A 57,671-nucleotide genomic window follows, 5' to 3' on the forward strand; every position below is an offset into this window, starting at 1 on the left:
AGATTAATCAACTACTTTTCTGTAGTTAAAAAGATGCCCATGCTGGGCACACACAATGTATATGAAAAATAAGCGTAATAGCAATAAAATCAAGGCTTTAAGCTCGTATCAAACTTTGTGCTTAACCGAAAGTTTAGTGTTTCAAAACCGCCTACTTTTCATATACTAACCGATGGAATTTATTATTGAGAAAACTCTTAGAGCATCAAAAATAGAAACAAATAATAAATGGCAACTAAAGCAAACGAAAAGCAAAGATTGACACTTTTATTTCTTCAAAAAAAGGAGAGAGAAGAAAAGGAGTTTAGCGATTTTCAACTTGCTAAAGCTTCGACATACCCATTAGGCGCTTCCTTACGTGCTAAATTAAGCAGGAATGAATTCGGGGAATTTATTATTAAACAACCGAACGGATTATTCAAAGCTCAACACACTTTAGGGTTAAATCTAAACGAGTATGCTCTTAAAGTTAGCTCAAAATATAGACATGCCAATCCAGTTAAACATTCAACTTCTAATTCGTCTTTAAAGTTGTCGGATACCTTGGTTGACAAAAGTGTTCAAGCAGTATTGGCTGCAATTGAGATTTATAATAAGCCTGATTTCGGATATCGTGAAGAAACCTTTTCAATACTTCTAATTAATGCTTGGGAAATCTTATTAAAAGCAAAAGTGGTAAGAAATGGATTAGAGAACATGGAATCACTTTATATTCCAGATAAGAATACCATCGGAAATTTTGTTAAATCTAGGTCAGGAAATTACCGAACAATAACCATTGGCAAAGCAATAAATTTAGTTGCTCTTGACGAGACATTAAAGGCCAATCTTTTCGTACTTGTTGAACTAAGGGACAATGCTATTCATTTTCGAAATGAAAGCCCCATATTAAATACAAAACTTTTAGAAGTTGGCACAGCTAGTCTTTTAAGTTACTTAGAAATGTGCAAAGAATGGTTCAAGAAAGATTTGAGTAAATATAACTTTTATATTATGCCAATGTCTTTTTTTCATCCTCATGAACTTCAAAGTTACTCAGTGAATAATGATAGTATACAAAATCAAAATTTACTTAGGTATATTGGTAATAAAGAAAAAAAATTCCCACACGACCCATTATCACAACATAGTGTCAGTTTGAGACTGGAAACAAAATTTGTGAAAAGCAAGATGCAAATAGACCCTGATGATCCAGATGCGATATCCGTTATTATCGAGGAGGAAGATATTTTTACAAAAACTTATACTTGGGCATGTAAAGAAAACTTAGTACCTGAGCTCAAAAAAAGATATAACGATTTCAAAGTTAATCCTCATTTCTGGAGCCTTTTGAAAGAATTAAAAGAAAATCCAAAATTTTGTAGAGTCAGATACTTAAATACAAAAACCAAAAAGGGCTCAAAACAAGAATGGTACAATCCCAATATCGTTCACGAAATTGATCGCCACTATACTAAAAAATAAATATGAAATATAAGAGCTTGCTTATGTCTTGAACAACACGCCTTTACTTTCCAGAATTAAAAATAAAATATCAGTATCATGTTTAACTACCTATTAATAGTCTTATTTTTTGTTTGCCCTATAACTTTTGGTCAAGCCAGTCATAATTTTAAGATTGAAAATAGTCAATTTGAGTGGCAAAAAGTATTTCAATCGGAATTGTCAAAAGTTGAGATTGAAAAAATTCTAAAAGAGAAAGGGATATTTAAAAACCTTAATTATGGAAAAACCGAAGTTAGCGGTGAAATTGAAAACATCACCGCCGACTATCAAGGAGCAGGTAAAAACAATTGGAACACATCATTTTATGTCCAAAATTCATCTATTCGTGGTAACTTTCATATAGAACTTAAAGATGGTCGATATAGAGTTACGCTAAATGCAATAAACCTTAAAACTATTAACGAACTTTCTGACGGTGGCATCTCGGTTATGTCTGCAAATTCAGTTCAACCTCTTTCGGACTTTGCTATAAGAAAGGGAGAATTCCGAAAAGGTTTTTTGAAAGCAGACGCCCAAATTTTCGAACATACTTTTAATAATCTATTTGATTTTAATAATCATAATTCAAAATCAGATGAATGGTGAAATAATCACATCTGATAAAGACATTTTTATTTCAATGGGCATATTGTTTTGCTTGAATCCTTTTATTATACAAATAAAAAATCATCATGAAAAAAACAATCACACTCCTTACCCTCCTACTATTAACAGCAGCCCCTCTTTTCGCCCAACAAGACAAATTCATTGAAGACTCTATTGAGCGTTTAGAAAACTCTCGCAAGTACTTGTTACTTGTAGCCGAAATGATGCCAGAAGATAAGTACAGCTATAAAGCAACAGAAGAATCGTTGAGTTTTTCAGAGAATTTAATGCATATTGGTTTTGCGCTAGATTGGCATAGTCAGTCCCTCATAGGCAACAGAGCAGCACGCGTTTACCAAACCGACACCGTTTTTAAACCTGCCCATAAAACAAAAGCAGAAATGATGGCACGTATCAACCAAACATTTACCGAAGCTATTGCACTTTTACAAGATTTCGAACCTGCACAATTAGATGAGGAGCTAGACTATTTTGGGTTAAACAGAAGTAAACGTCAAATCTTTATGCTACTGGCAGACCATATTACCCACCACAGGGCACAAATGTTGGTATCTATGCGGTTAAACGGGTTGGTACCCCCTAGGTATGTGTTGTATCAATAAATACGGTAACAAAATAATCATTTCTTGAAATTGGTTTTATGTTGAGCAATAATCTCATCCTCCTAACTCCGCCATTTTCATCCCTACATGGGTAATGACCTCATCGAACTCTTTCGTTGGGTTAAACTCAATTATTTTGGCATTTTCTTTTACAATAGCGGTATGCCCAGAAGGCATGTAAAAGACATCTCCTTTTTCCAGTACTTCTTCTTTGCCATCATCATAAATGACCAACAGAGCGCCCTCTACCATATAGCCCCAATGTGGGCAATGGCAGCTGTCATTTTTTAATCCGTTTAAAAGTGGTGTAAAATCTGTGCCTTGTGGTAGTTCGTTGAAACAAACCGTCATACCACCAAAATTAGGTTGCGCCCGCATGGTGGTTCCGGGTGCTTGCATCGTCGCCGGAATTTGTTCTTTTTTGATTTTCATAGTTGTATCTATTTAGCAACTAATAAGTTACAAAAATATATAGATACAATCAGCCCCAGAAATAAGGACTCGATAATTTTAACAAAAAACAGCTATAAAATCGTTTTACCTAGCGGCAAATTATAACGAACAAAAGGTTACTCTTGCTTTTTCTTATCGTTCTTCATTAAATTTAGAACTACAAGTACAAGTCCTAAACATACTACTCCAAAACTGGCAATAAGAATAACGCCGTAGCTCCAATTAACAAGTGGTATCATCTGTGAAATCATAGGTCGGTGGTTTATATTCGAACAAATTTATAATTCAATAATAACGCAACATATGACATTTATCAGTATTTCAAAAATATATAGCACCCTGTATTGGGTATAATCTTAGCCAACTGTTGAAAACTATGGCGTTTACTATTGCTTAACCGTGTATAGGTTTATATCTTTATACACTGGTCTTATTTCATTCGCGAACGACTGGTGTACCCTCAACGCAAACGTATTTAAACAAACATGGTAGATAAAATAAAATGTCCGAATTGTGGTCATGAATTTGATGTAGAAGAAGCGCTATCCGGTAAAATGCAGGCGCATTTTAAAGCTGAATACGAACGTAAAGTGGCCGAGCAGGCAGAGATATTCAATAAAGAACGTGGTAAACTTGCCTTAGAACAAGAGGAGTTCGAGAAGAAAAAAGAAAAAGAAAATGAGCTGTTCAAAGAAAAGCTTGAACAACGCCTTGCCAAAGAATCGGAGAAAATACAAAAGCAGACCAACGAAACTTTTGAGCAGCAATTAAAATCGCTTCAGCAAGAGAACGAAAAAAAGAAAGAGGAAAATAGGGCCTTACGTTCGCAAGAAATCGATTTGCTGAAACGTGAGAACGAACTAAAGGAAAAGGCGGAAGACCTTAAAATGAACGTTCAGAAAGAATTGCTCGAGAAGCAGACCGAAATAGAGGAAAAAGCCAAAGCCAAAGAGCGTGAGTCTATGGCGATGAAAGAGAAGGAATATCAAAAGCAATTAGAAGACCAAAAAAAGCTTATTGATGAAATGAAGCGTAAGGCCGAACAAGGTTCTATGCAAATGCAAGGTGAGGTGCAAGAATTGGCTCTTGAAGAGCTGCTACGCAACACCTACCCTTTTGATGATATAGATGAAATCGGTAAAGGAGTTCGTGGCGCAGATTGCGTGCAGACGGTTATAAATTCGTTGCAACAAACCTGTGGTTCTATTGTGTATGAGAGTAAGCGTACCAAGAATTTCAGCAACGATTGGATTAATAAACTAAAGCAAGACCAAATTAACTGCAAGGCAGATATTGCGGTCATCGTTACCGAAACCTTTCCGCCAGATATGGACCGCTTCGGAGAAAAGAACGGCGTGTGGATCTGCGGATTCAATGAGGTAAAAAGTGTATCGCTAGTATTGCGGGAGTTATTATTGAAAACACAATCGATAAAATCATCTGACGAAAACAAAGGAGATAAGATGGAACTGCTCTATTCGTATTTGACCAGTAATGAGTTTGTACAGAACATCAATAGAATTATCGAGAACTACGATTCTATGATCAAGCAATTGAACTACGAGAAAAAAGCAGCGTTCAAGAATTTTGCCGTTCGTGAAAAGCAGATTTGGGGCGTTCAAGAAAATATAAATGTGCTGTTCGGTTCAATTAAAGGTATTGCAGGTAATGCCTTATCGACTTCCACCATTTTAGAATTACCCGATGCTGAGATAGATCAGTAGACCGCTAGGCGCTAGACGTTCTGCGCTTCGCGCTTCGCTCTTATTCTGAGGAAATGATATCGTTTTTTGTTTTTGAATTTAACCAAGTTACCATTTTATTGAACCTGAATGAAATCCATATAAGGTATACGCATCCTGCGGCACTGTAGATATTACTGCTCGAAGTATCTTTAAAATAAAAAACATTTAAAATTGTTGCTACCAAGCCTAAAATGCCAACTGTAAGTAAAAAATATTTTAAAAATTTCATAGATCTTAATTTAATGTGTTTTTGCTAAGGCTTTACCAGATGATTCTCCTAACTCAAAAAAGTACCCGAAGGCTAGCATAGTCATTATTAAGAATAGCGCCATAGACCAATAATAAGATGTCTTCGCTTTTTTCATACTAGTTGCTTACATTAATGGTTGATACTAGTTATTGGTAGTTGTTTTAATACGTTTGTTACAGTTTTAATTGAATATTTTAAAATGAACTACAACCTAACTTAAAATATAGTCTACCCTAAATAAGCTTGCCGTTAAATTGGTAATTCAGTTTACCTGATTTTACTTTTGGCGAATACCTTTAAAAAAATAGCACACCCAAACTAGAGTACTTTAAAATATTAAATACTGATAATCAGCACGATGCTTTATATCTGTTCTTTTGGGGTTCTGAAAGAATTGGATTAAATTGTAGGAAGAAGTCAAATTTCGGTGTTGTATTGATCCGTTATTTGCTACCCTAAAAAACACTTACTATGAAATCACAGCCCCTTAGATTAATAGTGCTCCTCTCTTTTTTAATACTTACAAGCACTAGCCTTTTAGCGCAAGACCAAAAATTAAAAATACATGCCCTAAGCCTTGGTGCAGGTATTGCCACAGCCGATACCGATAATGCAAAAAGCGGTCTAGGCATTAACCTAGATTTTTCTACTCTAGTGAACGATCATATTATTTCATTGTATTTAAACTCCGGACTTAATTTAACCGACAACGGCCCCAATGGGGATTTTTATGAATTTAATCTTACCTACGGTAGAAAATGGTTGCTAGACCCAAAGCTGGTTTTAGAAGGTCATGTAGGTATTGGTCTATTTGTTTATGATGTGGAAACTGGTCCTAATCCGTTTTTTGCCAATATTCCTGACAATACCGTTGGTTTTCCGTTACGGGCAAAACTGCTCTACTACCCTAGCGAGAAATTTGGATTAGGCATAAACCCGAATGCCAACTTTAATTCCATTGCGAATACCTATACCTTTAACGTAGTGCTGCAATATAATTTTAATTAAAGCTATCTTGTTGATAGGAATAAAAAGTACCAGAAAGTAGCATATGAAAGTGTTTCTTCGCCCGGTTTTACCGATGATTTTTATGATACTCCCTATATCTTTAGGTGTGTTCATAATGTATTACAATAATATTCCTTCAAGAATATGGGTGCTAAATATTGCCATATTTCTAATTTCAAGTATGCTCTCATTTATTTTTCTGCAAAGAATAAAAGTGCCAAAACCTAATAGTTATGTAACCATTGCGGTATGCATTATACTCTTACTTTTGACCTTTGCTGATAGCGGTTTAAGTGGTGTACACAGGTGGTTATCGATTGGCCCGATCAATGTGCATATAAGTAGTATGGTACTACCAATCTTACTAATTGAACTAGGGAAAAATCTAAGTTTTCAAAACTGGTGGCCAACGGCACTACTAATATTAGGGGTTACCATAGTACTATCATTTCAACCTGATGCCTCAACTACAATTGCGTTTACATTTGCTTCATTTATTATTCTATTTAAATTCATTACTAAAACCATACAGTATCTTGTATTGTGTATACCTTTAATAATTTCAATTCTGACATGGGTTCATCTTGACAATTTACCACCAGTACCTTATGTTGAAGAAATACTCCAAATGGCTAAGAACATTGGCCAAATTCCCTTCATAGTAGGAGTTCTTTCATTAGTATTAATGCCCCTACCTTTTTTTATATTTACGTCAAAAACATACAAACCAATATTCATAAGTTTAGGTGTTTATTTTTCACTAATTATACTATCGACACTATTCGGAAATTTTCCAGTTCCTCTTTTAGGTTATGGAATCTCCCCTATAATTGGGTATTCAATTGCAATAACTTGGCTAGTTAAAAATTATGACTAAAAGTAATTTCGTTTTTGAATTCAGCCATTCTTGTATTTCAATTTTTGGAGTAATTTTTGAAGCCTAAGTTATCAGGAAGAAGTCCATTATTCTTTTTTTAGTCTTTATTGTTCTTAAAGTATCGGCTAAAAGTCAAAAAACAGACTGAAATTTCTTTAGAACAAACAGTAGTACCAATGAACATCCAAATAGCAATAATACCTATTATAAAAAATAAGTACGCAAAAAGCCTGTAACTAGAACTACATTTACGACTTAGGTTCACAAACGAATAACACATGGAAATTTTAGATTGGATACAAGAGTGGTTTAAGGATAATTGTGACGGCAATTGGGAACATGGTGAAGTCATTCAAATAACAACAATAGATAATCCTGGGTGGGAAGTTGAAATTGATATTTCGAATACTTCGATAGCTACCATGAACCTAGAATGGATCCTTAACGAAAAAAGCAAAGATGATTGGTACGGTGTTAAAATCATGAACCAAAAATTTATTGCTGCAGGTGATGCCGGCAAATTGAAATTTTTATTAGGCCTCTTTAAAGAGATGATAGAGAAAATAGAAGCGTAATACGATTGCCTGTAGTTGATTTGATTAAAGCCTTTCGCTACCTAAATATATTCATCGTCTTACCCTAATTTTACCATCAAATTATCCGTGGGTATTTACTAAGTTTACTCGTTGGTTCTGAAATCTTTATGGACTTCAAAAACGTATATACAACTATCAACTACCTGTAAGAAGCAATCGTAAAGCGTTTTACTTAACCGTTGTAAAATGAGCATTATATGATTTCGTTGAACATCGTTGAAACGACCCTACCCTTTACCAATCCGGTACTGAAATTTCTATTGATACTGGTGATTATTCTCTTTACGCCAATTCTATTAAACAAGATAAAAATACCTGCCCTTTTAGGGCTTATTATAGCTGGTGCCGTAGTTGGCCCGTATGGCTTTAATTTAATGGAACGTGATAGTGGTATTATTCTTTCGGGTACAGCTGGCCTATTATACATTATGTTCCTTGCCGGATTGGAAATCGATTTGGCAGATTTTAAAAAGAACAGTAAAAAAAGCCTTGTTTTCGGACTCTACACCTTTATCATTCCTATGGTATTAGGCATCTTGGTTAGTCTTTATATTTTGGAGTTTTCGATGCCTACTTCGATTCTATTGGCTAGTATGTTCGCATCGCATACCTTGATTGCGTATCCGTTGGTGAGCAAATTGGGTGTAGCGAAGAACAGAGCCGTGAATATTACCGTGGGTGGTACGTTAATCACAGATACCTTAGCACTTTTAGTACTTGCCGTAATTGTGGGTATGAATACGGGTGAGGTGAATACAGTATTCTGGGTGAAGCTATCCGTTTCTATCCTCATATTCGGGGCAACAGTGATGTTGCTTTTTCCCATCATAGGTCGATGGTTTTTTAAACGGTTTCACGATAATATTTCGCATTATATTTTTGTGCTAATGATGGTTTTTCTAGGTGCATTTTTAGCTGAACTTGCCGGTATAGAAGCGATTATTGGCGCGTTTTTAACAGGTTTGGCACTCAATAGGCTTATTCTACACACTTCGCCATTAATGAACAGAATTGAGTTTGTAGGCAACGCTATTTTTATTCCTTTTTTCTTAATAGGGGTTGGTATGCTGGTCGATTACCGCGTATTTTTTAATGATTGGGAAACAATTAAAGTTGCCGCAGTAATGATTATTGTTGCCACATCGGCAAAGTTCATAGCGGCTTGGCTTACCCAAAAAACATTCAATTTTTCAGCAGATGAGCGTCGGTTAATATTCGGATTAAGTAATGCCCAAGCAGCAGCTACCCTTGCTGCCGTATTAATTGGTTATAATTTAATTATTGGTGAAACAGCAACGGGAGAACCAATTCGTTTACTGAATGAAAGCATTCTGAACGGTACCATTCTAATGATTCTGTTTACCTGTACCATTGCCTCATTCGTGGCTCAAAAAGGCGCCAAGAATATTGCCTTTTTAGAAACTTCTGGTGCGTCAGCGTATGATGAAGAATATGTAGAGAACATTCTAATACCTGTAAACAACAGCGACACCACAGACGACCTAATTAATTTGGGCATCATTGCCAAATCTAAAAATAATACGAACGGACTCTATGCCTTAAGTATTGTTGATGATTATGAAATGGGAAGTTCTGCGGATAAGCATGCGCGAAAAATACTGGAACATGCAACGGTTACCGCTTCGGCAACCGATAATACCATACACACCTTATTACGGTACGATATCAATATTGTAAACGGAATTTCAAGTGTGGCTAAAGAGCATAAAATCACAGACCTCATCTTAGGCCTACATATTAAAAAAGGGATTTCAGATTCTTTCTTAGGTAATTTAACCGAAGGTATTTTATCGAAATGCAACCCAACTACCTTAATATACAAACCTTCTCAGCCTTTTGGTACGATAAAAAGACATGTGATTATTGTTTCTGCACATGCCGAGAAAGAAATTGGCTTTCCGTTTTGGTTGGCCAAGGTTTGGAATATTGCCAGAAATTCAAGTGCGAAGCTTATATTCTTTGCCACTAAAGAAACTAAAATAGCTATCGACGCCTTACAAGTAAAAAACCCGATAGCCTATGAATTCAAAGAGTTTAAAGATTGGAATAAATTTGTATCTCTTAAAAGTGAATTTCAGAAAGATGATAATCTTGTTATTATTTTGAGTAGAAAGGACAAGCCCTCTTATGATAGTAATATGAGTAAAATACCATCGTATTTGAACAAGTACTTCAACACGATGAGCTATCTATTGGTGTATCCCATGCAAGTAGGTGAAATTGATAGCTCACAATTAAACCTCAACAACCCAACGCTCACAGAACCTTTTGATAAAATTGATGAATTAGGACAATCCATTGTCAAAATATTTAAAAGAAAATAACCGATTTTTAAGCGTAAGATTTGTCATGTACCCCTGAACAGGCTACCTAAATTAAGGAACAAACAGGCATCGTTAAACCCATAATTTCAACTCATAATTGTTTCAATTCTTCTGTTTTAAATAGTTTAAAACACCCCTGAATATTTAACTATCATTTTTAATTAGCAATTGTTTTATTACCTACATTAGATTGGTTATTAACGATTTATAAAAAATTTATATTCCATGACTTAACACTTTTAATTATGAAAAGGAAAGGATTCTTTGCAGCACTTCTTGCAATTTCCACTGTACCTATGTTGGCATTTTCTTCCTATGAAAATTTGACCAAAAGAGTGGAAAAGGGTTTTAAAATAAAATCTGGTGAAGGTCGTTTTCATGGTCATTTAAAATTGAAAGGTGTTAATGCCAATATTTTGGATGTTAAGGTATCAGGAAAAGACACCAATGGAGACATTGCCATATTTGAGCAAACCTCATTATCGCAAGGAAAAGGAACCCCACTACATGTACACCATTCACAAGACGAGATATTCTACATTTTAGAAGGCGCCTACTATTTTCAAGTAGGTGAGGAAAAATATCATATGGCCGTTGGCGATAGTATATTTTTACCTCGAAAGGTTCCCCACGCCTGGACACAGAAATCGGAAAAAGGAAAAATGGCCGTGATTTTGCAACCTGCAGGTAAACTAGAGGATTTCTTTGTAACCATTGCTGCCTTAGATCATGAGCCCTCAGCAGCGGAAGTCAACCGTATTTTTGAGAAAAACGATATGAAAGTTATAGGTCCTCCACTACAACTAGAATAAGTATACAGACAACTTTAGTTTCCCCAAAAGAATGTAAGAGCCCTGTTTTGGCATAACTATCATGCGCCATTACAAGTGGTTATGTTCCCCACAAATAGCAAACTAGTTCTTTGACTAGGTTTTAAATATATACGTTGAACAATCAAAAAATTAAAATCATGAACAGGAAAAACTTTATTACATCGACCGCTTTGGGAATATCTGTTTTTTCGATTATTCCTTTACTAGGCCATCACAAATTAAAAGGTGGTATTGCTAATGACCCAAAAATAGTTCGGAATAAAGATGGTAGCATCTTGAATGTTATGGGCGACAATCAAAATATTAAATTAACGGGCGAGGATACGAACGGCCAATATACCTTGATCGAACAAAATAACGATCCTGGCGTGGGCATTCCCCCTCATATTCACGAAAACGAAGATGAGGTTTTTCAAGTACTTAGTGGTAACGTTGAAATGACCATTGGCAATGAAAATACAACCCTAAATGCCGGTGACCTCATTTTTTGTCCTAAAGGCGTGCCGCACTCTTGGAAGGTGGTCGGACACCAGAAAGCAAGAGCAATGCTAAGTATTTTTCCCGCTGGTTTAGAACATATGTTCAAGGAGCTTTCACTATTACCACCTGGTCCTCCAGATTTAGAAAAAGTGGGACAAATATGTGGAAAATATAAACTCCGATTTGTATAAATTAGTTGACCAAAAATAAAAATCCCTTAATTGACCTTTACATTGGTTCGGTAAATAATTACGGCATCCCTACTACTAAAAATGAATAGAGGATTCACATGCCGTTTTATTGCAATGCCTATACTAGAGTTCCATTAAATGCGAGCAACTAAAAGAGATGCCTTATATTTATAGTATGAGCTGGCGCACTAATGCTTTTAAATCACTTATTTCACTTCTGGTTATAGTCAACCTATATTCTTTTGACTTTGCCATAGGCCTAGATTTGGTTACTGAGCAGTATACTACCGAACTTGTAACACAAAACCGCTTAAGCCAGAACACCACTCATTACGATGCATTAATCAATGACACCCCCACGAAACAACGTTTCGATTCCCAGAAAAAAACTGGGGGTCTTATACGCAATTAAACGTAGAAAATTCAATAATTCAACTTAAGATCTATACACAGAAAAAAATAGTTCTCAATATTACATCCCTTCTTTTACAAATCGCATATAGCGATATTCAAATTCAAAAATCTCATAGTAGTTACTCTTGCTGATTTAAAATCTACACTAGTAAACCATTCTGTTTCTTTCTTTTCACATAAAGAGAAATAGAAACTAATTAATTCTAAAAAATTAGTCTATCATGAGAATAAAAAAATTCTTGCGTTTTATAACGTTATTAATTTTCATCATAATGGCAGCCATTATTCCTGTTCCTTTTAAATTTTATAAAAAGGATAATTTACCCACTTACGAGATTGAACAGGTAGATAAAAAGAAGGAAGATGAGGATACAGAAATTGACGAAGAAGCATTTTATTAAGACATAATATTACTTATTCCTTGAGAAATAATGAATCACCCCTAAACTAAGAATTCATCCAATCTTTAAAATCAGATGCTTTTGCCTTGCTTACAATAATTCGCTCTTTCGCGACAGGGTTTACGCTTACAATCAACTTCCCATTGAAGTAGTATTTTAGATTTACGATAGCCTCACGATTAACAATACACTGCCTATTGGCTCTATAGAAAATAGTAGGGTCCAGGCTTTCTTCAATATCCTCTAATCGCCCTTCTACACTATAGGTTTGGTTGTCTTTACTCACTGCTTTTACTACCCCAAGGTCTATCAAAAAATAAGCAATATCATTGGTTTTTAAGGGAATCAACTCATCCCTTAGGCTCACCAAAAATGTATTTTTAAAAGCTTTTTTATCAGTACCAACTTTTATTAGACCCAACAGACCTTTTAATTGGTCATCATCCATGCCTTGCTCCTTTTCTTTTACCTGAACGGTAAATTGGGTTAGGGCATCGGTCAATTCTTCTTCGTCGATAGGTTTCAATAAATAATCAATGCTATTCACCTTAAAGGCTTTTAGTGCATATTGGTCATAGGCAGTTGTAAATACCACCGGAATATCAATTTTTACTTGTTCAAAAATCTCAAAAGAGATACCGTCTGCCAGGTGAATATCCATCAAAACCAATTCTGCATCATTTGGTGCCAAAAAATAGTTGACAGCAGCTTTTACGGTATCGAAAATGGCCAATACTTCAATATCAGAGTTTATACGATTCAACAAATAAGCAAGATGATCGCTTGCGGCAAGCTCATCTTCTACAATGACGATTTTCATTCTATTTTTCTTAACGGAAGTTCTACTTGAAAGATACCATTTTCGGTACGTACAAGCACATCTTGTTGCTGCAAGAGTAAGTATCTTTTTCTCAAATTCAATAAGCCGGTACCGGTACCCACGGCCATAGTTGTTCTTGGGCGTAATGGGTTTTCTATGAAAATGGAATTTTCTCGTGAATAGACACGTACCAATAATGGATTCGATTCTGAAATTTCATTATGCTTTACAGCATTTTCTACCAAAAGTTGCAGCGCCAATGGCGGAATCTTTCTTCCTTTTAACCCTTCACTAATATTGACCTCAATCTCAAACCGTTCTCGATACCTGGTTTTCATGAGGTAGGTATAACTTTCTAAAAATTTAAGCTCTTCTCGTATGCTCACCAAATCAGAATCGCCACTCTGTAAAATATAGCGGTACATATACGATAGCTTTTTTACAAATTGTGTTGCAGGTTCATTGTCGCGTATGAGCGATGTTAACGAATTAAGCGAATTGAATAAAAAATGAGGGTCTATTTGGTTTTTAAGCGCCGTAAGTTCTTTTTGTAAATTCTGATGTTTTAAATGCTCATTCTCAATATCGCTTACCCGTTGGTTCACTTGTAACCGTAAAATTCTAGCTATAAAATATAATACGATAAGCAAGGTAACATACCCAAATGTTAAAAAGCCCCTGTCCTCATCAGATAAAGGACTGTCTACAATTATGGGGTGCAATGCTTTCCACAAGTACAAGGTGGCAAAGAGCATTGCTAAATCTAAAAATATAATAACTATGGTCGCGTAGGTACCCCTAAGTTTAGTCCTTAGATACACTACATTGGCATTAATTTCTAAGATTGCCCAAGAGAAAAAAACCATAAATACCAAACGATACAGAAAATCAACCACCCAAACATTCTCGAACTGTTGGTTACCAGAGCTAATCATATTATACACATGAATGTTTCTGGGCAAGGAAACCAAAACAGCCAGCAAAAGGGCAATTTTTATAATCTGTGGTTTTTTAACTATCGGTAACATCATTACATATGCTTTAGACGAGCGTTTTTCAAATTTACATCAATTTACTGCAGATGTTACAGGTGGTTTCTGAAATCAAAAAAGGCCTTCAAATTACATTTGAAGGCCTTGATTAACCAACCTCAATTAACTAAACTAAACTAAATCTATACTTTATAAGGATTGAAACCTGTAGGTAAGTATTCGTTTACATCGAATCCTAATTCTACTTCTTCTTCAATCTCTATAACGTTAATATCTGCAATATCAATTTGAAAACCTCTGTAAGCATTAAAACCATATGGTAAGTATGCAGTTACATCATCACCTAAATCTATTTCTTCTTCGATTTCAATAACATTGATATCAGTTGAAGGATTTAAAATAATAACATTTGTTTGAGCTTGCTCTTTTAAAATCTCTTCAAAAGGCTTGTTTACATCATTGAATAATGAAGAATTTGCAACCTTCATTTCTTTTCTATGTTTTTGTTCGGCCGTAAAGGAAATAAGAATTCCTGCTATTAGTACTAGACCAAAAATTAATGTAATTTTTTTCATGTCTTTATATTTTATGAATTATGTAATTTTTTTATTTGATGATACAAATGTACTGTTCAACAGCACCACAAGCGGTAGCTTTTTAACCGAACCGTCTTTTTTACAAGGTGAAACGTCTTAAATGAAAACTGAACTTTTCGCTAATACAAGAAACTTTGACTATACATTGAAAATCAAGAGCCTGTAAAACCAAAATTGTTTAATTTTAATGGAAGCAAATCGAACCTTTAATCAATAGTACCATGTGGAAAAAAATAGGAATTGCCCTTGCAATTATTCTAATTGTCATTCAATTTATACGGCCAGAAAAGAATATTTCAGGAAATGACACCTTTGCCATACAAACCAAATACAGTATACCAAATGATGTAGATAACATATTGCAGGTATCTTGTTATGACTGCCATAGCAACACTACCGAATATCCGTGGTATTCAAATGTGCAGCCTGTAGCTTGGTTTTTAGCTGATCACGTTACTGATGGTAAAAAACATTTGAATTTTTCTGAATTCACGAAGTTGCCATTATTTGTACAAAATCATAAACTTGAGGAAACCAAAGAAATGATAGAAGAGAAAGAAATGCCGTTACCTTCCTACACCTATTTTGGACTTCACCCAGAAGCTGACCTGACCGATGCACAACGGCAAAAAATCATTGCATGGGCAGATTCACAAATGAGCTACCTAAAACAAACGTACCCAGCAGACAGTTTGGCGTTCCCTAAAAAGAAGTAATTGCTTATTGCTTTCAAGCAGTTGTACATTCGAAATGGTTTTAATTATTTAGTAAACCATTTACGCACTGTTTCTTCTGCTAGTTTGTTATTCGGAGTAAAGGCATTGTTCTCTTGCCCGCGGTATTCTAAATAGCTAGGAAATTTCCACCATAAGATGCCTTGGCACCATGGTTCGTTCTCTATACTCTTAAAGATGATTTCATAACAACGTGCCTGCATTTCTTCATTAATGCTTTCATCGGCCTCTGCATGGGGGTTCTGCCATGGTTTATCAACACTTCTAAATCCGATTTCGGTGAACACAATGGGCTTTTCAAAACGCTTGTATACCTTTTCAATCTTCGTTTTTACCATATTAAATCTTTCGGTCATCTCCTCGTCGGTCGGATTATCATCTTTACTCAAAGGATAATAACAATCTAGTCCGATATAATCCAAGTCATCCCAAAACTCAATATTCTCAAATTCTTCGCCCCAGTTGGCAGCATAGGTCAAGTGACCAGAAAACAACCCTCTGGTTTTCTTAATCATACTTCGCCAAGTATCAGGTTTCGATAAGGTAGCTTTTGTAAACTCAACACCGATACAAAGAGCATCCATACCATGTATTTCCGCTAAGAAGGCATAGTGGCGAATCCAGCGATAATAATGATCATGAAACATATCCCACTGTTCGTCGGTTGGCATCTCAATACCGCCCGGCCAACTGCCACCCACATAAATTTGAGGTTTTAACATAGTATACATTCCAATATCGTGCGCAGTTGATAACGCATGAACCACTGCTTCATCATTTTCACCACCGGCACTATTACTAAAATGAAGAGGCGTCGGTGTATTTATATTACTAATACCAGTATAGGGTACTAATGCCATAGCATTACTGCCCATAGACTTTTGCTTCAACAATGATTCCGTAGCCTTTTTAGAACCATAGCCATTGTAAATACTGTAGCCTTCATGGGCAAAATTGAATCCTTTTAAATAGGGCAGTTCTTTTTTAACAACTTCTTCTTTCGGGTAGGTTTTCGTCAGGCTTTTCAAATAAAGTTGCCAACCCCCTTCTAACTTTTGCATTTCTTGGGTCGTTAGTTCACCATCTTTATAGTGGTACAAAAAGATTTCTTTACCCCAGGTCTGCATTAAAAAATCTACAAAAGCCCCTGCCAAGCAATCTCGTATTAAAGAAGACTCCATCTCTAGAAACGTATTATCGAGCAATTCGGCAACCGATAACGTATTTTCTGATTCCGTTAAACGTGCAGACCAATATTTATAGCCTTTCATTTGCCATTTATCGGTAAAATAAATAGGTAACCCTTGGGTGAGAATATCTTTTTTAGAAACCCCTAGCATATTACGCAGCAGCAGTTCATTGTCTTTACCAATGTTGTTGTTCTTGTATATTTTATTGGCAATGATATGAATGGAATTATTCAATGTATCATAATGTGCTTGATCAGTATTACCGGTCATCAAGCCCTTTTCTTCTGTGTTGCTATAAAAATTATAGGTGATTTTCGGAAAATCATCGTTGTTTAGAAAAGCGAACACTTTTGAGGTGTTTCGCTTTATTTGCTCCTCAAGACTTCTTACTTCGTTCGGTTTTAATGCATTTTTATGATTTACGAACTGATATTTTTCTGCATTTAAAAGCACTTTGCTTCCCGAAGAAAAATCAAAGAAAGTACTCGCATCTGTTTTCCATTGCTCATCAAAATCACCCATGACCACTCGCTCATTATCATTATAGAGTTCATAGTTAAGATTCTGCCAGTAAAATGCTCGCCCGTTTTCCTTAACTTTTTCAGCAAAGAAATTAAATACCTGTTGCGCGTTTGTACCTGTCAGAAAGCTAAAAGGCATTGTTGGCATTAAAGGATTCGGATAAAAACTTACCGATAAAATCGAATTCTTATTATCAATCTTATTCGAACCAATCATTATCTGCCTATCATTTATCTGAAATGGAGTTTTAGCTATAAACTTCTTGAGAATATGATTGTCCTGAATGGCCCCCAAAAGAAAAACAATATGGTTATTTAGATTTTCTTCAGTCACTTCATCTGCACGTTTGTACAGTATTTTGGCGCTTCGCCTAGACCTAGTGGGTTCTTCTGATGAAAGATCGTCGAGTATTTCTTGGTATTTTTTACTTAGCACGCTATCCTTGGCGGCATAAACTACCAATATTTCTCGCTTTTCAAAAAAACTTCGTCGTAGTTCTCGACGGCTAGGAATAGAATCTAGATTCTCAAATACAGATTCATTTTCAGTATATGGAAAATATTCAACACCCGCATAGCCTACGATGCCCAAGGCTACAATAAGGATAAGTAATAGGTATTTCTTTTTCATACACTACAATGAAGGTAATAACTTGTTTAAGGTAGTGAAACTGCAAAATCTAAGCGAACACCTTACAAATATTTAACTTTTACTATATAGTCTGTAATCTATTAAGCAAATTACATGTCAGATTGAGCGCAATAGAAACCAAAACATAAAATGAGAAATTCTCGACTACGCTAAATTGACATTGTATCAAATTTTAAAATATTTTATCATGAAAAACTTTTTCATCCAATAGATAAAAAGTACCGAAAATTGAGGATCATGGTATAACCGTAATTGTGACGTAACTTTGAGGCTCTAATTTCCCAATACCGCATGAGACCAATCATAATTATTACCTTTTTTATCTGTTCAACTCTCTCGTGTTTTGCACAGCATACTTCAACTATTCCTTTGGCAAAGTTTAACGAGGTAAAGGTGTATGATCGTATTACCGTAAATCTTGTTAAAGGCAAAGAAAATAAACTTGTGCTGAGCGGTGACGACAAAGAAGATGTTAGCGTTGTTGAGACCAACGGACTCCTAAAAATTAAAATGGCTATTAACGAGACTTTATCGGGTAACACGGTAAACGCTAAACTATTCTATACAGAAGAACTGAAGGTTATCGATGCCAACGAAAATGCAAGAATTGTTTCTACAGATATGATAAAGAGTTCTACCATAGAAATTAGGTCTCAAGAAGCTGCTGTAATCACCTTAAATATTGATGTCACTACGCTTAAAGCGAAAAGTACTACAGGCAGCGAAATAAAGCTATCTGGAACTACGCATACCCAAGATGCCAACATCAATACTGGCGGAAAATTATATAACAAAGCGCTTAAATCGAAGAGCACTTCGGTTACTGTTTTAGGAGGTGGTAAAGCAGAGGTTTATGCTAGTGAAAAAATCATTGCTAAAGTAAAGGCCGGTGGATCAATTCAGATATATGGTAATCCTAAAACTAGAGATACGGATGATACCTTTGGAGGAAAAATAGAATTTAATAACTAACTACTGCTCTATACTCTGGGCATCGAAAGCTATTAGTTCATTATCTTCAAAACGTGGAGTTACCTCTATTGGGTTGCAACATACTTCGCAATCTTCAACATAGGTCTGTTGAGTAATAGATGGGTCGAGAAGCATTGAAACCTCTTCCCAACAATATGGACATTGAAAAAAATGCTCGTACATATATTCTTTATGCGCCTTTCAATTCTTTAGCCAACTCCTTTAAAGTAAGGGTCTGCACTAAATTTTCAGCATTCGAAGTAAAAATGGTTTGATTACCCAACTTTAAAAATAGTGTTTCATTATCTGTTTCTACAAAAACATCAGCAGCTGTAGCTTTAATCTCCTCAAGTTTTAAATCGAAACGTTTTTTTAAAGTGATTAATCCATTTAAAGTAGAAAGCTCAAAACCCGTATAATCGAATACCCGTTTTAATCCGCTAAAAAAGCTAAACCCTATAAAAACCAATGAGGCTACAGCAAATTTATACGCCAAGGTAAAAACATCAAGCTCATCACCATTAATAAAAGTAAACGCTAGGTTTATACAGCCGTAAATACCTACTAAGAAAACAATTACCCCTAAAATAATAGCTGTAACATCAGTAAATAAAGCCTTATTTGTTCTGACCACCGTAATACCATTAGGATTTTTTTCCGCTTTAAATCCGAAATCCTTCAAATATTCCAGGTTCTTTATTTGAGTCAGCTTATTTGAAATAGAAGTTTCTAACGGGCTAAGATCTACCTGAATATCACGTTTCTGTATTTCCTCTCTTAAACTTAACTGAGATTCAAACGTAAGAAGTGACTGTTGATAGAGAATCTCTATTAGTTCGCTATTTGTTCTTTTGATATACATGTCCATACCTTACTTTATTAAGTAACTGTTACAGTTCAATATTTAATAATTGTCCCGTAAGTTGTAGTAACTGAAGTTCAGCCAACTTAGCATCGTACTTTGCTAAATTTTTGTTCGTCTGCGCATTCAATAAATTTATTTGAGCTTGTCTAAACTCAATAGATGTAATACTTCCCAATTGAAATTGTTCGCGAGAGCGTTCAAAGTTATTCTGGTTGGTAAATACATTCTGTTCTTGAATTTGATAAATTTTTAAGCGATTTTCATAAATGGCCATCGCATTCTGCATATCACGATTTACTTCAAGCTCTACTTGCTTTCTCAATAATTCTTGATTTGCGTACGTAATTTTAGAATTTTTCACACGAACCGTTGTACCACCGCCATCGAATAAATTCCAAGTAAGATTGGCCCCCAAAGACATACTCGAAACATTCGAATTAGTACCCGGAAAAATAGCTCCCGATAAAAATGCCGATGGTGCATTCTGATTTCTATTCCAACCATATGAACCTGTTAAACCAACCGTAGGTAAATAACCCGATTTGTTTACTTTAATATCGTAGGCATTAATACTCAAATTGGATTCTGTTTGCAGAATAGCCACGTTATTGGTAATGGTTTTGTCCATAAACTCAACAAGCTGAAATTTAGGAATAAAGACTACGGTTGTATCTACTTCATATTCTTCGTTCAAGTTTTGATTTAGTACAACATTCAAATCTCTTTTGGCATTTGCCAATTGCTGTTCGGTATTCAACAGATTAATGCTATCATTAGTTACATCTACCTGAGCATTTAAAATATCTAGCTTAGTATTTTGACCATATTCAAAAGAATACTCTGCCCTTTTGATTCTATCATTTGAAATTTCTAAAGCCTGTTTTTGAACATTCTTGTTTTCTGTTAGGCGAGCAATTTCGAAATACACGCTAAACATTTGGATCATCGTATTCTCAATCGTTTCTCTTGCCTGTAGCGTGCTCAGCTGATACTGCTCTTTAAGTCTCTTAAAACTATAGAACCTACCCAAACCATCGAACAGCGTATAATTAAGATTTACAGCAGCGTTGTATCGCTGGCTTTCGGCATCATTAACTTCTATATCTGCTCTAGGATTATTATTCTCATCTAACTGGCCAGGAAACTCGGTAGTCGTATTATTGGTGTTATATGTTGCCCCAGCTGTACCCGTTAATGTTGGCAGGTAGCCCGAATTCAAAATACCTGCATTATTATCTGCAATTTCAACTTCGTTCTTAGCTATCTCGATACCATAATTATTCTCTAAAACTTTGGTAACAGCCTCTTCTTTAGAAAGTGTATTCTCTTGTGCGAAAACACTACAAACTGGAAAAAACAATAATAAATGGATGAATCGTAATCTAATCATTATACTATATTTCTAATTTCTAATGAATATTTGAACCAACTTCTGAGTGATCGTGATGACTCTCATCTTCGATTGAATGATTTCTTTGACCTTCTAGATGTGCAGCTTCTTTACGCTCCGTAATAGCTCTTTCTACTTCTTCTTTTGTAATCTTATGACCCGAAGCCAACATTTTATTACCAGCCTTTAGATTATTACTAAACGATAAAAACAGCGGCAACATCAACAACGTAAGTATGGTGGCAATACCAATACCATAGGCAATAGAAATCGCCATTGGCTTTAAGAATTGCGCCTGTCTACTAGTCTCTAACATTAGTGGCGCCAAACCTGCAATAGTTGTTATCGAGGTAAGGAAAATTGCTCTAAATCTAGATTTACCTGCTTCGAAAATAGCATTGTCAAAGGTCATACCTTCTCGTAAGTTAGAATTGAACTTACCAATAAGCACTAAACCGTCGTTCACCATAATACCAATTAAGGCAATGATTCCTAAAATCGATAGTACGTTAATCGGAAAATCATGAATCCAGTGTCCCCATGCTACGGCAGTAAAGCTGAAAGGCACTAAAAGCAATAACATTAAGGGTTGACTAAAGCTTCTAAACGTAAACGCGATAGTAATATATATTAAAAGTAAAACGGTGAATCCTACCAATTTCAATGACCCTGTTAATTTACCCAACTCTCTATTTTGTCCTTCATAGGAAGCATTAACTGTTGGATATTTTGAGTGTATCTCGGGCATGATAACATTCTGTATTTCTGTCATGATATCCGTAGGGCTATCCTTTACATCTTTCATGTCTGCAGATACCTGAATTTCACGCCTACCTTCTAATCTATTAATTGCTACATCGCCACGCTCAATTGTATACGCTGCTATTTCACTCAACGGAACACGTTCACCTGTAGGAGTGACGATCCGCATATCATCTAAATTTGTAATCGAAGAACGTTCATCTCTTTCATACCGTACCCACACCCTAATTTCATCTTGCGATCGTTGAAAACGCTGTGCCTGTACTCCGAAAAATCCTGACCGCACCTGTGCCATTACCGCACGAAGGTCTAGACCTAATAAATAGGCATTCTCTTTTAAGGTCAATCGAATTTCTTTAATACCCGCTGGGTCATTATCAGCAATATCTTTTAATCTGGAGTTATTCAACAAAATGTTCTTCAATTCAACCTTTGCCGCCTTAAGCTCTTCAATATTGTTACCTAAGAGCGAAACTGATACAGGAGAACCACCAAAGTTACCACCTGAACCATAAATTAAACTCTCTACACCAATAACCGGCCCCACTAGCTCTTCTAGTCTACTGGTTACCATATCTGAAGAAATCACATCAGGTCTTTCCTCACCAGGTAAAAGGTTAATATTTAATTGTGCAGTAGATGAACCCGGACCTAAACGTCTAATAACATTCTCGAAAAGCATCTTACCGGAGCCTTTCATGTATTTTTCAGTAAGTTCTTGATTTACAATTTCTGCTTTTTCCTCAATCATGGAAATAATAGAATCTGTAATTTTCTCATTAGTACCATTAGGCATTTCTAATTCTATACCTACCCTGTCACTCGCTACTCTTGGAAAAAATGCAGTTCTAATAACTCCCCCACCAACGGAACCTAATGTCAATATAAATGCTCCTAAGAAAAGACTAAAAACAAAAATTTTATAGTTCATTGCAAAACGTAATGCGGGCGTGTACAATTTATCACGCATCCACGTCATCATTTTGTCACCAGTCTCATTAATAACACGTAGTTTGGCAAATGCTTTTCCTAATCCGCTTTTTGGTTTATCATCTAACGGCTGTAATGCTTTGGAGTGCGCCAAGTGAGCAGGTAGAATAATTAATGCTTCTACCAATGAAACCACTAATGTCAGAATAACGATAACAGAAACCTCGCCAAAGAACTCCCCTATTCTACTATCTAAAAACAGGAATATAGAGAAGGCTAGTATTGTAGTTATAATCGCAGAAATAATTGGAGGCAATACTTCCATAGTACCATCTACAGCGGCCTGTACAGGCGACTTACCTTTCTCATAATGCTGATAAATATTCTCGGCTATAACAATACCATCATCTACCAGAATACCGATAACGATGATCATACCGAATAAAGACAAAACATTGATGGTTACATCAAAGAAACCAGCAAAAACGAACATTCCTAAGAATGCAACGGGTAGACCAAATGCAACCCAAAATGCTAATCTAGTATTTAAGAATAGGGACAGGAAAATCAAAACCAACAACATACCCATGATAGCATTCTCCGTCAATAATTGGGTACGTTGAACAAGGGTTGTCGACTGATCCGATACAATATCTAACTTAACGTTATTATATTTTTGGTTAAACTCCTCAATATATTCCTTTACTTGTTCGGCAGAGGAAATTAAATCTTCATTATTGGTACTCGTAATAGTGGTACTTACCGATAAATTACCATCAAAATAAGTAGCATTTGGAGATTCAGCAAAACGATCTCTTACAATGGCTACATCTTTTAAACGGATAACAGTACCTGATGCATCTGCCCTTACTACCAAATTGTTCAACTCATCACCATAATACGCACGGTTATTAGCACGTATCAGATACTCCTCAGCATCGGTCTTAATATTACCACCCGTAACAAGAATATTCGCATTACTTACAGCATTCGCAACTTCAGTAAATGAAATGCCATAAGCCAAAAGGTTATTTTCATTAACGGCAATTTCAATTTCCTCTGCTGGAAAACCTGAAATTTCTATTTGAGAGATGCCCTCCATCCCTCTCAGATCGTTCTCAATTTGCCTACCTACACTCTTTAAGGTGGCTAAAGGAATATTCTCCCCGCTAATAGCGAATGAAAGAGTTTGTCGAACAGCCTCTAATTTCGATACAATTAGCGGTTCCATACCCGTTGGAAAAGTGGGCACCCTATCAACCGCATTCTTAACTTCTAATAGCATAAAGTCGATATTCTCTCCCTTTTCTATTTCGACATTAATGGTACCACTATTCTCCCTAGAGGTAGAGGTAACTCGGTCAACACCTTGAAGTCCTTTTAGGTTATCTTCTATCTTTAATACAATACCCTCTTCAACCTCTTGCGGCGAAGCACCTGGGTAGGTAATGGTAATCGCAATATTCTTAGAATCCGTTAAAGGAAAGAAAGAAGATTTTAAAGCCTTTGCACCTACTATACCGAAAAGGGCAAAAGAAATTACTACAACATTAACGGCAACATGATACCGAATAAAGTATTCTATCAGTTTACGCATTATCCTTTTTTATTTTCTGGTTGTTCAGAGTAAATTTTTACTGACATACCTGTATATGCACCACTAAGCGGTTTAGACATAATGGTTACGCCATTTGGCACATCTTTTAGCACTACACGTTTATCAGAAAAATAAACAGGATTTACATTTATGATATCCAATACCGAATCGCGTACTACAAATATTCTGTTTCCCTCTAAAAGTAAACTTCTATCTACCTCGATTGCATTTTCCTCTTTTTTGGCATCTAAATTAGCCTCTAAGTACATGCCTTCGCGTAAGTTTTTATTATCTACCTCTATATATGCCTTAACGGTTTGTGTCGCTTGATCAATACTACCGTTGATTCTAGTGACCTTACCCTTGTACTTGCTATTGTCATCTAAATTGGTCAACGCTACAGATTCTCCTACTTTTAAAAGGTCTGTGTAGCGCTTACTAATAGCTACCTCAAGTTCGTATACCTCAGGATTGATAAATTCACCTAATTTTTGACCTGACCTTACTAAGGTACCTTCTGTAACCAATGCTTCTGTAAGCACCCCGGAAAAAGGAGCAGAAATATGATATTTAGAAAGTCGTTGTTCTAGATTCTTTACATTATAATAACTGGTTATAATACCTCTACCTGAAATAAAGAATTTTTCCTTCTCAGTAGTCATCTCCGGAAGTGCCGGTGTACTCTTAGACATATCAAAGTTGGTCAAGTAACCTTGCCATTTCGCATAGATATCTGGATAATCTAAACGTAAATCTGGCATAACTGCTGTAAGCTGATTGAAAAGATTACTTTTTGCAGATTGAACACTTGCCGCATATTCATCGGCATCAATATTTATTATTGTTTCACCTTGACGAAAAGCTTGACCTTCCTTAAATAATTTACTACCTCTTTTAAAGATCCCTTGAACCTCTGCATATAATTCTACACGTTGCTTCGCCATTAAATTTCCGTTTGCCCGTACAACAATGGGTATCGTACTATTTTCAACAACCTCGGTAAAAACGGTTTTCACCACTTTCTCAGATTTAGGCTTAAACGTTTTTTTACTTTCTATAATAACCTTAGATAAAAAGAAGGATACTACAATAAGTAAAATACCCAGTACGGTAAAAATAATTTTTCGCATTTTATTATAATTTATAAGCGTATTTCAAAACAAAGAATCAAATACTTTTTTAGATCCTTTAAGACTTTAATTAAATGAAGCGACTACCTCACTTTGAGTTGAAATAAAATCACTACCAATCAAAAATTACATTTAAAAAAAATGGTTCTACTTTACCATCAGCTATTTTCGTTCTTATGATTAAGTTAAAATAAATCCGGATGTATATTCGAACAAAATGACATCACTTAATATTGGTAAAAATTAGAAACTTTTGGAAATCAGTTAATAAACCGCGAAACTACAAAAAAACGTATATGGGCTTTAACACTTTAATGGTTAAAGTAATCATAAAATATGCTGTAGTTTACATGGGTTACTTACAAAAAAAAGGATGCTTCCACATCCCTTTTTCAATATTAAAAAAAATTAATTCCGTTTTATATCTTCATACTTTGTCTCTACTAAATGAGTTCTGCTTGCTTCATTATTCCCGAATTTCATATTCAAAAACTCATCATCACTATCGAAAACAGTTAAATTTTTACTTTTCATTCTTAGCAAACAATTCAAAGATCTAAAATTATTACCTTGTAATTGAATAAACTCAAGATTGCTTAAACTAGCCATGCTACTTGGTAAATCTCCTTCGAATTGATTATACGAAAGAATCAGTTCTTTTAAATTTATTAACCTACCTAAATCAATATCTATAGAGCCAGCTAGTTTATTGCCAAATAGTTCTAGTCTTTCTAAGCTTACTAAATTCTCAATAGACTTTGGCAAACTACCTTCTAAATAGTTACTTGAAAGATTCAATGTTTTCAAATTAATTAATTGCCCTATTCCACTAGGTATAGTTCCTTGAAATAAATTATTGAACATCGATAGCTCTTCCAAATTCTTCATTTTAGAATAGTCTTGAGGCAATGTACCTCCCAACTTATTCATTTCAAGACGAAGGGACTGTAATTTTTCTAGCTCAATTAAATCTTTGGGCAAGTTACCTACTAATGAATTAAATGAAAGATTCAATATTTTTAAATTCGTAAGTACTGAAATACCATTTGGAATTTTTCCGTTAAGATTATTTCGGTATAGTTTTAAACTCACAACGTGACCATCACTTATTTCTACGCCATACCACGAGGAAGGGTCCGCTTTCAAATTCCAAGTATTTTGCCACTGTTCTCCGACAGTACTTTTATAAAAGTCTATTAAATATTGTTTTTCACTTTTTGGTATTTGTGCATTCACAATGAATCCACTTGCCAGAAAAAAAATTATGAAGCTGTATTTTAAAATATTTTTCATATTAAAAAAATTAATTAATCAAGGGTGAAATCATAAGTACCAAACAACTATTAACTCTTTGAACAAAAGGGGTTAGACTAAAAAGAAACTACTATAACGTTCATTAAATAAATTGATGATAACCCGATAACGTTAAAGTATTTAACCAAGAAAGAGATGTTGAATAACATCTCTTTCTTTCACCAAACTAACTAAAAGTGTAAACTACTCTTACTCTTCTATATCTTCAAACTTCGTATCGGCCATTCTGGTCTTACTGAAGTTGATATCTTTAAATTCTAATTTTCTATCATCCTTATCATAATCAAAAACTAAGTATTCTTTTGTTTCTAAAAATTCTAAAGCCTTAAAAGAACTGAAATCATTATTTTGAATTTGAAAAACCTCTAAGCTTGCTAATTGTGCAAATTCATTAGGAATGGCACCGTCAAGTCTGTTATTTGCCAAAACCAACTCTTTCAAATTACTAAGCATACCCATATCTTTTGGAATGGCACCTTCTAATTTGTTTTCAAATAAGCCTAATACTTCTAATTGTGATAACTGTCCTAAAGAAGCAGGTATATCACCGTAGAAATCATTACTTGAAAGATTCAAAATCTTTAGACCTTTTAAATCACCTACCGTTGCAGGTATTTTACCCGTTAAAAAGTTATTGAAAGCTGAAAGCTCTACTAGTTGGTTTAAATTTCCTATTTCATTAGGAATCTCACCATTAAGTCTGTTCATCTCTAACTTTAATACTTTTAAATTGGAAAGGTTAACTATTTCTGCCGGAAGGGTACCAGTCAAAGAATTAAATGCAAGATTCAATACTTTTAAATGTTCTAATTTTCCTATCTCAGATGATATTGGCCCCATTAGGTTATTATGGAACAAATTAATTTCAACAACTTTATTGTCTTCAATTGTGACACCATGCCATTGAGATACAGGAGCTTTTAAATCCCATTTCTTTACCCAGTGTTTACCATTCGTGGTTGTATACAGATCCACCAAGGCTTTCTTCTCCTTTTTAGATATTTCTGCAAAACATACTGTTGTCAGAAAAAATAAACTGAAACTTAAATAGTATAGTTTTTTCATATATTGGCGGTTTATAAATTCTTTTAATTAAGAATTCTCCTACAAATTTGAACTAATAACGGTTAAAACTAAAATTTTATCGTTGACTAACCCGTATTTGTTGTGAAAGCGCCAATTTATGTTGTAAAACATACTAAAAGCATGGTGTATAAAATATGACTACACTAAAGATTCTATATCTAATGTAAGAATTTCCCAATCTTCCATTAACTTTTCTAAGTTCTTCTTTTTAGCTTGGTAACCATCAAAGAAATTAGCTTTGGCAATCGTTTTGTCGTAGTCTACCAATAAGTTATGGTCTATTTCCTTTATTTCTTTTTCAAGACTACCAATCTTACTTTCAACTGAACTCAATTGGTTTTTTAAACTCTTTAACTTCTTTTGGTCCTGAAAAGAATTTGTCTCTTTTGGTTTCGCTTTTTCTACCGCTACTGCCTGCTTTTTTTCTATTGCCCTAAAGTTCTCAACTTTACGTTGTTCTAAATAGAAATCTACATCACCAAGATATTCCTTGATTCGTTGGTCTTTAAATTCGTAAACCTTATTTGTTAAGCCCTGCAGAAAATCTCTATCGTGAGAAACCAATATCAGAGTACCTTCAAAATTTAAACACGCCTGTTTTAAAACATTCTTCGATTTAATATCGAGATGGTTTGTAGGCTCATCCATCACCAAAACATTAAATGGCTGTAATAGCATCTTTGCTAAGGCTAGTCGGTTTCTTTCACCACCAGACAACACTTTTACATATTTTTCAACCTCATCTCCCCTAAAAAGAAAAGAACCCAAGATATCTCGCACCTTACTTCTATTCTTTTCATTAGCTGCATCGATCATAGTATCTAAAATGGTTTTATTACCATCTAAATACTCCGCTTGGTTCTGGGCAAAATATCCTATTTGAACATTATGGCCTAGTTTCAAATGCCCTTCATGCTTTAATTCACCCACTATAATTTTCGCCAAAGTAGATTTACCTTGACCATTCTGACCTACAAATGCTGTTTTACTATCACGTTCTATTAAAAGGTTGATATCATCTAAGACTTGATTACTACCATATGCCTTTGAAAGTTCCTCTATTTCAACGACTACCTTACCTGGTATTACAGATATAGGAAAACGTAAACTCATTACACTATTATCATCTTCATCTACTTCAATACGCTCAATCTTATCCAATTTTTTAATTAAGGATTGTGCCATAGAGGCTTTAGTAGATTTAGCCCTGAATTTTTCTATTAGTCTTTCCGCTTGTTGAATTTCTTTTTCTTGGTTCTTTTGAGCGTTGACTTGCTGTTGCTTGATTTCGTTTCTTAAAACCAAATATTCCGTGTACGGCTTATTGTAATCATAGATACGACCCAACGATATTTCAATAGTTCTGTTGGTAACATTATCTAAGAACATTTTATCATGCGAAACAATTACAACGGCACCTGTATAATTATTCAAGAATTGCTCGAACCAAATAATAGATTCTATATCTAAGTGGTTTGTCGGCTCATCTAGTAACAACACATCATTACTCTGCAATAACAGTTTAGCCAGCTCAATACGCATTCGCCACCCACCAGAAAATGTTTCGGTCTTTTTCTCAAAGTCTTCTCTCCTAAAACCTAACCCTAGTAAGATTTTTTCGGTTTCCCCCTGGTAATTATATCCTCCTAATATTTCATAATGATGAGATACATCATTTAAATCTATTATAAGTTGACTATATGAATCTGTTTCATAATCTGTTCGTTCTGCCAATTGATGATTTATTTCATCTAACTTCAGCTCTAAGGACTTTATTTCTTCAAAAGCTTGATATGCTTCATCTAAAACGGTTCTACCCTGTACGAAATCAATATCCTGTCTAAGGAATCCTATTTTAATATCCTTCTCAATGGCAATAACCCCAGTATCTAAAGCCATATCCCTATTAAGCATTTTTAATAAGGTTGATTTTCCAGCACCATTCTTACCTACAAGACCTACTCTATTCCCTCCATTTAATCGAAAAGAGATTTCTTCAAAAAGGTACTCTCCGCCAAAGGATACTGATAGGTTGTGAACGTTTAACATAAATAATAATTCTTCTAGTTTATTCTCAAAAGCATCACATACAAATAGTATTTGCCCTCAAGTAAAATTTATATTTTATGGTTTCTCATTAAGATGAAAAGAGCCTTAAAATCGTACCTTTGTATAAAGTTTTGCAAATGTTAAAAAAAGGAAACAAACTCTACAGTATTTTAACAGGAAGTTGTCCAAGATGTCACCAAGAAAGCATGTATTTGGATAAAAACCCATATCATTTGGGTGAAATCTTCAAAATGCATGAACGATGTGGCCATTGCAACCTTAAATATAAAATAGAACCTTCATTTTTTTATGGTGCAATGTATGTAAGTTACGGGGTAGGAATTGCTTTTGCCGTTGCCGCTTTTGTTATTGCAAAATTATTCATCGGTTCTACCCTAATTCAAGCATTTATAGCGATTGTTATCACCATGATTGCTTTTATGCCGATAATTATGAGATTATCTAGAAATATCTGGATCAATTTTTTTATATCATATGATTCGAAGGTTAAACTTAAGAAATCTTAAAGCCTATTAAACCTAGAAATATCCATTTCTTCAAGGATTGGAATTTTTGATTCTATTCGTTCATATAACGCTTTTGATGCCCAAGGAGCTATCATGATACCATGTGACCCAAAGCCGTTTAAGACCCATAGGTTTTCATGCTTTGGATGTTGACCTATCAAAGGCCTTCTATCTTTTACCGTAGGCCTAACACCAGCCTCTTGATCAATTACTTTATAAGAACAATCTAAAAGACTATCTAGTTTTCTCTGTAATTCTATTTTAGCATCTTCAGTTGTACTATTATCCTTTTGATCTCTATTATAAGTTGCCCCAACCTTATACAAATCATTACCTAAAGGAATTAAAAATATAGATGATTTAATAATATTACTCTCCTTTAGGTCTTTGGCCTCTATAACCAAGTATTCACCTTTTGAGCCTTGCATAGGTAAGTACTTAAAATACGGATTTTGCATCATTCCGAAACCTTCAGCAAAAACAACATTTTTAGCTTTTACACCTTCATAACTAATGCAATCTGGCAGAACCTGCAACTTGTTGTAATCAAAGGTTTCTAAATGTATCCTGTTTTCTTGTTGTAGCCACTTCGTATAACCGTCAAAGAGAACTTTAGTATCTAGTTTACCGGTCTCTAAAACTTTTCCAAATTCGAACGGAATCTTTAGTCCAGAGTTTTCATTTGCTACTAATTGAGTATCTAAGTACGGCTTTAGCTTTTCTTTATCTGCCGCTTCGAACCATAAATTCTGCTCTTCTATCGATGCAAATTTCCGTAGTACATTCAACTTTTCATCAAATTGAATATTCAAAAACTCTTCAAGCTGTTTATAGAAATCAATAGCTACAGAGAGTTGTTCATCCGCTCGCCAAGAAAGGGTAAAACGTTTTAAGATTATAGGATTATAAAGTCCACCAGCAACCCTAGAAGATGTTTGTGATTGGTCGTTAAAAACAACAAATGTTTTATTATTTCTACGCAATGTTTCACAAAAACCCGTACCTGCCAACCCTAGTCCTACTACCATGTAATCTACCATGACGCAAATGTAATGACAATTGAATACATTTATTTGTAAAAACAAAAAACCCAATCTTTCGATTGGGTTTTTATTATATGAATTGGATGTACTGTTTAGCTTAATAAGCCCACATGTCCTGCTCCTTATCTCTAATTGCTTCTTTGATTCGTTTGGCTTCTAACAATTGGAACAAAGCATTATCTGAAATATAGTCATCTATGTTTCTATCGCCTTGAACATTATCCTCTTTATAGATAACTGCGTTAAACCTTCTTGCGTTCAACAACATATCGAAAGAAATAGGCTGAGCTGAATTCTGTTGATTAAAAACTTTTGCCTCGTGAAGTATGTCACGAGCATCTGGATACCATACCCAGAAAAGTTCAACCATATCAGGATTATCATCATCCATAAAGTTTACATCTGGTGCAACTGGTGCTATTCCTAAAAGACGGTACTTTAATTCACCTTGTCTTTTATCGAAATACCAAATACCTTTAATATGATATTCTTCTATATCAGTTGCAGATATATTTCTACGGGTGATATACTCCTCTGAAACAGTTTCACCTGCATTCATTTGCTCATACCCATAATCAAGGGTATCAACCATTTGCAAGGCATCCTTTAAATCACCAAAGGACCTTTTTTTAGTGAAATAAGAATCTGTATAAGTTTCTAAATTTCCACTCTTTAAATTTTTAATCAGAACGTGATATAAAGACCTTCTATCTGGTCCAATATCCATAGTATCTGTTGGATAATATAATGGGAAGTTAATTCTCTCATCTAAATCTACGGTCTCCCATAGAGTTTTAGACCAAAGTATATCCCTATCATCTACATAACCGTATTCTAACGGAGCATCATTATCGACAGCTTTCTGAGCTTCTGTACGAACACCAACCTCATCGGGTTTTTTAGCATTCAACACATTTGCTTGGGCCATCATTGATAAAGGTAACATCGTTACCGCTCCCATTACTAAAACATTTTTCCAATTCATGTTTGATTCACTTTAAAATTAACCGGGCAAGACCGTTAGGCTTACCCGGTAGAATTCCATTTATTTTAGTTTGTAATCTCCACAACTACAGGAGATACTTTCTTCAACTTGTAACTTTTATTGTTGGTGATATAAGCTTCGATATCGAATATTTGAACGATATCGCCTCTCTTAGCACGTGTTAAAGCAGCTTTAGCTTTACTATCCATCTTGTTTCCTCTTACAGAAACAGTTGGCTGACCTGGTACTTTGAATTTAAACCCGCTTACTGCAAGGTTCAAATCAAAATCGAAATCTTCTAAACCAGCACCTATAGTAGCTATTTCAACATTTCTTTTAGGAAGTTTAATACTACCTGTCTGCTTACTTACACTACCTTCTGGTCTTGGAATATCTTTAATTCTGAATTCTAATGATGACCCAACTGGTTCACCATCTGGCAATGTACCTGAAGCCTTAATAGTAACTGTTCTACCAGTACCTGGGTTCATAACATACTTGCTACCACCTATTGACTTTAAGCCTGGCGCAGAAGCATTTACCTTGTTATTTGCAATACCTGGTATAGAAATCGACATTGGATTTGCTACCCCACGGTAAACAACATTCATCTTATCAGCTGCAATTAAAGCGCCACCTGGCTTAGATATTGTTGCGAATGAATTATTAACCTCTACAGGAATTTCTTCACCATCTTGCTTAAAGTAAATAGTTCCTTTTAGTTCATGGTCACCAGCAGAACCAGAACCAATTAGCATTTTAACTCCACCTGCTTCTAATTTATAATCAGAACCTTCTGAAAGTTTTCTACCATCTAGCGTTAATTCTGCTTTTACAGGAGTAGAAGATTTATCAGTTTTACTAATAATAATTTTACCATCGTACTTTTCACCTGTATAGTATGCAGATTTTGTAGCGGTAAGCGATGTTGCAAAATTTGCCAAAGAAACTTGACTTGTTAACTCACCTTCTAACATAGATTTCAAAGCTGCTTCTTCCGTAACTTTTACATCTGCTTGTAGCGAAGTTAATTTTGCCAATGAGGCAACCAAAGGATACCCTTCATAGTGATAGTTGATCCAATCTTGCATACCATCTTTAGCTTGTACCTTACCTTCTTCGTTTCCTGTTTGAAAACGCTCGATAACAGAACTCTTTAATGAGGCCGGTACGATAGCTGCTACATTATTTCTATAATCTGTAATTCTTTTCATGAATTCCTTTCCGCCTTCAGAAAGATTATCTCCTTGAAAGAACTTCTGATCTAGGAAATCTGACATATCCATTCTTGCATAATCCTTAGGATTTTCAATACCTTCAGTCATTCCAGATTTAAGCGACTCTAAATAATCATAATATTCTTGAGACATTGCTTTGATCTGCTGAGCATTCTTGTACAGCTTGTCATATTTAGCTGCATCTTCAGATGCTTTAGTTTCCAGACTACCTAAGAACGCTTCGTTACTTGCGGTTGTCATTGCGTTTGAAGTCTCTAGCTTTTCATTCATTATACCGAATGCGGCTAATACTTCTTTACTCATGTTTAATGCCAGCATTGCGATAAAGATCAAATACATTAAGTTGACCATCTTCTGCCGTGGTGAATTTTTTCCTCCTGCCATGGATTTATTTTTTTAGATTTTAATTAATAATTGACTTGGGTTTTATTAAAATCCAATTTAGTTTTTACTCATTGCAGATAACATTCCGCCGTAAACACCATTCAATGAAGAAAGGTTTGTAGATAAAGATGCCATTTGATCTTTAAGAGCACTTGCATTTTGTACTACTTCTTCATTTACTGAAGCTTGTCTGCTAGCACTTTCTAATTGTACTTTATAAAGACTGTTCAAAGACTCCATTTGAGATGCAGCTTGAACCATTTCACTTGAATACTTTTTAGTAGATTCCATTGCATCAACTGTTGGAGCGATACCTTTAGCGGCACCTTCAAAGTTTTTAATGCTAGAACCTAAGCTTTCCATAAGACTTGCGTCTACACCAGCTTCTTTTAACAAATCATCTAATTTCTTAGATAAAGATGCTTCAGCTTCTTTAATTTCTGCAGCTTGTCCTTTTTTAGGAGCAGCACTACCTTCAGCACCAGCTAATTCTGGATAAACTAATGCCCAATCTAAATCTTCATCTACTGGTTCGAATGCACTGATCGCAAATATAAGAGCCTCTGTAATAAGACCGATTGCTAGAAGAATACCTCCGTTTAAAGGACCTAACTCCCAGTGAAGAATTTTGAACAATGCACCAATAATTACAACTGATGCTCCTAGGCCGTAGGCCATGTTAAATAATTTTTTTGTGGATTTTGACTGTGCCATGATTTTAATTTAATTAAGGTTTAATAAAAAAGATTTGGTTTATAATTTAATTTGAACTAATACTAAAACTGCTAATATTTTTATTTATTGTGTAGAATCCTCTTCGCCCATATAATCTTGTACTGTTCTGAATCCTATGTAACTACGAGCAGAATCTGCATATTCGTAATCTCTTGTACTCACTTGTAAGAAGTAAGCTACATCTTTCCAAGAACCACCTCTAATAACTTTTCTAGTGTTCGATTGATCACCACCGTTAGGGTTCATAGTTGATACGTAATCGTATGCGCTTGGGTCATAACTTGAATTTGTCCATTCAGATACGTTACCTGCCATATTATACATATTAAAGTCATTAGGCTCATATGATTTAGCCTCTACCGTATATAGTGCGGCATCTGCGGCATAATCACCACGTTGTGGTTTAAAGTTTGCCATAAAACAACCTGTATCACTTATAACGTAAGGTCCACCCCAAGGATATGTACCACCTTCGATACCACCTCTTGCTGCATATTCCCATTCTGCTTCGGTTGGAAGTCTAAATTGATTAACGAACTGTCTACCTCTGCTTTTGTTATCGTCATTCTTGAATTTCGTTCTCCAATTACAAAATGCTTTTGCTTGTTGCCAAGTAATACCAACTACAGGGTATTCGCTATAAGCGTCATGCCAGAAATAATCATTGTGCATTGGTTCGTTATACGAGTATGAGAAATCTCTTATCCATACGGTCGTATCTGGATAAATTTCAACTTGTTCTGATCGTATAAAATCTTTTCTACTTTTATTGCCTTTTAAAGAAGCGCGTGCTGCGGCTTCGATATCCATCCAATTGTACGTGTATTTCAATTTCTTAACATCAATTGTACGTTGACCATTATAAGATTCTTCTTCAGATAAGTAGATAGAGTCCATTATTTCGGCATAATACTCATCTGGATAGTCTGATGTATCCCACACTAGTTCCTCATCCTTGCTTAAAGCTCTACCTTCATATCCGGTTTCACCCATTCCTGAATAATTATCTAGCATGTACTTATCATAAACAGATGCTCTAGTTGTATCTGCATCTTTAAATGCATAATCACCGATACCGCCTTCTTCAGGACCAATACCCAACTCATCTGCTAAGATTGCCATTTTGGTTCTAACGATAGAATCCTTAACCCATTCAACAAATTGACGGTACTCACTGTTTGTGATTTCAGTATCGTCCATGTAAAAAGAACGGACAGTAACCGTTTTTGTCGGTGCGTTCAATAATTTTGCTTGGTCTTCTTCACTTTTACCCATAATGAAAGAACCTCTTGGGATAAGTTCCATTCCATACGGTTTTTCCGGGTACCACTTTTTTCCCTGGACTCCAGTTAGCTCACCTTTTTGCTTTGACCCACAACTCGTGAGTAAAAAAACAAACGCTATAGAGGATAACAATAGCTTCTTCATACTTATAGGTTAAATTTCGATTATGGTTAAACTCAGAATACAATGATTTATTCTAACATCTAAAACTATGTTTTATATAAAATATTGTATTAAAGTCTTTTAATGCTTTAAAAATATACTTGTTAATTAAAGCCTTTCTTATATGCTTTAAACCACCTTTCAGGAATGTGTTGATTACATGCATCTAAATAATCCTTCTCGGTGCAAGGTAATAACGCAGGTGTATGGCCTTTAGTATGTGAAGTAAAAATTGATGGGACTTCTACCCACCATCTTTCTGTTAATAAACTTTTGTAGAACACTAATTCCTCATCTTCGCTAGGTACATTGTACTTTACAAAGTCTTCAGTTTTAGAGTATGGAGATTCTTTAATTCTGTAATTGATACCTTCTATAAAGTACCATATGATTTGAGCTATCAGCTGTTGTGACTGTACCGTGTTTTCCATCTCGTACAGTCCAAAAACAGATACTTTTTCACTAATACCGGCGTATCTAGCAATGGCACATATTTCACGACCTGTAAAACCGTTAGGTGAAAAATTAGCTGACAATGATATTTCACTTGCTTTAACAGAACGCAAATCTAAACTTACCATATGTGCATTTCTAAGCACAGGTTCTGCTAAAGAAATATCATTGGCAACTTCGCCAAGTCTATAAGCATCAAAAAATAAACGCTCCATTAAATCTATTTCTTCTTGAGCGTTGAAATAGCTTTGATAACCAATATTTGAGAAGTTAAAAAGATTATTGGGCTTATCAGTAATAATCTTACTCATATAAGAATGAGAAGAAATTAGTTCATCTTCAATTCCGAAATCGAACCGGCTATCTACAGCTACAAGGTTGATCATATCCCTAATACCATCAAAAGCCCTGTAAGCAGGATATGTAATATCTTGAGTAGCACCAAGTACGATGGGTATAATATTCTCTTCTAATAACCCAGCTACTATTTCTTTTACAACAAAATAAGTATCCTCTACAGTAGCACCTTCTTCAATATCACCTAAATCTACTATAGTACCGTTCCAATTTCCTATTAATAACTTATAGAATTGTAATCGAATGCCAGAGACATCTAATTTCTCATGCTTTTTCTCATAAGCGTTTCTAGACTCCCTTACCCCTAATAATGCTACAGTGGCGTTTGCCAAGACAGGCAAGCCATCTTTTTCAGTATGTATATAGGTATTTTTACCAATAGCTTGACTTGGCAGCAACTCATTATGGGCCAAAACTTTGTCCGATACCGGAACTAAAAAATCAAAGGCCATTTACAATTGGTTTAGGAATCATGAACATATTATACTGATCTTTCGACCTAAAAATATATTACTTTTTTGACTTAGGTTTAGCTTTTGCCTTTTTCTTTGGAGTTTTTTTCTCTATCAACTTCTGGGCTTCTTCTAAAGACATTTTAGTTACATCGACAGTCTTTGCCAATTCTACCTTAATCTTGCCTTTTATAACATTATGACGACCCCATCTAGCTTTTTCAATACGGATACCTTCTTCTTCCCAGTTTTGAATAACCTTATCTATTTCTTTTTGCTTCTTGACTTCGATAAGCTCTATAATATCGTCGTTTGATAAATTGTCAAAATCGTACTTCTTGTTCACATTAATGAACATGCCATTCCATTTTATGAACGGTCCAAATCTACCTGTACCTTTGGTAACCTCCATTTCTTCATACATGGCAACTGGTGCATCTGCTTTTTGTTTAGCTATGATAAGCTCTATTGCTCTATCCATCTCAATTTCAAAAGCGCTTTCACCCTTATCCATAGAAATAAATTTTTCGCCAAATTTCACATAAGGTCCAAATCTACCTACGTTGGCCAAAACTTCTTCTCCTTCATAAACCCCTAATTTTCTTGGAAGTTTAAAAAGATCCATTGCCTCTTCATAAGAAATAGTATTCAAAGACTGTTCTGGCAATAAACTTGCGAACGTTGGTTTTTCTTCATCATCAACAGTACCTATCTGTACCATTGGCCCGAATCTACCTAAACGTACAGATACTTGTTTGCCACTTTTTGGGTCTTTACCCAATATTCTTTCTCCACTAGCACGATCTGCATTTTCTTCTACGTCTACCACATTTGGATGAAAATCTTTATAAAAGTTTTTCATCATTTTCTTCCAATCTTCATCACCGGAAGCTATTTCATCAAAATCTTCTTCTACTTGGGCGGTAAAATTGTAATCTAAAATATTCGCGAAATTGGTTACCAAGAAATCGGTAACAATCATACCAATATCTGTAGGTACCATTTTACCTTTATCTGAACCAACATTTTCAGTAAGATTCTTTTCCTGAATTTTATTTGATTCTAAGATTAGTTGCTGATACTTTCGCTCAGTACCTTCAATAGTACCTTTTTCTACATAACCTCTATTAAGTATCGTCGAAATAGTTGGCGCATAGGTAGATGGTCTACCAATACCTAATTCTTCTAATTTTTTAACTAAAGTTGCTTCTGTAAATCTGTAAGGCGCTCTACTAAAGCGTTCGGTAGCCGAAATAAAATTATTCAACAAACGCTCACCTTCTTTCATTGCAGGCAACATACCTTCTTGTTCTTCCGCAACATCTTCATCATCTACACCTTCCATGTAAACTTTTAAGAAACCATCAAACTTAATAACCTCTCCGTTTGCAGTAAACTCTTCTTTATGCTTACTCGCTTGAATCTTAACATTGGTACGCTCAAGTTGTGCATCACTCATTTGCGATGCAACTGTACGTTTCCAAATTAAATCATATAATTTAGACTGATCTCGTTCTAGCGAAGGAGATTGATTACCCATTTCCGTAGGTCTAATTGCTTCGTGAGCTTCTTGAGCTCCTTTAGATTTGCCTGTGAAATTCCTAGTATTACTATATTCTTCACCATAATTTTTTACAATGGCTTCTTTAGCTGCGGTCAATGCTTCGCTGGATAAGTTTACACTATCCGTTCTCATATACGTAATTAAACCCGCTTCATATAAACGTTGGGCCACTTGCATAGTTCTACCTACAGAGAAATATAATTTTCTTGAAGCCTCTTGTTGTAATGTAGAGGTTGTAAATGGTGCCGATGGTGACTTTTTAGCCGGTTTCTTATCTAATTTACTTACTGAAAAATCAGCAGATATATTTTTTTCTAAAAATGTCTTAGCCTCCTTTTCAGTAGCAAAAGTTTTGTTCAACTTGGCCGAAAAAACATTTCCTTCTTCTGTTTGAAACTGTGCTGCTATTTTAAATGAAGCCTGTGGCTCAAAAGCTTCAATATCACGTTCACGTTCGACAATAAGACGAACTGCTACAGATTGAACACGCCCTGCAGAAAGACCTGGCTTAATTTTTTTCCAAAGTACGGGAGATAGTTGATACCCAACCAAACGATCTAAAACCCTTCTTGCCTGTTGTGCATTCACTAAGTTATAATTGATTTCCCGTGGGTTCTCAATCGCTTTTTGAATGGCGGCTTTAGTAACAGAATTAAAAACAATACGTTTCGTTTTTTTCTTATCTAAACCTAATTCTTCCGCTAAATGCCAAGAAATAGCCTCTCCCTCTCGATCCTCATCACTCGCGAGCCAGATAGTTTCAGCTTTATCAGCTAGAGCCTTTAGTTTTTTAACCAAAGCTTGCTTATCCTTGTCTACTATATATTTTGGTGTGAAATCGTTCTCGACATCTACTCCCAACTCCTTCGAAGGCAAATCTGCAATGTGACCAAAGCTCGATTCAACCTTAAAATCTTTTCCCAAAAACTTCTCTATAGTTTTGGCCTTTGCAGGAGACTCAACAATTACTAAATTTTTCGCCATCAACCTTGTTTATGCTTACAAATGTATACTAAAAATTAAACTTTGAAATTTGAAACATCTATTTCTTCCTGTAATTTATTAGAAGAATGCCTATAAATTCATTAATTCACTAGGATTTAAAAAATTACTTAAGTCTGTTTCCAATACAGATTATTTACTCCCTTTAAAGCATCCGAATAGCTAAATAAATTCTTTTTTTTGAAGAAACCCTACTGCTCAATTCCAATTGTACATCTCTTTCTTCAATCATATCAAAAGCCTAAGAATCAGCATGAAAAAAAATTGAATGAAGGGTATTTTTGTTTATTTGAATAATCTATTGTTCATAAAATGAAGCTACCACCAATAAAACAGGGAAGCTAAAATTAGCTTCCCTGTTTTATTAAATCATCCTATGATTTTACAATTCGAAAGTACTTAAGAGTTGAATATCATTATTAATATATTCATATTGATATAAAATTCGGTCTCCTATCATTAATAATGATGATGACAATGGTATCACATCATAAGCAACAATATTTTCAAAACTATTGATTAGGGTAATATTAGGTGCTTCACTTTTATCATACACTTTTAAACCTGCATCACCGTCGCAAATAAAAAGTACATCATCTTTAATGCCCAAACCATTAGTACCATTCATAGGATAAATAACTTTAAGATCTGGATTCTTTAAATCAGAAATATCAATTACATAGAGTCCACTTTCAGTATTTCCACAAAATCCGCCTCCTTTTAGCGTGACATAAGCATAATCCCCATCAACTACCACGGGATCACAAGCTGTACCGTGTCTAAATTCTGAAATGAATTCAGGTTTTTCAGGATTCTTAATATCATATATGTACATGCCTTGCGAGCCACCTATAAATAGAATATCACCTTGATTGTAAATAGTTTCAATATCCCAAGCTACTTGAACATCGTCTAAGACTTTTGGCTCCTCTACATTAGAAATGTCAAAAATATTGATATCACTGTAGTCTACAACATATAAATAGTTACCGATTATTTTAAAGCGAGCCAAAGAACCACCCTGGCCTGTAACGGGTTGAGGCGAGCCGTTATTACTTTCCGCTGAATTTACAGCAAAATCACACTCTATACAGTCAAACCGTTTTTCATAATCAGCAACCGACCTTCGCTCTGTTTTCACTTCCCATCCAACTACAATATCGTTATCATAATCGATATCATCATATTCGTAAAAATCAGCTTGAGGGTAGTCGATATTCGAAAGCCAAACATCATTATTATATATAGCATTAACTATTCGATTTGATAGTGTGATATTATTTATATCGGAAATATCAAAAATGACCAAGTCACCATAACTATCAGCATATAACTTACCGTCTTTTATAGAAATATCATAATTACCCTCAAGTTTAATAAACACAATACTTTCAGGCGCTGACGGATTTTGATTATTGATTACGTGAAAACCTAGATTTAAATCATTTACAAAAATAAAATCCTGATAAGTGTATATTTTACCTGATGAGATAATCGGTATAGGATCAACTATATCAACAGCTTCAGCCTTAAACGAAATAGCGTCTTGCAAAATTGGTCGCGCTACCAAATAGTCTTCATACGGCCCATCATCATCGCAGGAAATAAAGGTTGATACTATTATAGTTAACAACAAAAAAACATTCTTTCTCATGGTTTTCAATTTACTGGTTGTAATTAGTAGATGAGAAATACAACTTTTAGTTGCGTACACACTCAAGAAAACTATTCTATCTCATTAAAACCAATACCATCTTTATACATATAATAGGTAGGCACTTTACTTAACATCGCTGTAAAAAGCACCCCAACGCAACATAGAATAAAGCCAAGCTCAGCCACGATACCGGTCACGAATACTAAACCGAAAATAACAAGCCAGTTTTTATTACCAAGGGCAAAACTTGCCTTAACCATTTCTAATGGCGAAAGTTCATTTGAAAAAGCTAAAAAAGCGGGTATTAAAGATAGAGGAACAATCACATAAATAAGACCCACACCACAAGCAAGAAGTCCCAAAATAGCTAATCCGATGGTATAAAGCGCCAGAATAAACACCTTTCCTAAACGCCCTTCTTTAAAAAAATAGAAATAATCATCGCTCGATTCTTCACCTATATCTTTTTGTCTACAAATTTTCAAAAATGCAGCATTTAAGGCCAAGGCAAATGTTGATACCCCAATAGCAAAAACAGGAGAAAGTATACCCATTGCAATAGCTACCATAGGCGGCAACTCATTATTTCGAATAGCCTCTGGATCTGTTATACCAGCAGCTATCATAGGAATATACAGAATGATATAAAACGGTAAAATAACAACAAATGTGAGCAACAAGATGATAAAACCCTGTAACCATACTTTTTTAAACAATTCAATAGACCTACTGAAAATGGTTCCAAAGACTAAATCTGGTTTTGATTTTATTCGTTGCGTGATGATTTCTGAATTCATAGGTAAGGGTGGTTATAATTTCGGCTAAAACTAAATAATTTTTACCGGTAAAGCCTAAACATTACCCAAAAAATCATGTCATATTGTCATATTTTTGATTATAATGGTATCTTTGCAAACCAAAATATTTTATTGCAACGTATTACAAAAAATGGAGAAAACCATAGACGAGAATGTGCAGGGCACTACTTTGGCAGTTAAAGGAGAAGTGACTAACAAACGTAATTTATATATAGAGAGTTATGGCTGCGCCATGAACTTTGCAGATAGTGAAATCGTTGCATCTATACTAGCAACCGAAGGTTTTAATACTACCCAAACTTTAGAAGAAGCCGATTTGATTCTGGTAAATACTTGTTCGATTAGAGATAAAGCCGAACAGACCATACGCAAACGACTTACTGAATATAATAAGGTTAAGAAATCTAGACCTCATTTAAAAGTAGGCGTCTTGGGCTGTATGGCAGAACGACTGAAAGACAAGCTATTAGATGAGGAAAAAATTGTAGATATGGTTGTAGGTCCAGATGCCTATAAAGATTTACCGAACTTAATTAAAGAAGTCGATTCTGGCCGAGATGCTGTTAATGTTATTTTGTCGAAAGATGAAACCTATGGCGATATTGCTCCTGTACGTTTAAACACGAATGGGGTAACCGCATTTGTTTCCATCACAAGAGGTTGCGATAATATGTGCACTTTTTGTGTTGTCCCTTTCACAAGGGGCCGTGAACGTAGTAGGGATCCACAGTCTATCTTAAAAGAAGTAAACGAACTTTCACAAAAAGGATTTAAAGAAATTACTCTTCTTGGTCAGAACGTAGATAGCTATTTATGGTATGGTGGTGGACTCAAGAAAAATTTTGAGAATGCTTCTGAAATGCAAAAAGCAACAGCCACAAATTTTTCTAAACTTTTAGATACAGTTGCCTTGGCGCATCCAAAAATGCGAATTAGATTTTCAACATCTAATCCGCAAGACATGACTTTAGATGTCATTGAGACGATGGCCAAACATAAAAATATTTGTAACCATATTCATTTACCTGTGCAAAGTGGTAGCAATCGCATATTAAAGGAAATGAACAGGCTACATACGATTGAAGAGTATTTTGAACTAATTGATAATATTAGACAGATGCTTCCCAATTGCTCAATTTCACAAGATATTATTAGTGGTTTCCCAACAGAAACCGAAGAAGACCATGCTGCTACTTTAAAAGCATTGGAATATGTGAAATATGACTTCGGCTATATGTATGCCTATTCTGAAAGGCCAGGTACTTTGGCAGGAAGAAAAATGGATGATGATGTTCCTGAAAAAACTAAGAAGAGACGTTTATCAGAAATCATAGCTTTACAACGCCAACACTGTCAGTTTAGAACAGAAAAACACGTTGGCAAAGTTCAAGAAGTTTTAATCGAAGGAACGTCTAAAAAATCGGAAAAAGAATGGAGGGGAAGAAACTCGCAAAGCACCGTGGTAGTATTCCCTAAAGAAAAATACAAAGTTGGCGACTTTGTAAACGTACAAATAAACGATTGCACTTCAGCAACCTTAAAAGGCATTGCTGTAGGATATTCGGACAATAATTAATTTTCTAGCACCCATTTTACATGGAAAGCATACAAAGTATAAAACAGCGTTTTGAAATTATAGGGCAAGATCCAAAACTCAATAGAGCGTTGGAAAAAGCCATGCAAGTTGCCGCAACCGATATTTCGGTTTTAGTAACTGGCGAAAGTGGAGTCGGTAAAGAAGCGATTCCAAAAATCATTCACTCTTTATCACATAGAAAACATGCAAAATATATAGCCGTAAACTGTGGCGCTATACCAGAGGGCACTATTGACAGTGAACTTTTCGGTCATGAAAAAGGAGCTTTTACTGGAGCCACCCAAACTAGAAGCGGCTATTTTGAAGTTGCCGATGGTGGCACCATATTTTTAGATGAAGTAGGTGAACTTCCACTAACCACTCAAGTACGATTATTACGAGTTCTAGAAAATGGTGAATTTTTAAAAGTTGGCTCTTCTCAAGTTCAAAAAACAGATGTACGCATTGTTGCCGCCACGAACGTAAACATGTTCGAGGCGATTAAAAAAGAACGTTTTCGCGAAGATTTATATTACCGTCTAAGTACAATAGAAATCAATATTCCACCATTAAGGGAGCGCTCAGAAGATATTCATTTGCTTTTTAGAAAATTTGCATCCGATTTTAGTCAGAAATACAAAATGCCTACTATTCGATTAGATGACCAAGCTGTTTCACTTTTAATAAAATATAGATGGCCAGGTAACATCCGCCAGCTACGAAATATAGCGGAACAAATTTCGGTACTAGAAGAAAACAGGGCAATAACCGCAGCAACACTTAGTGGATACATACCAAATAATACGACAAGCAATTTGCCGGCGGTGGTATCGAATAAAAAATCTGAAGGTGACTTCAGTAATGAACGGGAAATTTTATACAAGGTCTTGTTTGACATGAAAGGTGATTTGAACGACCTTAAGAAATTAACAATGGAACTCTTAAAGAATAATGATTCCCAAAAGGTTCAAGAGGACAATGAAAATCTGATTCGAAAAATCTACGGAAGTGAAGATGAAGAAGAGATGGACATGGATCAAGAATCTCACGAAGAATCTACCATGAAAATGTTGCATTTACCAGAACCTAAAAAAGAAGAGGCATCGTTCGCACAAGATTCTTACGACGACAAATACCATTTTGCCGAAGAAATTCAAGAAGAAGAAACCCTATCTTTACAAGAGAAAGAGGTGGAATTAATAAAAAAATCACTTGAACGTAATCGCGGAAAAAGAAAAGCGGCCGCCTCAGAATTAGGAATTTCTGAAAGAACGCTTTACCGTAAAATAAAACAATACGATCTTTAATTAAAAAAGGAATCCCATTTCAATGAGATACATTAAAAAATATATACTTTTCATACTTCCTATAATCATTCTCACGGGATGTGGAGTTTACAATTTTACCGGTGGTAATGTTGGTGAAGCGAAAACGTTTCAGGTAAACTACTTCCAAAACTACGCTACTCAAAGCCCTGGTTCAACATTCGAACCTGGGGTCGATAGAGATTTCACTCTAGCTTTACAAGATAGAATTTTGAATCAGACAAGTTTAGATTTGATATCTTCCGGTAATCCAGATTTACTATATGAAGGTGAAATAACTGAGTATAAAATTTCCCCAATGTCTGCAACCGCCAATCAAACTGCTGCAGAAAACAGACTCTCAATGCGAGTTAAAGTTCGGTTTTATAATCGACTAAAAGAGGATGCTGCTTTTGACCAGAGTTTTTCTTTCTTTTACGACTACCCTGCAGATACCCAGTTATCGGCGGTAAAAAGTGAAGCGCACGAAATAATTTTCGAAAGACTTACACAAGATATTTTCAACGCCTCATTGGCAGATTGGTAATAAAATGAACGTTAAGGAATTTACATATTTTCTAGAACATCCTACCAAAGTGGTAGAACCTATACACACCAAACACCTAGAAGATATTATTGCTGAATATCCGTATTTTCAGGCGGCAAGAGCCTTACATCTCAAAGGGCTTAAAAACTTAAATAGCTATAAATACAATAAAGCGCTTAAGACTACCGCAGCTTTTACTACAGATAGAGACGTACTTTTTGATTTCATTACTTCTAAAGATTTTTTGCAGTATAATTCTTCAGATAAAAAAACTGATGCAAAAATTCTAGTTAAAGAAGCGATTATTGAAAGTGAACCCATTTCTTTAGTTGAAGAGTCTAAAGACAAACGATTACCAAAGGATGAAACGGAAGCGCCAGCCGCATTAATAGAAGTGTCGGAAGACAGGCCTTTACCACAAGATGAGAATGACGCAGAACATATTCTGGACCCCGAACTCTTTCAATCTAAAAATCCAGAAGTTTCTAAAGAAGAAGAAACACTAGACATCGGTAAACCATTGGCATTTGATGCCAAAGAGAAATATTCTTTTTCAGAGTGGTTAAATCTCGCATCTAGCAAACCAACTGAAAAGACCGTCGAAAAAGTTGAGAAAAAGAAGGTTCCTGCAAAACATAAAAAGATATCTTCATCAAAAGATGAAGCGATTAAAAAGAGAAAATTTGATCGTATCGATAGGTTTATAGCCAATAACCCTAAAATAGACCCCACAGAACAGAAGAATACAAGACTAGATATTTCTAGCTCTATTAAGATCGACAAAAATGAGTTGATGACCGAAACTTTAGCCAGAGTTTATTTAGAGCAAAAAAAGTATAAAAAGGCCATTCAAGCCTTCAAAATATTAAGTTTGAAATATCCAGAAAAAAGTAGTTTCTTTGCAGACCGAATTAGGGCAGTAGAAAAAATTCAAAAAGATAATAAATAATATAGAATGAGTACATTTTCAATATTCTTGATACTTATCATCGTCGTTTGCTTATTATTAGTATTGGTGATTATGGTACAAAATCCAAAAGGTGGCGGACTTTCTTCTTCTTTTGGTGGCGGAGGAACGCAGGTTATCGGTGGAGTTAAAAAAACAGGTGACTTTTTAGATAAGAGCACATGGACGTTAGCCGGAGTGTTAATAGTTTTAATCTTAGCTTCTAACATTGCCCTTAAAGGTAATTTTGGTGATGCAGATTCAAAATTATTACAAGGTGATGACTTTGAAACTACGGTGCCAGAGACATTACCAGAAGAGGTTACACCTCCTGCAACTAACGAAGCTACTCCTTCAGATAGTTTATAAAACATTTTAACATATTTCAACAGATGCCAGCTTATGACAAGCTGGCATTTTTTGTTTACAATTTGTCATGAAATAGGCAATGGCATAATTTCTGCCTTTACATACCCACGAAACTAAAAATCAATTTAAAAATTAATAATTATGGCTAAAGTTAATATCAAACCATTGGCAGATCGAGTTCTTATAGAGCCAATGGCAGCTGAAACTAAAACTGCGTCTGGACTTTATATTCCTGATACTGCAAAAGAGAAACCACAGAAAGGAAAAGTTGTTGCTGTTGGTCCTGGCACAAAAGATGACAAGGTTACCGTTAAAGTTGGCGATACTGTTCTTTATGGAAAATATGCCGGAACTGAATTGAAGTTAGAAGGCACAGATTACTTGATGATGAGAGAAAGTGATATTCTTGCTATTATTTAAATAGTATTTAGCTTATGGTATTATACCCTAGGCTTTTTAAAATTCACTAAAAAAATAATTAATAATTTTCTTAACCAATCGCGAATAGCTCAAGGTTAAATATTTAAACAAAAATTAAAAATGGCAAAAGATATAAGATTTGATATCGATGCAAGAGACGGTCTTAAAAGAGGCGTTGATGCGTTGGCAAATGCTGTAAAAGTAACATTAGGCCCAAAGGGTAGAAACGTAATTATCAGCAAATCATTTGGTGCTCCACAAGTAACTAAAGATGGTGTTACTGTTGCTAAAGAAATAGAATTAGCGGATCCATTAGAAAACATGGGTGCTCAAATGGTGAAGGAAGTTGCTTCTAAAACCAATGACCTTGCTGGTGATGGTACAACTACTGCAACAGTATTGGCTCAAGCAATCGTAAAAGAAGGTTTGAAGAATGTTGCTGCAGGTGCAAATCCTATGGATTTGAAAAGAGGTATTGACAAAGCCGTTGAAGCAATTGTTGCCGATTTAGCAAAACAAGCTAAAAAAGTAGGTGATTCTTCTGAGAAAATTAAGCAAGTAGCTTCTATTTCAGCTAACAATGACGAAACTATCGGTGAATTAATCGCTCAAGCTTTTGGCAAAGTAGGTAAAGAAGGTGTTATCACTGTAGAAGAAGCAAAAGGTACTGATACATACGTTGACGTTGTAGAAGGTATGCAATTTGATAGAGGTTACCTTTCACCATATTTTGTTACTGATTCTGAAAAGATGGTAGCGCAATTGGAAAATCCTTACATCTTATTGTTTGACAAGAAGATTTCTTCAATGAAAGATTTACTTCCTGTTTTGGAACCAGTTGCTCAATCAGGAAAACCTCTTTTAATTATTGCTGAAGATGTTGATGGTGAAGCATTAGCTACTTTAGTTGTAAACAAATTAAGAGGTTCTTTAAAAATTGCCGCTGTTAAGGCACCAGGATTTGGTGATCGTAGAAAAGCAATGTTAGAGGATATCGCAATATTAACTGGTGGTACTGTTATTTCTGAAGAAAGAGGATTCTCTTTAGATAACACTACACTTGATATGTTGGGTACTTGTGAAAAAGTACAAATCGACAAAGACAATACTACAATTGTAAACGGTGGTGGTGTTGCAAAAGATATCAAAACAAGAGTTAATCAGATAAAATCTCAAATCGAGACAACTACATCTGATTATGACAAAGAAAAACTTCAAGAGCGTTTAGCCAAATTGGCTGGTGGTGTTGCCGTACTTTATGTAGGTGCTGCATCTGAAGTTGAAATGAAAGAGAAAAAAGACCGTGTTGATGATGCTTTACATGCTACAAGAGCTGCAGTAGAAGAAGGTATCGTAGCAGGTGGTGGTGTTGCATTGGTAAGAGCTAAATCAGTTCTTTCTAAAGTAGCTACTGAGAACGAAGATGAAGCAACAGGTTTACAGATTGTAGCCCGCGCCATCGAAGCTCCTTTAAGAACTATTGTATCTAACGCTGGTGGTGAAGGTTCTGTAGTAATCGCAAAAATCTTAGAAGGAAAAGGAGATTTCGGTTATGATGCAAAATCAGAAACATACGTTGATATGATGAAAGCTGGTATCATTGACCCTGCTAAAGTAACTAGAGTAGCATTGGAAAATGCAGCTTCTGTTGCTGGTATGATCTTAACTACCGAATGTGCTTTGACTGACATTAAGGAAGACACTCCTGCTGGCCCACCAATGGGTGGCGGTATGCCAGGCATGATGTAGGTCGGCAGCGCCGACAGGCTATTATTAGCTTGTCTGCTTTTCTTACTAATATTAAAACCGCTCTTGAAAACTCAAGAGCGGTTTTTTTGTTGGTAAAAGTCATTTCTTACTAAAACCGCTGACTTTATAAAAATTGGTCATTCGTAGTTTCTCATATGTTTTCGGGCTATAATATTCTTATAATTTAAATAAAACCTCTAATTTCTATTGCTATAATTTCACATTATGAAATACATAAGAATATATATCTCCATTATAATACTCACTTTTATTTTTAGTTCTTTTATTCTCAATCCTAAACCAGAGAATGAAAATCAAACTCCCATTGTCGTGATGGGCTATTATGTACCAGAAAAAGAGTACCGTCCTGATCAACTCCCACTTAATCAATTAACACATATTATATTTTCTTTCACCAATATCATTGATGGTGAAATGAAATTCAGAGACCAACAAACCGGAGAAAAATTACAACAATTAGTTGCACAACGTCGATACCACCCCCATTTAAAAGTCATGATAGCTTGTGGTGGCTGGGGAGCTGATGGATTTTCTGACATGGCCCATACAGCAGAAAATAGAAGAAAATTCATTAAAAGCGTCGTAGCATTTAATGAAAAATACAAACTAGACGGTCTAGACATAGATTGGGAATATCCTTCAATACCGGCTGCAAGTACCAGAGCTAGGCCAGAAGACAAGCAAAACTTTACTATGCTAATGAAAGAATTGCGAGAGGCATTGAACGAACTAGAAAGAGAACAGGTCTTAACTTTTGCATCTGCAGGATGGAAACAATACTATGAAAATATAGAATTAAAAAAAGTAATGACCTATGTCGATTTCATGAACATCATGACGTATGACCTAGTTGGAGGAAATGCCCCTTTCACCGGACACCATACGGCTCTTGGGCTAATTGAGGATAAAGATATTCAAGGTACACCTGCATGGAAATATGCCGAACAACGCAAAGCAAATATGAAAAAGCACGATAATACCTACGAACCTAAATCAGTAGAAAAAATTATTTCTTATTGTATTGAAAATGGTGCTAAACCAGAACAACTCGTTATTGGCGCCGCATTTTATGGCCGCGCGTGGAAAGGAGTTCCATCCGAAAATAATGGTCTTTACCAATCAAATACAGGCGCCCATGAAGGCTGGAGCGGATACTCTCAGATTCGAAAAGAATATGAACCAAGTACTAATTACAAAAGATATTGGGACCCTATCGCAAAAGCACCCTATTTATATAGTAAGAAAGACAGTGTTTTTATTAGTTACGACGATACTGTATCAGTTAGGCTTAAAACAGAGTTTGTCATGAAAAAGAAACTAGGTGGAATAATGTTTTGGCAATTAGGAATTGACACTAAGGATAATAATAGTCTTTTGAATGCTATTTATGACACTTCATTAAAAAACTAAATTCTTTTTTCTTCAATTTTGAAGAATGCCCATTTCCTGAACTAATTTAAATGACAGCACAGATTCAATTTTTAAAAAAATAATTCAATCTTATTCCAATCTAGTGTTTATAAGATTGGTGTAAAACCACGTTACCAACAAAAAAACCACCTTCTTTTTACAAAAGGTGGTTTTCACGTCCAAGTGGTTAGCCTACTCGTAGACTATTACCAAACTACTTCTTCTTAGGAGCAGCTTTTGGAGCAGCCTTTTTACCAGCTTTTGCTGGAGAAGGCTTTGCAGCTGGTTTCCCTGCTGATTTTGCTTGTGCCATTAGTATCGAATTTAAAATAAATCTAGGCTAATGTATTTCAGATTTTGATTCGTGATAATCTCGTTGGCAAAAAATTAACTAAAAATTATTCAAGCCTTTTTTAACTGTAAAACACTCTTAATTAATTATCGCTTTTTCGACTACATTTTATGATTTAATCCATCATCTGAATTATCTTCTCTATACCTACAGCAGGGGTGAACACTGCTATAAGCCTCCTCCGTCGCCTTCAATTCTTTAGTGTCATGACCTACAGCAACAATAGCACTTTTAATCTTCATTGCATCGGTTTTACGCTCATCCATAATTATAGATAATTGATGCGATGGAATATCCCACATAGCGTATTTAACGCCTTTCACATTCAATGCCGCTTCTTCAATACGCTCTTTACACATGGCGCATTTACCATTAACATCGAAAGTCATTTTCTTGTTCTTATCTTGGGCATACGTTAATACCGCTATCAACATCATTGCGATTGACAAAATGGTTCTTTTCATATCTCTTTAAATTAGTAATTATTATTGAATTTTAAATCTAAATCCGCCATAAAACATTCTTCCCATTATTGGCGCGTAAACAATGGTAGTATCAAAATTAGGACCAAAAGGGTTATCTGCACCTAAAACCGGATTATTTTGTTGTTCTCCATTTAGGTTCTCCCCTCCTATATATATTTCAAACGTATTAGAAAATACTTTTGTTATTTGAGCATTCATAAGATTATATGGCGAAGAATATTCTCCTAATTGATATTGTATTGAATTAGAACTGGTATCAGGTAATCTCATTTTTCCTAAACTATGCAACGTATAATCAAATTTCCACTGCGAACCATTTTCTTTAGCCTCTGTTTCATAGCCTAAATTAATAAAAAAACGATGCTGCGCTTGTAATGGTTTTTGTAGGTTACCGCTAATATAATCGGTCGATACATCATAGAATTTATACGCCGTTCTAAAATTTAACCGAGTTAATAGTTCATAATTCATTTCAATTTGAAAACTATGGGCGCTACTCCTTCCTTCTAAATTATAAAATGAAACTTCTTGAGGGTTTTCCCAATCAACCACAATCTGATTTCTGAAATCGGTGATATAATAATCTACCGACACATCACCTTTTTTGTTTATAAAATTAAAACCTTGTAAAAAACTTACTCCGTAATTCCAAGCATCTTCTGGTTCTAGTCCGTAAACACTTCCCCCCGAATTCAATATTTTGATGTTCCTTGATGAAGCAAAAAGCTGTTGGTTTTCAGCAAATATATTTGCTGCTCTTTTACCCCGGCCGAACGAACCACGTAAACTTCCATTTTCCCATGGTGTATAGCGAATATGAAAACGTGGTGTTACAAAAGTTCCTAATCGATTATGATTATCAACACGAAGACCTGCGGTAAGACTCACTTTCTCCAAATTCTCATAGCTGTATTCTATAAAAGCACCTACAGAAGTATCTTCTCTAGAATAATCTGTAGTAGTTACCACCTCATCATAGCCATCATAAGCAAATGAAAGTCCTGTTTTAAATTTGTTTCTTGTATCGCCAATGATAGAATTAAAAAGCAAACTTGTAAAAATACTTTCGTGATTTATGTCATACGTTCTAAAACCAAAATACGAATCTTGTTTATGCAAACTATAGGCAGTCTGAAATCCGAAACTTTGAAATGGCAATTCCGGAAAAACATAGCCAAGTTTTAAAGAAGTATCAAAACGACGTGTATTGATTTCACTACCCCAAGAATTAGTGGTAAACTTATCCTTATTAGGGTTAAAATCTACTTGCCCTACTTGTTTTTCATCATTCAAAAAACGAACATTGAAAAAACTAACCCACCCTTTTTCTGGGTCTTGATACTGCCATCGGTTCATCACATTAATTTGGTCAGCAAGAGGAGAATCTAAAAATCCATCATTATTATTATCTTCTTTCTCCGTTCTCTTATTACCGTGAATATATAATCCGGTACTCAACTTGTCCGTAAGCTGTTTATTAAAATGTGTGTTTAGCTCATAACGACCATTTTCATTGGCATACCCATTTACAAAAACGGCATTATCAGTAAGAGGTTTAACCATTTCGGTATTTATTTGACCAGAAATACTTTCATAACCATTTACCACACTACCCGCCCCTTTGGTAATTTGAATACTCTCTATCCAAGTGCCTGGAGTAAATGTTAAACCGTATGCCTGAGAAGCACCACGAACCATAGGAATATTTTCTTGAGTAATCAATAAATACGGACTAGTTAAACCTAACATTTGAATTTGCTTGGTACCCGTTAAACCATCTGATAGATTTACATCTATAGCAGGGTTTGTCTCGAAACTTTCTGCAAGATTACAGCAGGCGGCCTTTAACAATTCTGCACTGTTAACTGTAATTACATTTTGCGGACTGAAATAGGTTTTCTGTATAGCATCTCGCTTTTGTTGCACCACAACTTCATCTAATTCATTCGAAGGTTTTAAAGCATGACGAATAGATCTAGGCTTATTTATAGTTAAGGTATCTGACTCAAAACCTACATAACTAATAATAAGCTTATTGAATTCCTTTTTATAGGGAATAGAGAATTTCCCATCAAAATCTGTAACTACTCCTGTTTGGGAATCTTGCCAATACACATTAGCACCAGAAAGACTCAAAGCATTTGAATCATTGGAGTCTAATATTACTCCATCCACTTGATCTTGAGACAAGACTAGCGTAGGCAATACTACAGCAACTAGTGCTATTATAATTTTATTCATCTATAATTTCTTATTGAATTTTATTAATCAATTTTAGCTGCCCGTAAACCCAATAAGCTAATTGGTGGTAATCGGAGGGCGTTGAGCCTCGTAAAAAGAATACCTATAAGGGTAATGGCTAAAAGCCAAGTTATATTTTTCATTGAATATTAGATTTGATTAAAAAATGTATGAACGCTATAAAGCGATGTATTACACGTTTTAAATCAAATCAAAAAAACTTGGTGAAGAATATTCAAATCCTCTGCTATTTTAGGCGGCGGATAAGAATCGCAAACAATATTCTTATCTGTAGTCTCTTGAAACAAGCCCAAATAAGAGGTTGTAAAGTAAATTAAGAATACTTGTTGAGAAAAATCAAAATTAGAAAAACCAAGATTTAAATTGTCTTGACCTTGTATAGTAAACACTTCATTATCGCAGCATTGCTTTTTCTCTATGGATGCATCACCCAATAAGGCTAAGCTAGCTTGCATACCACAATCATCTGCTTGACCGAACAAAGCTATATCCATAACTCGCCCCATACACAAATGCTTTTCAACTGTCCACGAAATTGTGGACAACAACAATAGCAACGCCATTGAAACAGAAAATAATTTATGAAACAAATTTTTCATGTTTACAAAAATAAGAATTATTTCACCCAACCCTTTTTAGTGTCAATTTTCTTAACGAATATTTAAGTACAACCTATTGTAAAAATAGGTTTTAAACTTCATTTTTGTACTTACTAAAATAGCCTAAGTATGTTTGATGATTTACGACCACTTATAAATTCTATAACAGATTCCAATAATACCACTGAATCAAAATTGCAGAAAATATGTGAATTACTAAAAAGTGAAATACCTCATTACGATTGGGTAGGGTTTTATTTTAAAAACGGAGATAAGAAAGAATTAAAGTTAGGTCCTTATGCTGGTGAACCTACAGACCACACCATTATACCTTTTGGAAAAGGAATTTGCGGCCAAGTTGCCGAAAGCAACAAAAACTTTGTAGTACCCGATGTACAGGCACAAGACAATTATATAGCTTGCAGCATTACGGTTAAAGCAGAAATAGTTGTTCCCCTATTCGTTAACGAAGAAAATATAGGGCAAATAGATATTGATTCTAACACTCCTAATCCTTTTACAAAGGCCGATGAGACCTTTTTAGAATTCGTAAATTTCGAAGTAGCTAAAATTCTTTAAAACTTTAGGCTTTTTGTTGATAACCCGAGGTGATTCTTAGCTGCAAAAAAATTACTTTTGCTTGCTTATTAAAACCTTATAAGCATCTTACAATGAGCAGTGTTAAAAAAGCGTCTTCAGCCTTAATATCAGTATTTCATAAAGATGGGTTAGAACCTATCGTAAAGAAATTTCAAGAATTAGGAATTACTATTTATTCTACCGGCGGAACGGAAAAATTCATTACCGATTTAGGAATCGAAGTTGTTCCTGTTGAAGATGTAACTAGCTACCCTTCTATTCTTGGAGGTAGAGTTAAGACCTTACACCCAAAAGTATTTGGAGGCATATTGAATAGACAAGACAATGAAAGTGATGTCGCTCAATTAGCCGAATTTGAAATTCCTCAAATAGATATCGTAATAGTTGATTTGTACCCGTTCGAAAAAACGGTTGCGAGTGGTGCTTCTGAACAAGATATCATTGAAAAAATAGATATTGGCGGAATTTCACTTATACGTGCAGCTGCAAAAAACTTTAAAGATGTTACCTGTGTTTCTTCTATGGAAGATTACGCGGATTTTCTTTCAGTTATATCAGAAAATGATGGAAATATAAGTCTAGAAGACAGAAAACGTTTTGCTGCTAAATCTTTTAACGTTTCTTCTCATTATGATACTGCTATTTTTAACTACTTCAATAAAAACCATGACATAGCAGCCCTTAAAGTAAGTGAGACCACAGGTAAGGTTTTACGTTATGGAGAGAATCCACATCAAAAAGGATTCTTCTTCGGGGATTTCGATGCTATGTTCTCCAAATTACATGGAAAAGAATTATCGTACAATAATCTATTAGATGTTGATGCAGCGGTAAATCTTATGTCAGAATTTAAAAACGATGCTCCAACATTTGCTATACTTAAACATAACAATGCTTGTGGTCTTTCTCAGAGAGACACCCTACATCAAGCGTATGTTGATGCTTTAGCCGGTGACCCGGTTTCAGCATTTGGCGGCGTTCTTATTAGCAACAAAGAAATTGACAAAGCAACTGCGGAAGAAATTCATAAATTGTTCTGCGAAGTAGTTATAGCACCAAGCTATAACCCTGAAGCTTTAGAGATTTTAAAAGGAAAGAAAAACAGAATTATTCTAATACAGAAAGCTGTTGAAATGCCAGAGATGTTGGTAAGAACATGTTTAAACGGTATGCTTCTTCAAGAAAAAGACCATAAAACAGATACCATTGCAGATCTAACAAATGCAACAAACACTAAGCCTTCTGAACAAGAATTAGAAGATTTGATATTTGCATCAAAACTATGCAAGCACACAAAATCGAACACTATAGTAATTGCAAAGAACAAACAACTTTGCGCGAGCGGTACCGGTCAAACAAGTAGAGTAGATGCTTTAAACCAAGCCATTCACAAAGCACAAACGTTTAATTTTGACTTGAAAGGTTCCGTAATGGCAAGTGATGCTTTCTTCCCTTTTCCTGATTGTGTTGAAATTGCAGACAAAGCAGGTATCACTAGTGTAATTCAGCCAGGTGGCTCAATTAAAGACCAATTAAGTGTTGATTATTGTAATGAACATAAAATTTCAATGGTGATGACCGGTACGCGTCATTTCAAGCATTAATTTCATTACTTTTGTCGATAAAACACACCCTTTTATCTAAAATATAAACATCACATATGGGATTTTTTGATTTCTTGACCGAGGAAATAGCTATAGATTTAGGTACAGCGAACACCCTTATTATACATAATGACAAGGTAGTTGTCGATAGCCCATCCATCGTTGCCAGAGATAGAATTAGTGGAAAAATTATTGCAGTTGGTAAAGAAGCCAACATGATGCAAGGTAAGACCCATGAAAATATAAAAACGATTAGACCATTGAAAGATGGTGTAATCGCAGATTTCGATGCTTCTGAAAAAATGTTGATGATGTTTATTAAAAACATTCCGGCATTAAAGAAAAAGTGGTTCCCACCTGCATTGCGATTGGTTATCTGTATTCCATCAGGTATTACTGAAGTTGAAATGCGTGCGGTAAAAGAATCTGCCGAAAGAGTAAACGGTAAAGAAGTTTATCTAATTCACGAGCCTATGGCTGCTGCTATTGGTATTGGTTTAGATATTATGCAACCTAAAGGAAATATGATTGTTGATATAGGTGGTGGTACTACTGAAATTGCAGTTATAGCATTAGGAGGTATTGTTTGTGATAAATCGGTAAAAATTGCAGGTGATGTATTTACCAATGATATTATATATTACATGCGTACACAACACAATCTTTATGTTGGTGAAAGCACAGCAGAAGCTATTAAGATTGAAATAGGCTCCGCAACAGAAGACCTACAGTCGCCGCCTGATGAAAAATCAGTACAGGGTCGTGATTTATTGACAGGCAAACCTAAGCAAGTTCAAATATCTTATAGAGAAATTGCAAAGGCATTAGATAAGTCTATTCTACGTGTTGAAGATGCTGT

At 35.1% G+C, this 57,671-nt stretch carries 53 protein-coding genes (1 of these 53 running past the window's edge); 26 read left to right on the forward strand and 27 right to left on the reverse strand.

Going from position 1 to position 57,671, the window contains the following annotated elements:
• The first annotated feature begins 228 nt into the window (after positions 1-228).
• From AAC084_RS16230 to AAC084_RS16240, 3 genes are all read left to right on the forward strand, one after another.
• Positions 229-1,464, forward strand: a complete 1,236-nt coding sequence (locus AAC084_RS16230; RefSeq protein WP_339841264.1) for a DUF3644 domain-containing protein — start codon at positions 229-231, stop codon at positions 1,462-1,464.
• 78 nt (positions 1,465-1,542) lie between these two features.
• Positions 1,543-2,091 (forward strand): hypothetical protein, encoded by a 549-nt coding sequence (locus tag AAC084_RS16235; protein WP_339841265.1) that lies wholly within the window; start codon positions 1,543-1,545, stop codon positions 2,089-2,091.
• Between the two features lie 86 nt (positions 2,092-2,177).
• A complete protein-coding gene (locus tag AAC084_RS16240; protein WP_339841266.1) occupies positions 2,178-2,714 on the forward strand; it encodes a DinB family protein in 537 nt (178 codons plus the stop codon).
• 54 nt (positions 2,715-2,768) lie between these two features.
• On the opposite strand, the gene AAC084_RS16245 is transcribed toward AAC084_RS16240, so the two are convergent.
• A complete protein-coding gene (locus AAC084_RS16245; protein WP_339841267.1) occupies positions 2,769-3,146 on the reverse strand; it encodes a hypothetical protein in 378 nt (125 codons plus the stop codon).
• Positions 3,147-3,283: 137 nt separating this feature from the next.
• On the reverse strand, positions 3,284-3,418 hold the full coding sequence (locus AAC084_RS16250; RefSeq protein ID WP_262493284.1) for a hypothetical protein: 135 nt from the start codon (positions 3,416-3,418) through the stop codon (positions 3,284-3,286).
• A 234-nt stretch (positions 3,419-3,652) separates the two neighbouring features.
• Between AAC084_RS16250 and AAC084_RS16255 the strand changes: the two genes are divergently transcribed.
• Positions 3,653-4,891, forward strand: a complete 1,239-nt coding sequence (locus tag AAC084_RS16255; RefSeq protein ID WP_339841268.1) for a DUF2130 domain-containing protein — start codon at positions 3,653-3,655, stop codon at positions 4,889-4,891.
• A 260-nt stretch (positions 4,892-5,151) separates the two neighbouring features.
• Here the strand turns inward: AAC084_RS16255 and AAC084_RS16260 are convergent, their stop codons facing one another.
• Positions 5,152-5,277 carry a hypothetical protein gene (locus AAC084_RS16260; RefSeq protein ID WP_339841270.1) on the reverse strand — a complete coding sequence of 42 codons (126 nt, stop codon included), beginning with the start codon at positions 5,275-5,277 and terminating at the stop codon, positions 5,152-5,154.
• A gap of 356 nt (positions 5,278-5,633) precedes the next feature.
• Here AAC084_RS16260 and AAC084_RS16265 point away from each other — a divergent pair, with 356 nt between their 5' ends.
• The 8 genes from AAC084_RS16265 to AAC084_RS16300 all read left to right on the forward strand — a co-directional run bounded on the left by AAC084_RS16265 (position 5,634) and on the right by AAC084_RS16300 (position 12,307).
• The gene (locus tag AAC084_RS16265; protein WP_339841271.1) at positions 5,634-6,170 is read left to right on the forward strand and encodes a hypothetical protein; all 537 of its coding nucleotides are present in this window, start codon (positions 5,634-5,636) and stop codon (positions 6,168-6,170) included.
• Positions 6,171-6,213: 43 nt separating this feature from the next.
• On the forward strand, positions 6,214-7,047 hold the full coding sequence (locus AAC084_RS16270) for a hypothetical protein (protein ID WP_339841272.1): 834 nt from the start codon (positions 6,214-6,216) through the stop codon (positions 7,045-7,047).
• A 278-nt stretch (positions 7,048-7,325) separates the two neighbouring features.
• Positions 7,326-7,622 (forward strand): immunity 53 family protein, encoded by a 297-nt coding sequence (locus AAC084_RS16275; protein ID WP_339841273.1) that lies wholly within the window; start codon positions 7,326-7,328, stop codon positions 7,620-7,622.
• Positions 7,623-7,840: 218 nt separating this feature from the next.
• On the forward strand, positions 7,841-9,988 hold the full coding sequence (locus tag AAC084_RS16280) for a cation:proton antiporter (RefSeq protein ID WP_339841274.1): 2,148 nt from the start codon (positions 7,841-7,843) through the stop codon (positions 9,986-9,988).
• 245 nt (positions 9,989-10,233) lie between these two features.
• Positions 10,234-10,800 (forward strand): cupin domain-containing protein, encoded by a 567-nt coding sequence (locus AAC084_RS16285; protein ID WP_339841275.1) that lies wholly within the window; start codon positions 10,234-10,236, stop codon positions 10,798-10,800.
• A gap of 158 nt (positions 10,801-10,958) precedes the next feature.
• Positions 10,959-11,492 carry a cupin domain-containing protein gene (locus tag AAC084_RS16290; RefSeq protein WP_339841277.1) on the forward strand — a complete coding sequence of 178 codons (534 nt, stop codon included), beginning with the start codon at positions 10,959-10,961 and terminating at the stop codon, positions 11,490-11,492.
• A 175-nt stretch (positions 11,493-11,667) separates the two neighbouring features.
• Positions 11,668-11,904, forward strand: coding sequence for a hypothetical protein (locus AAC084_RS16295; RefSeq protein WP_339841279.1), 237 nt, complete (start codon positions 11,668-11,670; stop codon positions 11,902-11,904).
• 223 nt (positions 11,905-12,127) lie between these two features.
• Positions 12,128-12,307, forward strand: coding sequence for a hypothetical protein (locus AAC084_RS16300; RefSeq protein WP_339841280.1), 180 nt, complete (start codon positions 12,128-12,130; stop codon positions 12,305-12,307).
• 46 nt (positions 12,308-12,353) lie between these two features.
• Here the strand turns inward: AAC084_RS16300 and AAC084_RS16305 are convergent, their stop codons facing one another.
• The 3 genes from AAC084_RS16305 to AAC084_RS16315 form a co-directional block, all read right to left on the reverse strand.
• On the reverse strand, positions 12,354-13,127 hold the full coding sequence (locus AAC084_RS16305) for a LytTR family DNA-binding domain-containing protein (protein WP_339841282.1): 774 nt from the start codon (positions 13,125-13,127) through the stop codon (positions 12,354-12,356).
• Complete coding sequence (locus tag AAC084_RS16310) at positions 13,124-14,158, reverse strand: histidine kinase (protein WP_339841283.1); 1,035 nt, start codon at positions 14,156-14,158, stop codon at positions 13,124-13,126. Before AAC084_RS16310 ends, AAC084_RS16305 begins: the two co-directional genes overlap by 4 nt.
• Before the next feature lie 143 nt (positions 14,159-14,301).
• Entirely contained in the window at positions 14,302-14,694 is a 393-nt protein-coding gene (locus AAC084_RS16315; RefSeq protein WP_339841284.1) for a hypothetical protein, read from the reverse strand.
• 242 nt (positions 14,695-14,936) lie between these two features.
• Between AAC084_RS16315 and AAC084_RS16320 the strand changes: the two genes are divergently transcribed.
• Positions 14,937-15,431 carry a heme-binding domain-containing protein gene (locus tag AAC084_RS16320; protein WP_339841285.1) on the forward strand — a complete coding sequence of 165 codons (495 nt, stop codon included), beginning with the start codon at positions 14,937-14,939 and terminating at the stop codon, positions 15,429-15,431.
• 44 nt (positions 15,432-15,475) lie between these two features.
• Here AAC084_RS16320 and AAC084_RS16325 read toward each other — a convergent pair whose 3' ends face one another.
• Positions 15,476-17,791 carry a hypothetical protein gene (locus AAC084_RS16325; protein ID WP_339841286.1) on the reverse strand — a complete coding sequence of 772 codons (2,316 nt, stop codon included), beginning with the start codon at positions 17,789-17,791 and terminating at the stop codon, positions 15,476-15,478.
• A gap of 390 nt (positions 17,792-18,181) precedes the next feature.
• Here AAC084_RS16325 and AAC084_RS16330 point away from each other — a divergent pair, with 390 nt between their 5' ends.
• On the forward strand, positions 18,182-18,784 hold the full coding sequence (locus tag AAC084_RS16330; RefSeq protein WP_339841287.1) for a head GIN domain-containing protein: 603 nt from the start codon (positions 18,182-18,184) through the stop codon (positions 18,782-18,784).
• On the opposite strand, the gene AAC084_RS16335 is transcribed toward AAC084_RS16330, so the two are convergent.
• The 8 genes from AAC084_RS16335 to AAC084_RS16370 form a co-directional block, all read right to left on the reverse strand.
• Complete coding sequence (locus tag AAC084_RS16335) at positions 18,785-18,967, reverse strand: CPXCG motif-containing cysteine-rich protein (protein ID WP_339841288.1); 183 nt, start codon at positions 18,965-18,967, stop codon at positions 18,785-18,787.
• Positions 18,968-18,974: 7 nt separating this feature from the next.
• On the reverse strand, positions 18,975-19,652 hold the full coding sequence (locus tag AAC084_RS16340; RefSeq protein WP_339841289.1) for a hypothetical protein: 678 nt from the start codon (positions 19,650-19,652) through the stop codon (positions 18,975-18,977).
• Positions 19,653-19,674: 22 nt separating this feature from the next.
• A complete protein-coding gene (locus AAC084_RS16345; protein WP_339841290.1) occupies positions 19,675-21,039 on the reverse strand; it encodes a TolC family protein in 1,365 nt (454 codons plus the stop codon).
• A 19-nt stretch (positions 21,040-21,058) separates the two neighbouring features.
• Complete coding sequence (locus tag AAC084_RS16350) at positions 21,059-24,328, reverse strand: efflux RND transporter permease subunit (protein WP_339841291.1); 3,270 nt, start codon at positions 24,326-24,328, stop codon at positions 21,059-21,061.
• Positions 24,328-25,458, reverse strand: coding sequence for an HlyD family efflux transporter periplasmic adaptor subunit (locus AAC084_RS16355; protein ID WP_339841292.1), 1,131 nt, complete (start codon positions 25,456-25,458; stop codon positions 24,328-24,330). Before AAC084_RS16355 ends, AAC084_RS16350 begins: the two co-directional genes overlap by 1 nt.
• A 408-nt stretch (positions 25,459-25,866) precedes the next feature.
• On the reverse strand, positions 25,867-26,751 hold the full coding sequence (locus tag AAC084_RS16360; RefSeq protein WP_339841293.1) for a hypothetical protein: 885 nt from the start codon (positions 26,749-26,751) through the stop codon (positions 25,867-25,869).
• Between the two features lie 210 nt (positions 26,752-26,961).
• A complete protein-coding gene (locus AAC084_RS16365; protein WP_339841294.1) occupies positions 26,962-27,837 on the reverse strand; it encodes a hypothetical protein in 876 nt (291 codons plus the stop codon).
• A gap of 159 nt (positions 27,838-27,996) precedes the next feature.
• Positions 27,997-29,907: an ABC-F family ATP-binding cassette domain-containing protein gene (locus AAC084_RS16370; RefSeq protein ID WP_339841295.1), complete on the reverse strand. Its 1,911-nt coding sequence runs from the start codon at positions 29,905-29,907 to the stop codon at positions 27,997-27,999.
• Between the two features lie 137 nt (positions 29,908-30,044).
• Between AAC084_RS16370 and AAC084_RS16375 the strand changes: the two genes are divergently transcribed.
• The gene (locus AAC084_RS16375; protein ID WP_339841296.1) at positions 30,045-30,434 is read left to right on the forward strand and encodes a DUF983 domain-containing protein; all 390 of its coding nucleotides are present in this window, start codon (positions 30,045-30,047) and stop codon (positions 30,432-30,434) included.
• Here AAC084_RS16375 and AAC084_RS16380 read toward each other — a convergent pair.
• The 9 genes from AAC084_RS16380 to AAC084_RS16420 all read right to left on the reverse strand — a co-directional run bounded on the left by AAC084_RS16380 (position 30,431) and on the right by AAC084_RS16420 (position 42,547).
• Positions 30,431-31,474 carry an FAD-binding oxidoreductase gene (locus AAC084_RS16380; protein WP_339841298.1) on the reverse strand — a complete coding sequence of 348 codons (1,044 nt, stop codon included), beginning with the start codon at positions 31,472-31,474 and terminating at the stop codon, positions 30,431-30,433. The two genes, AAC084_RS16375 and AAC084_RS16380, sit on opposite strands and share 4 nt — an antisense overlap.
• Positions 31,475-31,574: 100 nt before the next feature.
• Entirely contained in the window at positions 31,575-32,462 is an 888-nt protein-coding gene (gldN, locus tag AAC084_RS16385; protein ID WP_339841299.1) for a gliding motility protein GldN, read from the reverse strand.
• A 65-nt stretch (positions 32,463-32,527) separates the two neighbouring features.
• Positions 32,528-34,084 carry a gliding motility protein GldM gene (gldM, locus tag AAC084_RS16390; protein ID WP_339841300.1) on the reverse strand — a complete coding sequence of 519 codons (1,557 nt, stop codon included), beginning with the start codon at positions 34,082-34,084 and terminating at the stop codon, positions 32,528-32,530.
• 57 nt (positions 34,085-34,141) lie between these two features.
• Positions 34,142-34,798 carry a gliding motility protein GldL gene (gene gldL, locus AAC084_RS16395; RefSeq protein ID WP_339841301.1) on the reverse strand — a complete coding sequence of 219 codons (657 nt, stop codon included), beginning with the start codon at positions 34,796-34,798 and terminating at the stop codon, positions 34,142-34,144.
• Positions 34,799-34,882: 84 nt separating this feature from the next.
• Positions 34,883-36,247, reverse strand: a complete 1,365-nt coding sequence (gldK, locus tag AAC084_RS16400; RefSeq protein WP_339841302.1) for a gliding motility lipoprotein GldK — start codon at positions 36,245-36,247, stop codon at positions 34,883-34,885.
• Between the two features lie 122 nt (positions 36,248-36,369).
• Positions 36,370-37,527: a formimidoylglutamase gene (locus AAC084_RS16405; protein ID WP_339841303.1), complete on the reverse strand. Its 1,158-nt coding sequence runs from the start codon at positions 37,525-37,527 to the stop codon at positions 36,370-36,372.
• Positions 37,528-37,585: 58 nt separating this feature from the next.
• Positions 37,586-40,075, reverse strand: a complete 2,490-nt coding sequence (gene topA, locus AAC084_RS16410) for a type I DNA topoisomerase (RefSeq protein WP_339841304.1) — start codon at positions 40,073-40,075, stop codon at positions 37,586-37,588.
• Positions 40,076-40,475: 400 nt separating this feature from the next.
• Positions 40,476-41,747, reverse strand: coding sequence for a hypothetical protein (locus AAC084_RS16415; RefSeq protein ID WP_339841305.1), 1,272 nt, complete (start codon positions 41,745-41,747; stop codon positions 40,476-40,478).
• Positions 41,748-41,818: 71 nt separating this feature from the next.
• Entirely contained in the window at positions 41,819-42,547 is a 729-nt protein-coding gene (locus AAC084_RS16420; RefSeq protein WP_339841306.1) for a hypothetical protein, read from the reverse strand.
• A 151-nt stretch (positions 42,548-42,698) separates the two neighbouring features.
• On the opposite strand from AAC084_RS16420, the gene miaB reads away from it, so the two are divergent.
• From miaB to AAC084_RS16460, 8 genes are all read left to right on the forward strand, one after another.
• Positions 42,699-44,144: a tRNA (N6-isopentenyl adenosine(37)-C2)-methylthiotransferase MiaB gene (gene miaB / locus AAC084_RS16425; RefSeq protein WP_339841307.1), complete on the forward strand. Its 1,446-nt coding sequence runs from the start codon at positions 42,699-42,701 to the stop codon at positions 44,142-44,144.
• A 20-nt stretch (positions 44,145-44,164) separates the two neighbouring features.
• A complete protein-coding gene (locus tag AAC084_RS16430) occupies positions 44,165-45,451 on the forward strand; it encodes a sigma 54-interacting transcriptional regulator (protein ID WP_339841308.1) in 1,287 nt (428 codons plus the stop codon).
• Positions 45,452-45,473: 22 nt separating this feature from the next.
• Positions 45,474-45,995 (forward strand): LptE family protein, encoded by a 522-nt coding sequence (locus AAC084_RS16435; RefSeq protein WP_339841309.1) that lies wholly within the window; start codon positions 45,474-45,476, stop codon positions 45,993-45,995.
• Between the two features lie 4 nt (positions 45,996-45,999).
• Positions 46,000-46,944 (forward strand): hypothetical protein, encoded by a 945-nt coding sequence (locus AAC084_RS16440; RefSeq protein WP_339841310.1) that lies wholly within the window; start codon positions 46,000-46,002, stop codon positions 46,942-46,944.
• A 6-nt stretch (positions 46,945-46,950) separates the two neighbouring features.
• Positions 46,951-47,310 (forward strand): preprotein translocase subunit SecG, encoded by a 360-nt coding sequence (gene secG / locus AAC084_RS16445; RefSeq protein ID WP_339841311.1) that lies wholly within the window; start codon positions 46,951-46,953, stop codon positions 47,308-47,310.
• A gap of 141 nt (positions 47,311-47,451) precedes the next feature.
• On the forward strand, positions 47,452-47,730 hold the full coding sequence (locus tag AAC084_RS16450) for a co-chaperone GroES (protein WP_089260665.1): 279 nt from the start codon (positions 47,452-47,454) through the stop codon (positions 47,728-47,730).
• A 120-nt stretch (positions 47,731-47,850) separates the two neighbouring features.
• On the forward strand, positions 47,851-49,479 hold the full coding sequence (gene groL, locus AAC084_RS16455) for a chaperonin GroEL (RefSeq protein ID WP_339841312.1): 1,629 nt from the start codon (positions 47,851-47,853) through the stop codon (positions 49,477-49,479).
• Between the two features lie 225 nt (positions 49,480-49,704).
• Positions 49,705-50,910, forward strand: coding sequence for a glycoside hydrolase family 18 protein (locus AAC084_RS16460; RefSeq protein WP_339841313.1), 1,206 nt, complete (start codon positions 49,705-49,707; stop codon positions 50,908-50,910).
• A gap of 453 nt (positions 50,911-51,363) precedes the next feature.
• Here AAC084_RS16460 and AAC084_RS16465 read toward each other — a convergent pair whose 3' ends face one another.
• The 3 genes from AAC084_RS16465 to AAC084_RS16475 form a co-directional block, all read right to left on the reverse strand.
• Entirely contained in the window at positions 51,364-51,726 is a 363-nt protein-coding gene (locus AAC084_RS16465) for a heavy-metal-associated domain-containing protein (protein WP_339841314.1), read from the reverse strand.
• 21 nt (positions 51,727-51,747) lie between these two features.
• The gene (locus AAC084_RS16470) at positions 51,748-53,988 is read right to left on the reverse strand and encodes a TonB-dependent receptor (protein WP_339841315.1); all 2,241 of its coding nucleotides are present in this window, start codon (positions 53,986-53,988) and stop codon (positions 51,748-51,750) included.
• A gap of 206 nt (positions 53,989-54,194) precedes the next feature.
• Positions 54,195-54,608 carry a hypothetical protein gene (locus AAC084_RS16475; protein WP_339841316.1) on the reverse strand — a complete coding sequence of 138 codons (414 nt, stop codon included), beginning with the start codon at positions 54,606-54,608 and terminating at the stop codon, positions 54,195-54,197.
• 129 nt (positions 54,609-54,737) lie between these two features.
• Between AAC084_RS16475 and AAC084_RS16480 the strand changes: the two genes are divergently transcribed.
• From AAC084_RS16480 to AAC084_RS16490, 3 genes are all read left to right on the forward strand, one after another.
• Positions 54,738-55,187 (forward strand): GAF domain-containing protein, encoded by a 450-nt coding sequence (locus AAC084_RS16480; RefSeq protein WP_339841317.1) that lies wholly within the window; start codon positions 54,738-54,740, stop codon positions 55,185-55,187.
• 92 nt (positions 55,188-55,279) lie between these two features.
• Entirely contained in the window at positions 55,280-56,812 is a 1,533-nt protein-coding gene (gene purH, locus AAC084_RS16485) for a bifunctional phosphoribosylaminoimidazolecarboxamide formyltransferase/IMP cyclohydrolase (RefSeq protein ID WP_339841318.1), read from the forward strand.
• Positions 56,813-56,868: 56 nt separating this feature from the next.
• Positions 56,869-57,671: the 5' portion of a rod shape-determining protein gene (locus AAC084_RS16490; protein WP_027066022.1), read on the forward strand. 226 nt of this gene lie beyond the right edge of the window; the window shows 803 of its 1,029 coding nt (coding positions 1-803); its start codon is at positions 56,869-56,871; the stop codon falls past the right edge of the window.

This window comes from uncultured Maribacter sp. (assembly GCF_963977385.1).
Classification (GTDB): domain Bacteria; phylum Bacteroidota; class Bacteroidia; order Flavobacteriales; family Flavobacteriaceae; genus Maribacter.

Bases quoted from the DNA above. Each gene is read 5' to 3' on its own strand.
- AAC084_RS16230 (WP_339841264.1), top strand. From the start codon at position 229: ATGGCAACTAAAGCAAACGAAAAGCAAAGATTGACACTTTTATTTCTT.
- AAC084_RS16235 (WP_339841265.1), top strand. From the start codon at position 1,543: ATGTTTAACTACCTATTAATAGTCTTATTTTTTGTTTGCCCTATAACT.
- AAC084_RS16240 (WP_339841266.1), top strand. From the start codon at position 2,178: ATGAAAAAAACAATCACACTCCTTACCCTCCTACTATTAACAGCAGCC.
- AAC084_RS16245 (WP_339841267.1), bottom strand. From the start codon at position 3,146: ATGAAAATCAAAAAAGAACAAATTCCGGCGACGATGCAAGCACCCGGA.
- AAC084_RS16250 (WP_262493284.1), bottom strand. From the start codon at position 3,418: ATGATTTCACAGATGATACCACTTGTTAATTGGAGCTACGGCGTTATT.
- AAC084_RS16255 (WP_339841268.1), top strand. From the start codon at position 3,653: ATGGTAGATAAAATAAAATGTCCGAATTGTGGTCATGAATTTGATGTA.
- AAC084_RS16260 (WP_339841270.1), bottom strand. From the start codon at position 5,277: ATGAAAAAAGCGAAGACATCTTATTATTGGTCTATGGCGCTATTCTTA.
- AAC084_RS16265 (WP_339841271.1), top strand. From the start codon at position 5,634: ATGAAATCACAGCCCCTTAGATTAATAGTGCTCCTCTCTTTTTTAATA.
- AAC084_RS16270 (WP_339841272.1), top strand. From the start codon at position 6,214: ATGAAAGTGTTTCTTCGCCCGGTTTTACCGATGATTTTTATGATACTC.
- AAC084_RS16275 (WP_339841273.1), top strand. From the start codon at position 7,326: ATGGAAATTTTAGATTGGATACAAGAGTGGTTTAAGGATAATTGTGAC.
- AAC084_RS16280 (WP_339841274.1), top strand. From the start codon at position 7,841: ATGATTTCGTTGAACATCGTTGAAACGACCCTACCCTTTACCAATCCG.
- AAC084_RS16285 (WP_339841275.1), top strand. From the start codon at position 10,234: ATGAAAAGGAAAGGATTCTTTGCAGCACTTCTTGCAATTTCCACTGTA.
- AAC084_RS16290 (WP_339841277.1), top strand. From the start codon at position 10,959: ATGAACAGGAAAAACTTTATTACATCGACCGCTTTGGGAATATCTGTT.
- AAC084_RS16295 (WP_339841279.1), top strand. From the start codon at position 11,668: ATGAGCTGGCGCACTAATGCTTTTAAATCACTTATTTCACTTCTGGTT.
- AAC084_RS16300 (WP_339841280.1), top strand. From the start codon at position 12,128: ATGAGAATAAAAAAATTCTTGCGTTTTATAACGTTATTAATTTTCATC.
- AAC084_RS16305 (WP_339841282.1), bottom strand. From the start codon at position 13,127: ATGAAAATCGTCATTGTAGAAGATGAGCTTGCCGCAAGCGATCATCTT.
- AAC084_RS16310 (WP_339841283.1), bottom strand. From the start codon at position 14,158: ATGATGTTACCGATAGTTAAAAAACCACAGATTATAAAAATTGCCCTT.
- AAC084_RS16315 (WP_339841284.1), bottom strand. From the start codon at position 14,694: ATGAAAAAAATTACATTAATTTTTGGTCTAGTACTAATAGCAGGAATT.
- AAC084_RS16320 (WP_339841285.1), top strand. From the start codon at position 14,937: ATGTGGAAAAAAATAGGAATTGCCCTTGCAATTATTCTAATTGTCATT.
- AAC084_RS16325 (WP_339841286.1), bottom strand. From the start codon at position 17,791: ATGAAAAAGAAATACCTATTACTTATCCTTATTGTAGCCTTGGGCATC.
- AAC084_RS16335 (WP_339841288.1), bottom strand. From the start codon at position 18,967: ATGTACGAGCATTTTTTTCAATGTCCATATTGTTGGGAAGAGGTTTCA.
- AAC084_RS16340 (WP_339841289.1), bottom strand. From the start codon at position 19,652: ATGGACATGTATATCAAAAGAACAAATAGCGAACTAATAGAGATTCTC.
- AAC084_RS16345 (WP_339841290.1), bottom strand. From the start codon at position 21,039: ATGATTAGATTACGATTCATCCATTTATTATTGTTTTTTCCAGTTTGT.
- AAC084_RS16350 (WP_339841291.1), bottom strand. From the start codon at position 24,328: ATGCGTAAACTGATAGAATACTTTATTCGGTATCATGTTGCCGTTAAT.
- AAC084_RS16355 (WP_339841292.1), bottom strand. From the start codon at position 25,458: ATGCGAAAAATTATTTTTACCGTACTGGGTATTTTACTTATTGTAGTA.
- AAC084_RS16360 (WP_339841293.1), bottom strand. From the start codon at position 26,751: ATGAAAAATATTTTAAAATACAGCTTCATAATTTTTTTTCTGGCAAGT.
- AAC084_RS16365 (WP_339841294.1), bottom strand. From the start codon at position 27,837: ATGAAAAAACTATACTATTTAAGTTTCAGTTTATTTTTTCTGACAACA.
- AAC084_RS16370 (WP_339841295.1), bottom strand. From the start codon at position 29,907: ATGTTAAACGTTCACAACCTATCAGTATCCTTTGGCGGAGAGTACCTT.
- AAC084_RS16375 (WP_339841296.1), top strand. From the start codon at position 30,045: ATGTTAAAAAAAGGAAACAAACTCTACAGTATTTTAACAGGAAGTTGT.
- AAC084_RS16380 (WP_339841298.1), bottom strand. From the start codon at position 31,474: ATGGTAGATTACATGGTAGTAGGACTAGGGTTGGCAGGTACGGGTTTT.
- gldN (WP_339841299.1), bottom strand. From the start codon at position 32,462: ATGAATTGGAAAAATGTTTTAGTAATGGGAGCGGTAACGATGTTACCT.
- gldM (WP_339841300.1), bottom strand. From the start codon at position 34,084: ATGGCAGGAGGAAAAAATTCACCACGGCAGAAGATGGTCAACTTAATG.
- gldL (WP_339841301.1), bottom strand. From the start codon at position 34,798: ATGGCACAGTCAAAATCCACAAAAAAATTATTTAACATGGCCTACGGC.
- gldK (WP_339841302.1), bottom strand. From the start codon at position 36,247: ATGAAGAAGCTATTGTTATCCTCTATAGCGTTTGTTTTTTTACTCACG.
- AAC084_RS16405 (WP_339841303.1), bottom strand. From the start codon at position 37,527: ATGGCCTTTGATTTTTTAGTTCCGGTATCGGACAAAGTTTTGGCCCAT.
- topA (WP_339841304.1), bottom strand. From the start codon at position 40,075: ATGGCGAAAAATTTAGTAATTGTTGAGTCTCCTGCAAAGGCCAAAACT.
- AAC084_RS16415 (WP_339841305.1), bottom strand. From the start codon at position 41,747: ATGAGAAAGAATGTTTTTTTGTTGTTAACTATAATAGTATCAACCTTT.
- AAC084_RS16420 (WP_339841306.1), bottom strand. From the start codon at position 42,547: ATGAATTCAGAAATCATCACGCAACGAATAAAATCAAAACCAGATTTA.
- miaB (WP_339841307.1), top strand. From the start codon at position 42,699: ATGGAGAAAACCATAGACGAGAATGTGCAGGGCACTACTTTGGCAGTT.
- AAC084_RS16430 (WP_339841308.1), top strand. From the start codon at position 44,165: ATGGAAAGCATACAAAGTATAAAACAGCGTTTTGAAATTATAGGGCAA.
- AAC084_RS16435 (WP_339841309.1), top strand. From the start codon at position 45,474: ATGAGATACATTAAAAAATATATACTTTTCATACTTCCTATAATCATT.
- AAC084_RS16440 (WP_339841310.1), top strand. From the start codon at position 46,000: ATGAACGTTAAGGAATTTACATATTTTCTAGAACATCCTACCAAAGTG.
- secG (WP_339841311.1), top strand. From the start codon at position 46,951: ATGAGTACATTTTCAATATTCTTGATACTTATCATCGTCGTTTGCTTA.
- AAC084_RS16450 (WP_089260665.1), top strand. From the start codon at position 47,452: ATGGCTAAAGTTAATATCAAACCATTGGCAGATCGAGTTCTTATAGAG.
- groL (WP_339841312.1), top strand. From the start codon at position 47,851: ATGGCAAAAGATATAAGATTTGATATCGATGCAAGAGACGGTCTTAAA.
- AAC084_RS16460 (WP_339841313.1), top strand. From the start codon at position 49,705: ATGAAATACATAAGAATATATATCTCCATTATAATACTCACTTTTATT.
- AAC084_RS16465 (WP_339841314.1), bottom strand. From the start codon at position 51,726: ATGAAAAGAACCATTTTGTCAATCGCAATGATGTTGATAGCGGTATTA.
- AAC084_RS16470 (WP_339841315.1), bottom strand. From the start codon at position 53,988: ATGAATAAAATTATAATAGCACTAGTTGCTGTAGTATTGCCTACGCTA.
- AAC084_RS16475 (WP_339841316.1), bottom strand. From the start codon at position 54,608: ATGAAAAATTTGTTTCATAAATTATTTTCTGTTTCAATGGCGTTGCTA.
- AAC084_RS16480 (WP_339841317.1), top strand. From the start codon at position 54,738: ATGTTTGATGATTTACGACCACTTATAAATTCTATAACAGATTCCAAT.
- purH (WP_339841318.1), top strand. From the start codon at position 55,280: ATGAGCAGTGTTAAAAAAGCGTCTTCAGCCTTAATATCAGTATTTCAT.